Source organism: Sphingomonas sp. FG14 (genome assembly GCF_057809675.1).
The window spans coordinates 229310-283352 of record NZ_JBMDKK010000001.1; the positions used below are offsets into that span (position 1 = coordinate 229310).

A 54043-nucleotide genomic window follows, 5' to 3' on the forward strand; every position below is an offset into this window, starting at 1 on the left:
CTCGTCATCGGTCATCACCATGCCGCCGCGCGGGCCACGCAGCGTCTTGTGCGTCGTCGTGGTGATGACATGGGCGTGGCCGAACGGGGTGGGGTGGACGCCGCCGGCGACCAGACCCGCGAAATGCGCCATATCAACCATGAAGATCGCGCCGACTTCATCGGCGATCGCGCGGAAACGCGCGAAATCGATGTGGCGCGGATAGGCCGAGCCGCCGGTGATGATGATCTTCGGGCGATGCTCCTTGGCCAGCGCCTCGACCTGGTCGAAATCGATCAGGTGGTCGTCGGGGCGCACGCCATATTGCACGGCATTGAACCATTTGCCCGACATCGCGGCGCGCGCGCCGTGCGTCAGGTGGCCGCCGGCATCCAGGCTGAGGCCCAGGATGGTGTCGCCGGGCTTGGCGAGCGCCAGCATGACGGCGCCATTGGCCTGCGCGCCCGAATGCGGCTGCACGTTGGCGAAGCCGCAACCGAAGATCTGCTTGGCGCGATCGATCGCGATCTGCTCGACCTCGTCGGAGGGGGCGCAGCCCTGATAATAGCGCTTGCCGGGATAGCCTTCGGCATATTTGTTGGTGAACACCGAGCCCTGCGCTTCGAGCACAGCCTTGGAGACGATGTTTTCCGAGGCGATCAGTTCGATCTGGGTCTGCTCGCGCGTCAGTTCGTGGCGGACGCCGGCGAAGATCGCGGGATCAGCCTGCTCAAGGCCGCGGGTGAAGAAGCCGTCGGGCTGGACGTTGTTCAGCGAAGCGGGATTGGTGCTCATACGGGCTCCTTTGCGGGGTTGGTCAGCTTCTCGACGCGGCGCTGGTGACGGCCGCCCTCGAAACCGGTGGAGAGGAATTCGGCGAGGCAATCCTTCGCCATGTCGATGCCGGTCAGCCGCGCGCCCATCGCGATGACGTTCGCGTCATTGTGCTGGCGGGCGAGGCGGGCGGATAGGCTATCCGAAACGCGCGCACAGCGGCAGGCCGGATTGCGGTTGACCGCGATCGAGATGCCGATGCCCGATCCGCACAGCGCGACGCCGAAATCAGCCGCACCATGCGCGATCGCATCCGCCAGCTTGTAGCCATAATCGGGATAATCGACACTGGCGCCGTCATTGGGGCCGAGATCGGCCACCTCATGGCCCTGTTCGCGCGCCCAGTCGGCGAGCGCGGATTTCAGGTCGATTGCGGCATGATCGGATGCGAAGGCAAGGCGCATGGCGGCGCTCCTACGGAACTAAATGAGTCGATGGCGCGCTCTCTAGTGGAGGCGGCCGCCGAACGCCACCGGCGATTGGGTGGACATTGCAACTCTGTTACGGTCAATATCCGCCCGACATCGTTTTCGAAAGGACATGCCGATGCGCCTCGCCCCGCTTCTCCTCGTCACCGCGCTGCTTCTGTCGGGCTGCGGCAAGCAACCCGCCGAGGAGAACGCCGCCGCGAGCCCGGAAAATGGCATGGCGATGGATATCGAGGAAGTACCGGCGAACGAAGGGCCAAGTACCGGATCGACCGATCTTGCGATTGAGGATGGCGCCGCAACCGATGCCTGGGTCGGCAAGTGGACGGGGCCGGAAGGCCTGGTGCTCGATATCGCCAAGACCGCCCAGGCCGGGCGCTACGATGTGAAGGTGACGCTGCTCGATGGGTCGGGCAGCTATACGGGAACGGCCGATGGTGACGTGATCCGCTTCACACGCGGTGGCACGCAGGAGGTGATCCGGAAGGCGACAGGCGATCAGACCGGGCTGAAATGGCTTGCCGGCAAGCAGAACTGCCTGATGATCAAACAGAGCGAAGGCTTCTGCCGCGACTGATCGGGCCAGCCAGTCATATCGGCGCGACCCCGGGGTGTTTGTCGGTCTGGTGATGGAACACGTGCCGGGCCGCGTGGTTGAACCATGGTCTTCAGCCAATCGTCAGGAGCAGGGACCATGGACAATGCATTTCAGGCTTCCACCCCGATTCAGCCAGTCATGCCGGATTTCGGTGATGCTCGTGAGCCGGCCCGCCTGGAACCTTCGACATTCGCTCAATTCGCGATCGCGACGGTTGATCGCAGGATTGGCCGCGTCGCGAGCGGTCTGGTCGGGTTGGCTGATTCATTCGACGATATCGTGCGTCGCGCTGATCCGCCGCTCGCCGAGCCGTTCGGCGGTTATGCCGTATCCGCGTCGGATGGTCTCAGGAGCCTTGCCCGGCGCGCGGGCGAGCAGGATGCTGGTGAATTGATCGGCGGGATCGGTCGAGCCGCGAAAAATCATCCTGTCGCTACGGCTGGCATCGGCGCGGTTGTCGGTACGGCAATCGGCCTGGCAATCGTTGCGCTTGGGCGATCGACCGAGAATGGACGGGGGAATCTGGCGAGCGCTTAGGCGTTCAGGCGCGGGGCGCCATCTCGTCCGTCAGATGCTCGATCGCGAACAGGCGGTGACGTTCCGCCATCACGAGATGGGAACGGACGACGCGGGGATCCTTGGCCGCGCCGGCAAGCATGCGCTCGTCGGTCTCTCGGCGGAGATGATAGTCTTTGGCGTTTTCCTGGACCTTTCCCATATGCCGAACGTCATAGATCGGTCGTTAACGAAGTCATAAATATCCGTTTCGGATGCAGTTTCTGCGAGGATAGGGGTTTCGGCACCGAAATCATCACGATCAGCCACCGTTTGGACGCTGGCATGTCACGCGGTCGCGCGCTATTCGCGCGGTTATGCTCACCCGGATCGATCTCTGGATCGGCAAGACGCTCTTCGTTCCGCCGATCGTCAAATTGTGCCAGCTCACGCGTCAGAGCCAGTTCGCGGTTTCGCGCCTGTTCTGGTTCATCGCCGCGCTCGACGGTTTCTACAGGGCGGAAACCATGTTCGGTTCGGTCGTGTTTGGGGCGCTCAGCATCTTCATGATGCTCACCGCGTCATTACGCGCGGATATGCCGACATCGAGCTCGATGGTTTTTCGGATGATCGCACTGGCGTTCCTGCTCATCGACGTGTTCGCCGGAGCGACGACGGGCGAATGGCTCGGCGCTGAATTCTGGGTATTCGTGCTGATCGCTGAATATGCCGCGACGATCCGCACGATTCCGCCGCTGGAGACGAAAAAGACCGCACCAAAGGCGGCGGATGCACGCGGGCAATGAGGGCGAAAGACCGCTACGGGCTTCGCTGAAAGCTCAAGCTGCGGCGGGCAGCTCGATCGCAAATAGTGTCGCGCCTTCATAGCGTGGCGCGGTGGCATCGAACTCCGCAAAGGGTTCGAACGATCCGCCATCCAAAGCGATCTCGGTCAATCCGGCGAGCTTGAAGGTCCCCAGCTTGATTTCGCGCGGCGGGTTGCCGTCGCGTTCCAGCGTCACAGCATCGATGTGCAATTCGCCATGGCGGGTGTAGAGGATGTGCGGCGCAAGCCTGACGCCGCCCCGGTTATATCGGGCCGTGATGCTCTTTTGCAGCGCGATCGCTTCCAGCAGTATTTTGCTCGGCATACCGATCAGCATGTACAAGCCTGAAAGACGATTCAAGTTTTTTGTGCATTGCAACAGAAAAAATGCGCCCGACGGTATGTCGGCCGCTCCTTGTCGGGACCTTCGTTGCCGCACGGAGATACCCATAGAAACACGGCGCCGCAGAGCAGCGCCGTAGGTGGGTAGACTTCAGTTTCTCCCCCTTTTGAGCGCCGCCACAGGAGCCCCCGGGCAGCGCTTGAGCGACAACATGTGCGAAATACCGGGCCGGGGCAAGGTTTCGCCATGTTCGATTTGGTCCATTTTGGAGAGGCTTTTGGCCGAGGTCCGGTGATGACCGTCAAGCAAGCAGCCCCTGCGCACGGAAGCTGACATGACCGGTGCGGGCGATCACCAGATGATCGAGCAAGGCCACGCCGATCGCCGTTCCCGCCTGGCGCAAGTCCTCCGTTATGCGGATGTCGGTCAGGCTGGGTTTCGGATCGCCGGACGGATGATTATGGACCAGGATCAGCGATACCGCACCGAGCTCAAGTGCGCGGCGCATCACTTCGCGGGGATAAACCGGCGCAGTGTCGACGCAGCCGCGCCACATCGTCTCGTCGCTGATCAGGCGGTTTCCGCTGTTGAGGAACAGGATCCTGATCTGCTCCACCGGTTCGTGCACAAGTAAGGCGGACAGATAGTCGATGACAGCGGCCGAACCGGACAGCACGGGCTGGGTGAAGGCGTCCACCCGGAGCGTATGGAGCATGGCTTCGCGCATCAGGGAGACATGTTCGGCGATTGCCGCGTCGCCGGTTGTTCTCGCAAGCGCCATTCTGTCGGCGGCCAATACCCCTGAGAGTGATCCGAACCGGCTGATCAGGCGTTCGGCCGCGCCTGGGGCGCGGGCACCGGCGATGGGGGCAAGGATGTCGCCCAGGATCTGTCTGCCCCGGTCTCGATCCGCCGCCTGCGATGCCGCCACGTCCCCAGCGCAAGCAGCGCAAGCTGCGGATAGGCAAGCTTGCCCGTCGCCACTGCATAGGTCCATGCCACCAATGTCGGATCGAACGCTTTCACGCCATGGACCGCGACGAGGATCAACTGAAGGCTCGCTACCCATATCGGCCAATATCTGTTTGCCGTGCTTGCCAGCCAGACGAGCCCGATCAGCATCACCGTATCGATCAGGAGCATCCTCATCTCGACATCGAGAAAGGCGGTGTCCCATTTCGCCCGCATCACGAGATAAGTGGCCGGGCCGGCACAGAGAAAGATCACGGCGACGATCCGTTCGGGCGTACCGCCACGCCACAGGGCATAGCTGCAGCACAGGATCAGGAGGCTGTTGAACAGGATGATATGCGCCATGTCCCGACCCGATCAGCTTCGGCCGATCGGGTCAAGGAAATCATGGCCGTACGCTCAGGGCCTCGGCGGCTTTGGGGTTTCGTCTCGCCACGAGATGATGGGAAGACCCGTGGTTTCCTGAACCTTTTCCAGATGGCGATGGGCCGCCACCGCGTGGCGACGCGCAGCGATCGCCGCGCTCATCGCCTCGCCCATGGAATCGAGCGCATGCTGGCCGACCACGGCGGGGAAATTCGCATCGGCGCGGGCACGGGGAAGTGCTGCGGTCAGGTCCGCGCCGGCGGAGACGACCTGATCGATCAGCCGTTCGAAACGGATCAGGCCTTCCGCAACCTTCATCGCGGCGGAGAGCTGTTTGCTGGGTGCTTGAGTCATGATTCATCTCCTGCGCGCAAACGCATTGCGCGGCACTGGATTGTCTGGGGATCTTAGAAAATGGCGCGCTCGACGGCCTCTACCAGATCGAGCAGGGTCCTAAGGCCGATGGCGAGCATTCCGAACGCCACGGCAAATGCCAGGGGAAGCATCAGCATCCATCCCAGCCGCTGTCTTACCGTCAGGTCATTGATCGTCCTCCGCCCCCCGCGGATCGGCAGACGGAAGGAGGCACCTGGTTGCTCGAACGCGGCCTGATATGGCTGGCGTTCTTCCCGCACCATGTTGCGCTCCGGCTGTCCTTCGCCGATCCGCTCATTGATCGATGGGGCAAGAGTGTCGATTGTGACGGCGCGATCAATGTCGATTGGTTCGGATACGAGCCGTTCGTATGTCACGCCCTCATGTTCGGCGAGCAGTCGCGCGGCTTCGAAACGGGTGGTGGCGCCCAAAGTGCGGATCGCGCGCTCCAGCCGCTTGTCCACTGTGTGGTGCGATATGCCGAGTTCGAGCGCTATTTCCTTGGAGTTCCGACGCGCCCAAACCTTGCGCAGGCAGACGCGCTGCGGCTCGGTCAGTTTGTCAAAGGCGCGTTCCATATCCGATGGTTACCATTGCGTGACCGGACATGGCCAGACGCCATGTTCGTACCGAACACGCTGCGAGGAAGGCGTTTGTCGCTGTGACTCTGCCGAAATGGTCGGCCGCATTCGAAGTGGCTCGCGTTGGTCCTTGGGCTCTGAGGGGCAAGCACACCCTTTCAAGGCGTTGGGCGGTGAAAGCGTCGAAGCCTTCATGGCCATCGCCCATAATCGCGAAAACCACATGGTCGACAATGCCCGCGACATGGCCTGGATCCTAGCGGACAAGGAACTGAAGGCGCGATACGACCAGTTCCCCTAGGAGAATCATTTCTCGGTCCTGCCCCCGCAGATCGGTCGCGCGATCCCCTTTGCATTGAGCCGCTGAGCGGCGACGGCGCGTTTACTCGCCGAACAGCGCTTGCAACGCAGCCCGGCGGATCTTCCCATTGGGCGTGCGTGGCAGGTCGTCGACGAAGCGGATCAAGCGCGGATATTTATAGGGCGCGATCGAAGCCTTCACATGGTGTCGCAGCTGTTCGGCCAGCGCTTCGCCGATCATGGCGCCGGGCGCCGCGATGATCAGCGCCGCCACCTGCATGCCGCGTTCAGGGCAGGGCACCCCGGTCACCGCGCATTCGGCGACCGCGGCGTGCGACGTCAGCGCTACCTCCACCTCGGACGCCGCGATATTGTAGCCGCTGGAGACGATCATATCGTCGGCGCGGCCGACATAGGCGAAGTAGCCGTCGGCATCGCGGCGGTAGATGTCGCCGGTGACATTCCATCCGTCGCGCACATAATCCGCCTGGCGAGGATCATCGAGATAGCGGCAGCCAGTGGGTCCTTTCACCGCCAGACGACCCATCCCCTCGACGATCGGCTGGTCTGCATCGTCGAGGATTGTCACCTGATAGCCCGGCACCGCGCGGCCGGTGGTGCCCGGCCGGATATCGTCATCCGAGGCACTGATGAAGATATGCATCATTTCGGTCGCGCCGATGCCGTTCACCAGCTTCATGCCAGTCGCGCGATGCCAGTCGTGCCAGATCGTCTCCGGCAGGTCTTCACCGGCTGACACGCAACAGCGCAGCCGGGAGGGAAAGCTGTCCGCCAGCATGCCCAACATCGCGCGATAGCCGGTCGGCGCGGTCGCCATCACCGTGGCGCCGAGTTCGGTTGCCGCATCTAGCAGCGCCTTGGGGCCGGGCGTCTCGACCGTGGCGGCGACCCCGCCGGAACGCCAGGGAAAGACGAGTTGCATGCCCAGCCCAAAGGTGAAGGCCAATGGCGCGGAGCAGATCCAGATATCGTCGGGGCGGGGATCGAGCAGATTGGCGGCGAAGCTGTCTGCGCAGGCCAATATGTCGCGGTGGAACTGGATGCATCCTTTTGGCACACCGGTGGTGCCCGAGGTGAAGGCGATCAGCGCGGGATCATCGCGATGCGTGTCGATCGGCGTGAAGCCCGGCGCGACATGGCGGAGTCGCTGTTCCAGCGCGCCGTCACCGGCGTCTCCATTATAGTCCAGCACCGATCGCATGGTCGGCGCCATCGTCGCCCCCGCCGTAAAGTCCTCGATCGTCCGGCCGTCGACGATCGCATGCGATATTGCGCCCTTATCGATGATCTTGGCGATTTCGCCCGCGCGCAGAATGGGCATGGTGGCCACCGCCACCCCACCCGCTTTCAGGATGCCGAGCCAGGCAGCGATCATGGTCGCTGTATTGGGGCCACGCAACAGCACGCGGTTGCCCGGTATCAGGCCTTCCTGTTCGACCAGCAGGCGCGCGATCCGATCCGACAATGCGTGCATCTCCCCATAGGTCCAGCGTCCTGCGGCGTTGACGACGGCAAGCCGATCGGGAGCACCCGCGTCGATCAGTGCCGTCCCCACATTGAGGCGTTCGGGATAGCGAAGCGCCGGCAGGTCGAAGCGGAATTCGGGCTGCGCTTCGATGGGTGGTAACCGGTCGATCACGAAACGGTCGATATGGGAGGTGTTCATCGCTTCTGTCCCTGCAATGGAGGCGGTGCGGCACAGGGGCGGGGGCTGTGCGGCCGGATCATGACGCGTTCCGGATGTGGGGACGCAACGCGAAGGCGATCACGGTCAGTGCCAGTCATGCGGCGCCGATGAACACCGACAGTCGCCAGACTCCGCCGGCCAGTACCATCGTGACGGCGATGGCGAGCGGCCCGGCCAGGCCGGAGGCGAGCATGGGCAACCGGACGAGCAGCCTGGGTATCCAGAAACGGACATAATGGCCGACCGCGCCGCCGATACCGATCATGGTCAACAGACGCTGGCTCAAGCCGCGATTCAGCCCTTGTTCGCGTGCCTGCACAGCCTCGGACGAAATCCCCGTCACCTTGCCATCCTTTTCGGCGCACCCAGGGCGCGCGTTTCCCCTGCCGGAACGCGGCCGTTCCGGTGGATTTTCCCGTTCTTCGTTTGCCCGGCGCCGCTGTTCCTCGACCGCGGCCTGCTGTTATCTCGTGGCGAGTGCTGCCGCAGCTTCGGCCAGCGAACCGTCGGTCTTGACAGCCTTGAGGCAGATCGTCGTCTTGGTGTGCTGTACACCCGGCAGCACCGTCAGGTCGTGGCGCAAGATGGTATCGAGCTGCTCGGCATCGCGGCAATGGAGCTTGATCAGATAATCAGCCGCGCCCGCCATCGTTCGGCATTCGACGACCACTGGCGACTTGACCACCGCCGCTTCGAATTCCGCACGGCGAGGGGCTTCGATGATCACTTCGACATAAGCGGTCATCAGCAGCCCGAGCGCCGCCGGCGACAGGGCGGCATGGTAGCCGGTGATCGCGCCGCTACGCTCCAGTTCCTGGACGCGCGACCAGCATGGGGTCTTGGACAACCCCACTGTCTCGCCGAGCGCGGCGAAGGGCTGTCTGGCATCGCGCTCGAGTTCAGCGAGCAGGTTGCGATCGATCCTGTCCATGCCACTCCCATGGGTCGCCCCGGCCGCGACCGCCGCGCGCCGCTGGCGGCGATCGTGCCCGCCTTCACCATGAAATATTCCCTCTCCATTTTCCATTGGGCTTGGTGTCCTTCGGGATGCTTTCATCACGTGACGGTGGCGCGAACCTTGTAGTTCTCGCGATCCCAGGCGCGCTCTTCCAGAATCGTCACCAGCGTCTCGACGGCGCGCCATATGTCCTCGAACCCCAGATAGAGCGGCGTGAAGCCGAAGCGGATCGCGTCGGGTGCGCGGAAATCGCCAACCACGCCGTGTGCGATCAGCGCCCGGCACAGGGCATAGGCTTCGGGATGCGCGAACGAGACGTGACTACCGCGTCGTATGGCGTCACGCGGCGAGATCAATGTCAGATCATGACCGACACAGCGTGTTTCGACCATCTCGATGAAATGATCCCCCAACGACCGTGATTTGGCGAGGAGGGCGGCGGGGGCGACATCGTCGAACAGCGCAACGCCTTCCTCCAGTGCGGCCATCCCGAGGATAGACGGGGTGCCGCACAGAAAACGCGATATGCCGGGGGCGGGAATATAGGCATCGTCGAAGGCGAAGGGGGCACCATGGCCCATCCAGCCGGTGAGTGGCGAAACCAGCACATCTTGCAGTCGCTTTGCGACATAGAGGAAAGCCGGTGCCCCCGGCCCGCCGTTCAGGTATTTATAGCCGCAGCCGACCGCGAGGTCGGCGTCACAGCTGTTCAAATCCACCGGCAGCGCGCCGACGCTGTGGCTGAGATCCCAGAGCACCAATGCGCCGCGCGCATGTGCTGCCGCGGTGATCGCGGCCATATCGTGCATGGCGCCGCTGCGGTAATGGACATGGGTCAGCAGCACGACGGCGGTGTCGTCGTTGATCGCATCGTACAGCGCATCCGCCGCGACGGTCTTCACGATGCGGCCGGGCAGCGTGGTGGCGACGCCCTGCGCGATGTACAGGTCAGTCGGGAAATTGCCGGGTTCGCTCAATATGGTCGATCGATCCGAACGCAGCGTACATGCAGCGACGAGGAGCTTGAACAGGTTGACCGAGGTCGTATCGGCGACGACGACTTCGTCGGACGCCGCGCCGATCAGCCGGGCGATCGCGCCGCCGACGCGCTGGGGGGTACGGATCCAGCCATGGGCATTCCAGCTTCCGATCAGGTCCTGGCCCCATTCAGTGCGTATCATCCGATCCATGCGTTCCGCTGCGGCGCGAGGGGCGGCGCCCAGCGAATTGCCGTTCATGTAGATGACACCCTCCGGCAGCGCGAACTGTTCGCGCTTGGTGCGCAGGGGATCCGCCATGTCGAGCGCCCGGGCGCTGTCGCGATCAAGAGTCATCCGCGAATCTCCGACATGAAGTTGCGGAAGCCAAGGCGATCGGCGCGGCGCGGCCGATCCGACCGTGGCTGACGTTCGCGGTTCGAAAGGATCGGCTTCATCGTCAAACCATATCCTGATCCCCAAATCAGATGGTTCTTTTCTTTCCGCGAAATTGGCGGATTTGGGTGATGATGTCCTATTAAAATCGATATATGCAGAACCTTGTTCTGCGGCATTGCTGCCGCGCAGCTTCTGCGCCCCCGGGGGGCTTTTCGGAGCAGTTCCGAGTCGCGAAAATCCGCAGCTGCCGGGCTGTCTATAACTTGCGGATCAGGCGGGTGGCCACGGCGATCCAGGCTGGATCGGCGGTTACCTGCTGGCGCAATCCAGCACCCAGCGGGAGCAGATGGAGGCGGCCGTCTTCGCGGCCGATGAGCCGACCGAACAGGAAGCGTCCGCCGGGACGGGGAACCAATATGTCACGATTGAGCGCGGTGCCGAAGGCGTCAGGGGCAAGGCGTTCGCACCAGATCTCGTCTCCGGCACGATAATCACCGATCCCGGCCTCGACGCGCATCGCGACGTGATCCGGCGATGCTGCTGGCGGCGCGATGCTGCTTTCGTGAAGAGGGGCACGAGCACCGTCCGGCCCAAGCACCGCGATCAGAGCCAGGTCGATGCGTTCCGGGGTGCGCACCAGATTCGATGCGGTGACCCCCAGCGCGGCGGCGATACGGTTGAGCCAAGCGACGGAAACCGTGCGGGTTCCCGTTTCGAGCCGGCCGATCGTCTGCGCCGTGGTCGGTGGATCGCAGCGCGCGGCGACATCGGCCAACGTGAGCCGCTTCGCGCGTCGAACTTCGCGAATAGCCGTGATCATCAGCCGATTCCCGATAACCGTTCAGGTTCCTTTTCTCCAATAATATCGTTTCGACCGCAAGGTTTTTCAGTCGATGGGGGCGAAGGCTGGCGTGTCAGGTGACAAGCATGCGAACCGATTCGGCGAATGGACGGCCGCGATCCGGCGCGTGATCGAGGAACAGTTGCGGTTCGATCAATTCAATCTCCATCATTGCGTGCCCGCCATGTCCGTCACCGACCAGATCGATCCGCGCATAGAGCAGAGGGCTTTCGATCAGCGCGAGCGCCGCCTGCGCGGTTCGGATCGCTGACGCCGGCGGCGTTATCGGCATGTCGCGGCCGCCATATTGAGGCTGGACGCGAAAATCGCCCACTCCAGGGTGCTTGATAAAGGCGTGGCTGTATCTTCCGGCGAACCAGAACAGCGAATATTCGCCTTCGCTCATGATCAGGGGTTGCATGGGCTGAAGAAGCATTCTTCTTCCGGTCAGCGCTTCAGGAAAACCGGCGTCCGGCGCGATCCTGACAATGCCACGGGCGCTGGCGGATATGACGGGTTTTGCAGCGATTTCGACATTGCCGAAGCGTGCTCGCGCCAGTGTCAGATCGGAAGGCACGATCGCCTCCGTCAGCAGCGTGGGAACGACATGGGCGCCGCGCCCGGCAAGTTCGATCAGGTAGGATTTCTGATAATTCCAGCGCAGGACGGCCGCAGGGTTCGCCAGGCGGACGCCGCGGCCTTCCCACATGTCGATCGCCGCGCACCAGCGTTCCTGTACGTCGTGATACCCCCAGGTGAGCAATGGCATGACCAGATCGTAGCGCGCGAGATCGATTCCGCTCTGTGGATCGCCGATCCAGGGCACGAATTCGGGCGTGATTTCCGCCAGAGCCAGGGTATCGGCAAGGATTCTCGCCTGAACGGGCCACATCGGCGCGTAGAGATGATGGCTGGACTCGGGCGAAAGAATGCAAATACTGAGCATGATGGCTTCCTGGATCGGAAAGCAGCGGTTGCTAATCCCGGAGGCGGCCCGATCCGGTTTACCGATTCTGCGAGTGGGTTCTGCGTGGACGGTGCGTTGTGGACCGAAACGGGCAATGGCACCATGATCTTGCGTGATCCTGAGTGGGAGCTGGCTCGATGATTCTCTATGGTGCGTCCCTGTCGCCCTTTGTCCGGAAAGTCCTGGCTTATGCGGCCGAAAAGGGCATCGCTCTCGAGTTGAAGCCCGGGGGCATGGGGCAGGGAGGCGCCGAGTTCGAGGAAGCCAGCCCGTTCCGCAAGATGCCGGCGCTTCGTGATCCGGGTTCGGATGGCGGGAGCGACTTCACCATTTGCGATTCAAGTGCGATCATCACCTATCTGGAAGCCAAATATCCGGAACCGAACCTGATCCCGGTCGAACCCAGGGCGAGGGCGCGCGCGATTTGGTACGACGAGTTCGGCGACACCATCGTGATGGGGTGCGGCGTGAAGATGTTCTTCAACCGGGTGGTGTCTCCGCGCTTCCTTGGTCGGCCGGGCGACCTGTCGGCGGCCGACGCGGCCGAGCGTGACGAACTGCCGCCGATCCTCGACTATCTCGAGCGCACCATTCCGGACTCCGGTTTCCTTGTGGAAGACCGGTTGACATTGGCGGATCTGGCGGTCGCTAGCCCCTTCGCCAATCTCGGACATATCGACGTGCGGCCTGATCCTGTCAGGCATCCGCGAACGACGGCCTATCTTGAGGCCATCCTGTCGCGTCCGTCGTTCTCGCACTGGGTGGAGCGCGAAAGGGCCTATTTCATGCGCGAACCGATCTCGTCCTGACGCATGCCGCCACCGGTTACCGGGCGGGCAGGGTGACCTTCGGCGCGTCCGCGAAGGGCGTGATACCGAATTTGGGATAGATTTCGCTCGGATAGTAGAAGGTGCCATCCTTCACCACCATGGCGATGCGCTTGATGGCCTTGATGTCCTTTGTCGGATCGCCCGGAATCAGCATGAAATCGGCGAGCTTGCCTTTCTCGATCGAACCGAGCCGCTGATCCTGGCCGAGGTAGCGCGCCATGTCATATGTGGCGCGTGTCAGGATCTGGCCAGGCGTCATGCCGATGCGCTGGAGCAGCTCGAGTTCGCGATGATAGGTGAAGGATCCGCCGGTATCGGTGCCCGGCACGATCAGGACACCGCGATCGTTGAGCAGCTTCACGGTCGCGACGATCTTGTCGAACGCACCGCGATAGGCCGCGTCATCCCCGGGCGCGGAGGCGTCGATCAACGCCTTTTTCGCACCGCGCTGATAGCCGATGGGCATATGATCGAGATAATCGACGGCGCCCGGCGGAACCTGTCCATCGCGGTTCTGGGTCAACATCTCGTGAATGCCGATCGTCGGATCGATCACGAGCTTGCGATCGACCATCATGCCGACGGTATGTCTGACCTTTTCGCCATCGAGATCGAGCGCGGGCAGCCGCTTGAGCGCGGTGAGGCGGAACAGGGTGCGCGTATCCTCGTTCGGCTGGATCACCCAACCGAGCATGAACTGATTGATATGCGTGATCTCGTCGTAGCCGGCCTCGATCATCGCATCGGCGCTGGAAAAGGCCGGCACATGGCCGGAAACGCGGAGCCCAAGGCGATGGGCTTCCTTGACGAGCGCGGGAGCCCAGGCCGGATTCATGCTGTTGTAGAGCTTGACCTGCCAATAGCCTCGCGCGGCATACCAGCGCACCGCATCGAGAGCGGCTGCTTCGCTATCGACCACGAAGCCGTTATTCGCGCTGAACGGGCTTTTCCCTTCGATGAAGCCGCTGCGCACGATCCGCGGGCCGCCGATCACGCCACTGTCGATCCGCTGGACCAGCGTGTCGAGCACGGCGTTGTCGTTCCCCATGTCTCGCACGGTGGTGATGCCGGCGGCCAGGTTGAGCAGGGCGTCGTCCTGGCTGATATGCCCATGCATTTCGTTGAAGCCGGCAAGCAGCGTGCCGCCGGCGCCGTCGATCGCGACCTCTCCGGGCGTGGCCGGGCTGTCGAGCGGCTCGACAGCGGCGATCATATTGCCGTTGACCAGCACCGACAGGGGTTCCGAAAGCGTGCCTTGGCCGGGACGGAAGACGCGGACATTGCGGATTCGAATAGGCGCGCCGTAGCGATGGGCCGTCTGCTTTTCGATCGCGACATAGCGTTCGGTCGAGAGCTTCTCGGCGAAGGCACGCAGCTTCGCCTCGTCACGCTCATATCCTTCGCGAACCACGACGAAATCGGGCGTCATATAGGCGAAAAGAGCGCCGTCCGCGTCGAGCGCGAGATAGCTGGGATTGAGGTCGATGCCGCCAAGCGCATAGGCGGAAACCGCCTCCGCGCCGCCCTTGCCGTCGACCGCGATGCTGCCGGCCGGTTCAAGTCGCAGCGTGCCGCCGGGCAGGGCGGGCAGGCTATGGTCCGCATCCTTCAAGAGGGCCCGGGCATAGAGGCCGAGCGACCAGGGGCTGGAGCTCTGCGCCACGTAAGCTGCGGCCTCCTTGGTCACCGCGCTGCCCTTGCCGGTTGAATCGGTCCAACTCGATCGGCCGCCAGTTGCCTTGAAGCGTTCGTCGATCTTGCTGCCGAAGGTCGTGGCGCCGGTGATGGTCCAGGCGATCGGGAGGCCGCTGGAATCGACGTCGATCCGCTCCTTCATCGTCGGACCACGGCCGTTATTCTTGTAGTCGAAATCGATGCTCGTGCTGGAACCCCGCGTGTCGGCGATCAGGTGGCCGACATTCTTCTGTCCGAAGATCACGGTGAACCGTTCCTTTTTCGCCTCATCCGCAGGGCTGGCGAGAACCGGATTGGCGATGAGGGCGGTGGAAAGGCTGAGCGCCAGCGCGAGACGTGTCTTCATGGCGTGGACAAGAGCATGGCGGGCAGGGGCCGTAAAGAGGTCGCCTGCGATTGCGCTTTCGCAATGCGCTCTTGGCGTTCGTTCGATGTTGGGTCGCGCAAAATTATTTCGCGGCCACCGCCGATATTCGGGAACCTTCCTGGTACTCTTTGGTTCTGCGCGTGTCCGATGCGGGGGATGTGCGGCTTTTTGGCCACACCCAACCCAATTGTTTCGCTTGCGTGGAAACATGGCATTGGGTAGTGAGTTTTTGCTGTCCTAAGTGACAAACAAGAAAGGGGAATACCTATGCGGAAAGTCGCCATGGCGATGGCACTTGCCTCCACGGCCCTCGCTTCGCCGGCTCTCGCCCGCGACGATGCGTGGTACATCGGAGTCGAGGGTGGCGCGATGATCGTCGAGGATCTCGATCTCGACATCGGCGCCCGGAACGATGCCGCTCGGGTCGATCATGACTATGGTTACGACTTCGACGCGATCATCGGTTATGATTTCGGTGGCTTCCGCGTTGAAGCCGAAGTCGGCTACAAGAGCGCGAGCGTCGACGGCTACACGTCGGCGGTTCCCACGCCCTTCGGTCCCGGAAGCGCGGTTTCCGCCTCGGGCACCTATGACTATGCTGGCGGCAAGACGACCGCTCTGAGCTTCATGGTCAACGGCATGCTCGATTTCGGCGATGATGACGGCCTTCAGGGCTTCATCGGTGCCGGCGCGGGTGTCGCCCGCGTGAAGGCGGACAACTACTCGATCAACTCGACTGGCCCCGGCTTCCTGAACGATTCGGACACCGGCTTCGCCTGGCAGGCGATTGCGGGCGTTCGCGCTCCGCTGACCGACAATATCGACGTTGGCCTGAAGTACCGCTTCTTCAACGTGAACAATGTCGATCTGGTGGATCGTCTGGGCCGTGACGTGCAGACCCGCTTCCGCTCGCACAGCCTGCTCGGCTCGGTGATCTTCAACTTCGGTGAGGCTGCCCCGCCGCCGCCTCCCCCGCCGCCGCCGCCGCCGCCGCCTCCCCCGCCGCCGCCTCCCCCGCCGCCGCCTCCGCCGGTGCCGGAGTGCACGCCGGGACCGTACATCGTGTTCTTCGACTGGGATAAGTCGAACATCACGCCGGAAGCGGCTTCGATCCTGGACAACGCGGTCACCGCGTACCAGAATTGCGGCAACGCCCAGGTCATGCTTGCCGGCCACGCCGACAAGTCGGGTTCGGACAAGTACAATGTGGGCCTCTCGCAGCGCCGCAACGACTCGGTTCGCTCCTATCTGGAATCGAAGGGCATTCCTTCGGGCGTCATCTCCACCGAAGCGTTCGGCGAAAGCCGTCCGCGCGTCGAGACCGCCGACGGTGTCCGCGAACTGCAGAACCGCCGCGTGGAAATCACTTACGGACCCGGTTCGGGCATGTAAGCGACGGGCGATCTTCGGATCGCCTCATGCGACAAAAATCGGAGGTCGACCCTTGGGTCGGCCTCCTTTTTTGTGCGCTTTTTGTGCGCTTGCTGCGCCGCATGACGGTCAAATCGAGCGAGAGTGCCTTTGGATTCCGGCGAAAATGGCAAGCTCGGCGAGCAGAATGCTGCGATGCAACGTGTCGATGTTCGTCGAATCAGGCAGACGTCTCAAAAATCGCGGTAAACAGAAATCACCTTCACCCGTTCGGGTTTGATCCGGGCCGGACAGTGTCTAAGAAGCTCTCAAACCATCATCGGGGAATGACATGAAGATCACCATGATCGGCGCCGGCTATGTCGGCTTGGTGTCTGGCGCGTGCTTTTCGGATTTCGGCCACAGCGTCGTATGTGTCGATAAGGATCCCCGGAAGATCGAGGCACTCGAAGCCGGGCGGATGCCGATCTACGAGCCGGGGCTCGATGCGCTTGTCGCCAAGAATGTTGCGGCGGATCGCCTGTCCTTCACGACCGATCTCGCGGAGGCGGTGAATGGGGCAGGGGCGATCTTCATCGCCGTGGGCACGCCCTCACGCCGTGGCGACGGTCACGCTGATCTGACCTATGTCTACGAAGCCGCACGTGAAATCGCGGGTGCCCTGACCGGCGACACGGTGATCGTCACCAAATCGACAGTGCCTGTCGGCACGGGCGACAGGGTGGAAGAGATTATGCGAGAGCTGCGGCCCGAGCTGAAGGTGGAAGTGGTTTCCAACCCCGAATTTCTTCGCGAAGGCGCAGCGATCGGCGATTTCAAGCGGCCGGACCGCATCGTCCTCGGCAGCGACAATGAATGGGCGCGCGATGTGATGCGCGAAATCTATCGGCCGCTTTACCTGAATCAGGCGCCGATGGTCTTCACCAGCCGGCGCAGTTCCGAACTGATCAAATATGCCGCGAATGCCTTTCTCGCGACCAAGATCACTTTCATCAATGAAATCGCCGACCTCTGCGAGGCGGTGGGGGCCGATGTTCAGGATGTCTCGCGCGGCATTGGTCTGGATAACCGGATTGGCGCGAAATTCCTGCATGCGGGGCCGGGTTATGGCGGCTCATGCTTCCCGAAGGATACAGTCGCGCTGCTCAAGACGGCCGAGGACAATGCCATTCCGCTCAGGATCGTCGAGGCGACGGTGCAGGTGAACGACAGTCGCAAACGTGCGATGGGCCGGCGCATCCTCCAGGCGATGGGCTCGGATCTTCGTGGCAAAACCGTCGGACTGTTGGGCCTGACCTTCAAGCCCAATACCGACGATATGCGCGACGCCCCGTCGCTCGCGATCATCCAAAGCCTCCAGGATGCCGGCGTGCATATCAAGGCCTATGATCCTGAAGGCATGGAGGTCGCGAAGCCCCTGATCGGCGATGTCGAACTGGTCGGTGATGCCTATGAGGCTGCCCGCGACGTTGATGCCCTGGCGATCGTTACCGAATGGGATGCGTTCCGCGCCCTTGATCTGGCGCGGATCTCCAAGGCTATGCGTTCGCCGTTGCTGATTGACTTGCGCAATATCTACTCGGCCGGCGAGGCGAAGCGGGCAGGCCTGCGCTACGTGCCGGTTGGGTCGCCGTCATAAGCTTTTGCCGCTACCAATGCGGTAGGGGTGGATTTGCGTGCAAACGACTGGCGACCGGATGTGGTCGCGTCAGCCCGCGATCGGCCATCGTGCGGATAGCCCAGTCACAGCTATGAACAGCCCCTCGTAATTTTTCGGGGGACGTGCTGCTGCGAGGCAATCCCACAAAGTTGGGCGCTCGAACCGGATCCGTGAAGATCTGGAGGCACAGGCCTACGAAAAATGTGGGAAATCTGCGGTACGCAATTCTCGGGAATGACGGGCAAAAAAATGGCGGCTCGAAGCCGCCATTTTTCTATTCCTGAGTCCTGATGAGATCAGGGGCTCTTCGGCTTGCTGTTGCCGCCGGCAGCGACGACGACGCCGAGGATGATCAGGCCGATGGCGCCAACCGCCAGAATCAGGCTGCTGCCGCGAGCTTCGCTCTCGCCCTTCATGGTCGCATCAGTGCGAACCGACTTCGAGGCGGCTGCCGAAACCGAAAGCTTCGAAGCAGGGCTCGAGGTCTGTGCGAGCACGGGAGTGCCAGCCATGCTGAGCGCTACCATCGCCGCCATAGAGATTTTACCCAAACGCATATTCTGGCTCCCTTTACAACAACCGGCCTTCTGATTGCCGCTGCGATGCCACATGATCCTGCCGAGCACAAGCCTCAAAAGCGTCATCACGCGCAAAAACAAGCATAAACCAATCGCGCGAACCGCACCCGATGGCGGCTCCTCAAGCAAATCCGTCTTGGGTCATAAAGTTCCGTGAAGAAAATCATTTGATGCGACCCGTTGGTGAATGAGGACAAGGCGTTGCCGAACTGCAACAAGATTCGCTTTGTTCGGCGTGTCGGCATGAAGTGTTCAGTCGGAGCTGGCGGCATCACGATCGAATCCGAAGACTTCCGATCCGGCATCGAAACGCGCGAATGATGCGTTTGAGCCGGAGGCGGGGCTTTGCGTGCGTCGATTCTCCGGGCTATGGCGCGGTTTCGAGATAATTGGATGATATGCTGTATTCGAGACTGAAACGATGGACGCAGCGGCGTAAGCAGGAAGTTGCGCCGCGAGTGCCTGAAGGCATGCGTATCTACGCGATCGGTGACATTCACGGCCGTCTCGATCTTTTCGAGGCTCTGCTCGCGAGGATTGATGCCGACAATGCGGGGCGGCCGCCGGCCGATGTCAGGCTGATCCTGCTTGGCGATCTGATCGATCGCGGGCCGTCCTCCGCAGGCGTGATCGAGAAGGCGATGTTGCTGAAGCGGAGCAGCCCTGCGGTGAGCATTCTCATGGGCAACCATGAGGAGGTGTTTCTTCGTGCGATCGAGGGGGACGTTCGCGCCACCCGCCTGCTTGTCCGCGTCGGCGGCCGTGCGACATTGATCAGCTACGGCTTCAGCGAACAGGAATATCAGGATCTCGACTATGACGGATTAACCGCTCAGCTTGCCGAGCGCGTTCCTGCCGCGCATGTCGCGTTCATCGCCAAGTTCGAGGATGTGATCGAACTTGGCGACTATGTATTCGTTCATGCGGGCATTCGTCCTGGCGTCGAACTCGCCGAACAGCGGGTGTCCGATCTGCGCTGGATCCGTGAAGAGTTTTTGCGGCACGATGGTTCGCACGGGTGCGTCATCGTTCACGGCCATAGCATCAGCGAGGAGGTCGATCAGCGCCCCAACCGGATCGGCATCGATACCGGCGCGTTCGCGTCGGGGCGGCTGACCGCGATCGCGCTGGAGGGCGGTGAACGATGGTTCCTGCAAACCGGCGAGGCGGCTGTCGCCGCAGCCTGATCCACCGTTGGCGCGAACCTAGCCGGCGAGGCGCAGATCGGCCTCGATGCGACGGTTCTTCGGCTGATCCGGCCAGATGCCACGCGTGTCATAGACCCATTTGTCGGCGCGCTCGTCCGCTGGCACGGATTTGAATACGTCATGATCGACCAGCACGATAAAGACCGGGCAGGTGGCGAGCGCCGTATCTATATCGACCAGTTCGGCCCCGGTGCCGTCGAATGCCGCCGGTAAGCTGCCGGCATGGGGCTCAACGATCTTGATGCGGTCACCATGCTTATGGGCAAGCGCTTCCGCGACCTTTAGCGCCGGGCTTTCGCGGAAGTCATCGATATTGGGCTTGAAGGCGAGACCGAGGCAAGCGATCGCCGCGCCCGGCAGTGATTCGACCAGTTCATTGGCCTTTTCAATTACATAGTCCGTCTTGCCGTCGTTCACTTCGCGCGCCGTGCGGATGAGTGGCGTGTTCGCCGGATCGGCATGGACCAGGAACCAGGGATCGACCGCGATACAATGGCCGCCAACGCCAGGGCCGGGCTGGAGGATGTTGACGCGGGGATGGCGATTGGCAAGCCGAATAACCTCCCAGACGTCGAGATCCATCGTGTCCGCGACGCGGGAGAGCTCGTTTGCGAAGGCGATGTTGACGTCGCGAAACGCATTTTCGGTCAGCTTCACCATTTCGGCGGCGCGCGCATTGGTGGTGACGCACTGGCCGCGCACGAAGCGGCGGTAGAAGGTCAGCGCCTTGCGCGCGCAACGCGGCGTGATGCCGCCGATGCAGCGGTCATTGTCGATCAGTTCTACAAGGATACGGCCAGGCAAGACGCGTTCCGGGCAATAGGCGATCGCGATGTCGGAGGCTTCCCCAGTCTTGCCCGGCACGCGGAGATCGGGGCGGAGTTGCGCCAGCAGGTCGCGAACCTGTTCGGTGGTGCCGACGGGTGAGGTCGATTCCAGGATCACCGTGTCACCGGGCTTGAGCACCGTCGCGATGCTCGTCGCGGCTTGTAGGATATAGCCGATATCGGGAACATGGTCGGTCCCGAACGGCGTAGGTACCGCGATCAGGAACACGTCGGCGGGCTCGATCTGGGTGGATGCGCGCAGCGTTCCGCGCGCGACGACGCCCTGGACGAGGCCATCCAGATCGACTTCCTCGATATGGACGCGGCCGGAGGACACGGTCTCGACAACATGCTCGCTGACGTCGATGCCCAGCACCGAGCAACCCGAACGCGCGATGACGGCGGCGGTGGGCAATCCGATATAGCCGAGGCCGAGAACGACGACTTTAGGCGGGCAATCCGAAAGCATGGGCGACGATCCTCGCTATGCGTTGGCTGCTTTGCCCGTCCCCAAAGGGATTATGGGCATGCGCCATCGCTGACCAGGCGGCGTTATCGTCCAGCAGCGTAAATATTTCGGAAACGATGCGGTCCTCGCTGGTGCCGATCAGTTTCGCCGTACCCGCGGTCACCCCCTCCGGTCGCTCCGTCGTCTCGCGCATCACCAATACTGGCTTGCCGAGCGCAGGAGCCTCTTCCTGTACGCCGCCGCTATCGGTCAGCACGACATGGCACGCGCCGAGCAGGCGAACGAAATGCGGATAATCGAGCGGCTCGATCAGCGCGACGTTCGTCTTGTCCGCCAGCAGGCTGTCCATGGCGCTGCGGACATTGGGGTTGGGGTGAACGGGGAAGATGATCGCGATGTCCTCGCGTTCGGCGATCCGCCGGATCGCGCGCGCGATGCTTGTCATGCCGTCGCCGAAATTCTCGCGGCGATGCGTTGTGACCGCGATGATCCGCTTGCCCGCGCACGGCGCGAGCACGGGGTCGAGACCGGCGGCGAGCGCGGGTGCCTGCGTGATCTTGGCGACGGTTGCGTGTAGCGCATCTATCACCGTGTTGCCGGTGACATGGATGGTTTCGGCTGTCACATTTTCGCGGGAGAGCGCCTGGGCCGCTGTTTCGGTGGGCGCGAAATGCTGATCGGCGATGCTGCCGACGATCTTGCGATTCACCTCTTCCGGCCAGGGCTGGTATATGTCGTAGCTGCGCAACCCCGCCTCGACATGGCTGACCGGAATCTTTCGGTAATAGGCGGCCAGCGCCCCGACCATCGCGGTCGCCGTATCGCCCTGCACGATGACGCGCGCCGGCCGCTCGCGGTCGTAAACGGCGCCCAGTTCAGACAGCAGGCGTGCGGTCAATTGATCGAGCGACTGGTTCGCCTGCATCAGATCCAGGTCGATGTCCGGCGTCAGGCCACTGATCTCCAGCACCTGATCGAGCAGGCCGCGATGTTGGGCGGACACGCAGACACGCGTTTCGATGCCGGGGATCGCGCGCAGCGCATGCACGACGGGAAACAGCTTGATGGCTTCGGGGCGGGTGCCGAACACCAGCATGACCTTGCGATTCTGGTTCATGCCGCGTCTGCTAGCAGAATCCTCTTACCAATCCCTGAGCGGATCAAAGCCCGCGATATGCCTTGTACCAGTTCACGAATGTCGGGATTCCACGGTCGATCGGCGTGGTCGGACGATAGCCGAGGTCGCGTTCGATCGCGCTGATATCGGCATAGGTGTCCTTGACGTCGCCGGGCTGCATCGGAAGCAATTCGGTTTCGGCCTTGCGGCCGATCGCATCTTCCAGGACTGCGATCATCCGGGTGAGTTCCTCGGAGCGATTGTTGCCGATATTGTAGAGGCGGTGCGGCGCGACGCTGCCGCCAGCTTTTTCCAGGCCGTCGTCCGGCGGCGGATTGTCGAGCACCGCGACAACACCGGCGATGATGTCGTCGATGAAGGTGAAATCGCGTCGCATGTCGCCATGGCCGAAAACCTGGATCGTCTTGCCCGCCAGGATCTTCTCGGTGAAGCCCCAGACCGCCATGTCGGGACGGCCCCATGGGCCATAGACGGTGAAGAAGCGCAGTCCCGTCGCGGGCAGGCGGTAGAGATGTGCGTAAGTCTCGCTCATCAGCTCGTCTGACTTCTTGGTGGCTGCATAGAGCGAGATCGGATGGTCGACGCGATCCTCGACGCGGAAGGGCAGGTTGGGCGTATTGCCATAGACCGAGGATGAGGAGGCGTAGACGAAGTGCTTGACGCCGCCATGACGGGCGAGTTCGAGCAGATTCAGATGCCCGACCAGATTCGACCGGACATAGGCGCGGGGATTCTCGATCGAATAACGAACTCCGGGCTGCGCGCCGAGATGGACGATACGATCGATGCCCTGGCCGGCAACTGCCTCCTCAAGAGCCAATTCGTCGGCGAAATCGACGCGCGCGAAGCGGAAACGGTCGCCAGCATGCGCCGCGAGTTCGGCGAGCCGGGCCTGTTTGAGCGCGGGATCGTAATAGCTGTTGATATTGTCGATCCCGATCACCGTGTCGCCGCGCGCGGTGAGCGCCCGGCTGAGGCTGTAGCCGATGAACCCGGCGGCGCCGGTGACAAGAATGGCCATGAGTGCGTCCCCGCTAGAAACGATTTTGCGCGCTTATGCCGCTGCGCAGCAAAGGGCGCAACGCGCACGCGATCAACAGAACAAACTGTATGGCGGGGGGATTTTCGACAGGGAGCAAGGGATGGGCAACCGGACGGCGAGGTGGCGAGAATCCCGTCCATCGAACAATTCGAGTGGGCAAGGTTGAACTTGAACCGGAACCAATCCCGTGCTTGTTGCATTTGATTCTCACCTCAGGAGGCAATCTATGATCAGCAACGCTAAGCCGTTCACTCTACCCGCGATCATGGGGCTTGCGTTGCTGGGGGCATGCGCTGCGAGCGATGCTGCGACCGCAGATGGCGCCGCTGCCGCGATACCCGGTGCGCGTGCTCCGCTTTACATGGCCAGCGGTACGGCGGCGGGTGAGGGGCGCATCGTCGCGACCGCGTCCGGTCTGAAGTTGATGGTCACTGCGCAGGGCATTCCCGCCGGCATTCACGGCATCCATGTGCACACCACTGGCAAATGCGATGCCCCGGATTTCCAGACCGCGGGCGGCCATTGGAACCCGACGGCGCGTCAGCACGGGCACGACAATCCACAGGGTGCGCATAGCGGCGACTTGCCCAATATTACCATCGGCGCGGACGGCAGCGGTTCGCTCACTATCGATCTGCCCGGCGCTAAGCTGAGTGGCGAGGGTGGCCTGCTCGACGCCGATGGTGCCGCGCTGGTGATTCACGCGACGGCTGACGACATGAAGACCGATCCCTCGGGCAACAGCGGCGGCCGCATTGCTTGCGGCGTGTTCGCCGGATAATTGCTTCGTCGGTCCCGCGAACGCGGAGTTTTGTCGCGATACGCTCTTCGTTTGGGCTACGCGGCCGGATTCCAGCTTTCGCGGGAAGGGCGGTGGTCAGTCACAGGCTCGATGGAGCTTTTGCGCCAACCATGCCGAGATGAGGCACATCGCGGCGCTCAGCAGCAACTGATGCTCGATCGAAACACCCAGCGCGCTGAGGCCAAGCGCGATCAACGAGCCCACCACCATGGCCCCCGAATTGACGATGTTGTTCGCCGCGACGGTCCGTGCCGCCTGGCTCTTGTCGACACTGGTGGTGAGGAAGGCGTAAAGCGGCACCACGAACATGCCGCCGCTGATCGCGATGCCGAGCAGGCTGCCGAGCAGCGGAATCGCCATGTGGTGATTCAGGAATTCGCCGATCCCGTACAGTCGTCCATCGGTCGCACCGCCCCATTGGGTGCACACGAAATAGAAGGCGACGACGAACATCGCCATCACGATCACGGATGCTGGTGCATAGCGCGCTGAAACCTTGCCCTTCAGCAGCCGGTTGATCGCGATCGATCCGATCGCGATGCCGATCGAGAAGACGGCGAGAAACAGGCTGGCCACGGCCTTGTCGGCCGTCAGCACGTTCTTGGCGAGAGGCGGGAACTGGATGAACAGCACCGCGCCGATCGTCCAGAAGAAGCTGATCGAGACGATCGCCAGATACAGGTGGCGGATATGCATGGTGCCGCGCACCAGCGCGACCGATGCGCGAATCACATGCCAGTCGATGCTGTGATCCTCGTGCACGGGCGGGGCAGGGGGAACCTGCCGTCCGGCGAAATAGCCGATGACGGCGGTGATCACGACGCCGATCGCCGCGATCTCCACCGGGATCACGCCGGCGAGGATCGTGCCTGCCAGGATCGCGATATAGGTGCCGGCTTCGACCAGTCCCGTGCCGCCGAGCACTTCGTCCTTTTCCAGATGCTGGGGCAGGATGGCGTATTTGATCGGACCGAAAAAGGTGGAGTGGATGCCCATCGCGAACAGCGCGAGCAGCAGCAGCGGGATCGCCATCAGTTTCACCGCATAGCCCTGCCAGGCCAGCACCAGTCCCGCCGCCCCGACAAGCATGATCAGGATTTCGCAGAATTTGACGATGCGGATGATCTTCGCCTTGTCGATCGAATCGGCAAGCTGACCCGACATCGCGGAAAGCAGGAAAAAGGGCAGGATGAAGATGCCGGTGGCGATGCCGCTGAAGATCGTTTCCGACGCGGCGTCGTTATAGACGCCGTAGACGACGAACAGGACCATCGCCTGTTTGAAGAGATTATCGTTGAAGGCGCCGAGGAGCTGCGTGACGAACAGCGGCAGGAATCGGCGGCGCGAAAGGAGCCCGAGCGAAGTTTGCATGGATCGGTGAATTCGCTCCGAGGTCTGTCCGTGGCCGTTCCATAGCGGATCGCGCACAAGCATCCAACGCAAAGTCTCGATATCGATCGCGAATATTGTTTGGCACGCTCAGCGCTTCCACGCCGGGCGATCAGGCTCTATGGGGAAGACAGGATGCTGACGCTGCCGAACCTGCTCACTTTGTCGCGGATCTTCGCCGTTCCGCTGCTCGTATTCCTGTTGTGGCCGACGCCCAAGCCGTTCGACTATTTCCTGGCGTTCGCGCTTTACTGCCTGATGGGCATCACCGACTATTTCGACGGCTATCTGGCGCGCGCCAAGGGCACGGTTTCGCGATTGGGCGTTTTCCTGGATCCGATCGCCGACAAGATCATGGTGGCCGCCGTGATCGTGATGCTTGTCTTCATCGACGATATCCGCACCTATCATATCATCGCGGCGCTGGTGATCCTGCTGCGCGAGATCATGGTTTCGGGCCTGCGCGAATTCCTGGCGGGATTGAGCGTCTCCGTCCCGGTCAGTCAGCTCGCCAAGTGGAAGACGACGTTCCAGCTCATCTCGCTCGGCGCGCTTATTCTGGCGGGCGCGGTGCCATATTGGCCCTGGGTGCATGATGTCGGGCTGATCAGCCTGTGGGGCGCCGCCTTGCTGACCTTGCTGACCGGCTGGGATTATCTGCGCGTCGGCCTGAAGCATATGGATTGAGGATGGTACCTCTTCGCTTCGCGATTCTTCTGTCTCTTTGCGCGGTCGCTGCGCCGGTCCAGGCGGGGCAGCCATCGGCTGTCGAAGCGGATCGTTCGTTGTTCGCGGTCATCTATCGGCCTGGCCCGGCCTGGAAGACCGGCATGCCGATGGCGGAACAGGGGTTGGGCGAGCATGCCCGTTATATGAAGCGGCTTGTCGACCAGGGCGTCATCCATACGGCCGGGCCGCTGGGCGCGGATGGAGGGCTGGTGCTGTTGCATATACGCGACCTCGCAGCCGCCGAGGCGCTGGTGGCCGCGGATCCGGCGGTTCGCGATGGTTTGTTCATCGGTGAAGTCCGGCGGTTCGTGCCGCGCTTCACCAGCGCCCGGCCGCTCGGCGACAGGCCTTAGGGAAACGGCATGGCGATCGATTTCGTCTATTTTGCCTGGGTGCGTGAAGCGATCGGCCGCGATGGAGAGCGGCTCGATCCGCCGGCCGACGCGCTGACGGTGGCGGCCGTGCTCGATTGGCTTTCGACATTGAGCGATGGCCATGCCCGGGCTTTTACCGATCGCTCGCGAATACGTGCGGCGATCGACCAGGTGTTCGCGCCGCTTGACGCTCCCATCACCGGCGCGCGTGAGATCGCCCTTTTTCCGCCGGTCACCGGCGGATGATCGCCATCGAAGTCGGAGAGGCGGATTTCGACGTTGCCGCCCGGCTGGCTGATCTCGAAGCGCTGGGCGGTGGCGCGGTCGCGAGCTTCACCGGCATCGTGCGCGGCGACGGTGGCCTGACCGCCCTCGAACTGGAACATTATCCGTCGATGACTCATGGCGCGTTGGCGCGGCTGGCGGAGGAGGCGCAACGGCGCTGGCCATTGCTGGGTATCGTCCTGATCCATCGCGTGGGTCGATTGGCGCCGGGCGAACGAATCGTCTTCGTGGGGACGGCGTCATCGCATCGTACCGCGGCGCTCGATGCCTGCCACTTTCTGATCGACTGGCTGAAAACCGAAGCGCCGTTCTGGAAGAAGGAGCACCGCGACGGTGGCGGTGCTTGGGTCGAGGCACGTATCGCCGATGATGCCGCGCGCGATCGATGGACTCGCGATTGAAACAGGAAGGGCGCCGCTCCCGTGGTGAGGAGCGGCGATAGATCCGGCGTCAGCCCAGCTTGGGGACCAGAACGCCGTTGATGACGTGGATCACGCCATTCGACTGCGTGACGTCGGGCTGCGCGATATAGGCCGGATTGCCGTTGGAGTCGGTCAGCTTGACGATGCCGCCTTCCTCGGCGGTCAGCGTCAGCGTACCGCCTTCGACGGTGGTCAGCGTCGTGCTGCCGCCAGCATCCTTGGCCTGCTTGACCAGCGTTTCCAGCGACAATGCGCCAGGCACGACATGATAATGCAGGATCTTGGCAAGGGTTGCCTTGTTCTCCGGCTTTTGCAGCGTGTCCATCGTGCCCGGCGCAAGCCGGTCGAACGCTTCGTTGGCAGGCGCGAAGACGGTGAAGGGGCCGGCTCCGGACAACTCGGCGTCAAGGCCAGCGGCCTTGATCGCGGACACGAGCGTCGAATGGTCCGTCGATGCGGAGGCGTTTTCGACGATGGTCTTGGTGGGCAGCATTTCGGCGCCGCCGACGACGGGGTTGGGGGCGGCGGTTGCGTCCTGCGCCTGAGCCGCGAAGGGGGCAGCAAAGGCGAGCAGGGACGCGGCAAGAACAACAACGCCGTTCCTGGGTGACTTCATCATGATCTCCATTTGAGCTGAAAGAGGGCGCTTTCGCGCGTTTTAGCTACAAAGGATCACGGCCTGTTGCAATTTGGTTTCAGCCAGGACGTCTCAGTCGGGCGATCGGACGCTGGCGGAGCGCAGTACCTCGGCAAGCAGGCGGAAGTCTTTCTCACGAGGAGACCCCTTGCGCCAGACTAGGGCGATTCGGCGTGAGGGAGCCTCGGCGTCAAGCGCGCGCGCTTCGATATTGGTTCCGCTCAATATGCCGGCGTCGAGGGCCATTTGTGGCAGCATGGTCACCCCCAGCCCGTTGTCGACCATCTGGACGAGGGTATGGAGCGAGGTCCCGAGCATCGAGGCTTCGGCGCGCAGTTCCGGACGATTGCACGCGGCGAGCGCATGGTCCTTGAGGCAATGGCCATCTTCAAGCAGCAACAGCCGGCTCTCGTCGATCGTGTCCGCGCGCACCTGATCTGGAAGGCTCGCGCCTTCGTCGTGCGGAAAGGCGATGAACAGGCGGTCGTCGAACAGCGTTTCCCCCTCAACATCGCCACAGGCATAGGGCAGGGCGAGCAACACGCAGTCGACCTGACCATGATGCAGCGATTCGCAGGCGGAACGACTGGTTTCCTCACGCAAGTAGAGCTTGAGCTCGGGCCAGTCGGCGCGGATGCGCGGCAGGATACGCGGCAGCAGGAATGGAGCGATCGTCGGAATCACGCCCATGCGCAGATCCCCTGACAGCGGCTTGCCGGCGGCGCGCGCCATCGCCGACAATTCCTCCGCCTCTCGCAACACCCTGATCGCCTTGTCGGTGATCCGATCTCCGAGCGGGGTGAACCGCACGACCCGGCGCGTGCGCTCTACCAGCGTGATGCCGATCAGCGACTCGAGTTCGCGCAACCCCGCCGACAGCGTCGATTGCGTGACGAAGCACGCTTCCGCCGCGCGGCCGAAATGGCCATGCTCGCGCAAGGCGACAAGATATTGAAGCTGCTTGAGCGTCGGCAAATATGTCGACATTGATTACCCCATCCGATCAATTTGGGGTATATCATCGAATATGTGACTGTTTGAAGACGGTCAGAAAATCGCGCGATAGATGCTGAACAAGCTGGTCGCGGTCAGCACGACACCGACCATGACGAGCAATGTCTTCGCGGGGACACGCTTGGCGATAAGCGCACCAAATGGGGCCGCGACGACGCCACCGACGAGCAGGCCGATCACCGGCAACCAGAAATCGGCGGAAAAACCGTCCGTGCCGATGCCGATCAGGAAGGTGACCGAGATCGTGATCGTCAGGAAGAACTCGACGCTGTTGACGGTGCCGATGGTGGTGCGTGGCTGCGCGCCCTGAACGAGCAGGTTGGACGTCACGACAGGGCCCCAGCCGCCGCCGCCGGCCGCGTCGAGGAAGCCGCCGGCCAGGCCAAGGGGTTCGATGATCTTGGGTTCGCGATGCGTATGCGGCGGATAGCGCAGGCCGCGCACAAGCAGGTAGATGCCGATGCCGGCCAGATACGCCATCACGAAGGGACGCGTGATCGATGCATCGAGCGATGTGAGCAGATAGGCGCCGGCGATGCCGCCGATCATGCCGGGAACGAGCAGCCGGAAGAACAGTTTCCAGTTCACGTTCTTGTGGATCGCATGGCTGATTCCGGACACGCCGGTGGTGCAGCACTCGACCAGATGGACGCCAGCCGAAGCGGTCGCGGGCGGCACACCGAGCACGCTGACCAGCAAGGTCGAGGAGATCACGCCGAAAGCCATGCCGAGCGCGCCATCGACCATCTGCGCGGCGAATCCGACCGCGACAAACGGCAGGATGGCAAGCCAATGTTCCTGGATAAGTTCGATCATTCGGCTACCGGTCCCTCTCGTCGCGGGGCTGTGCTGCACTAGGGAGAGAGGATGGACAAGACAGATTCCCTATCAATGGGCTAGACAAGCGCTTTCAGCCTCCATTTGAAACGGCTCGTCTTTGTCCCTAGATTATGTCCGTTCCAGGGAGGGCCCGCGATGCTGGCTGAGTTGAAAACCTATCTCGATTCGATCAAGGCCCGCGATCCGGCGCCGCGGTCGCGATGGGAGATTCTGCTGTACCCGGGTGTGCTGGCGATCGGCTTGCACCGGGTGGCGCATTGGCTGTACGAGGCGGAACTGTATTTCGTCGCGCGCTTCGTGAATCACCTGTCGCGTTTCCTGACCGCGATCGACATCCATCCCGGCGCGCAGATCGGCCGAAACCTGTTCATCGATCATGGCTTCACCGTGATCGGTGAGACGGCGGTGATCGGCGATAACGTCACCATCTACCAGTGCGTGACGCTTGGCGGCACCAATCCGGCCAACGGTGTTGCCGGAAAGCGCCACCCCACCTTGCTCGACGGCGCGATCGTCGGATCGGGCGCGCAGGTGCTCGGCCCGATCACCGTTGGCCCGCGCGCGCGCATCGGTGCCAATGCGGTCGTCACAAAAGACGTGCCCGAAGGTGCGGTGATGGTGGGCATTCCCGCGCGGCAAACGTTGGTGGATGCCGTCGAATATCAGAAGGGCTTCGTGCCCTATGGCACGCCGTGCAGCGATATCTTCGATCCGGCCACGCAGAAGCTCGAAATCCTGAAATGCGAGCTCGAACGCATGCAGAAGCAACTCGATACGATGCTGGCCGAAAAGTCCGGCAAGACGGACGGTGAACGCGAAAGCGCATGAGCGCGACTGTCACGCCATTCCCGGTTTCGCGCGGCGTAACGCCGCAGATCGGGTTTGATCGCAGCGAACTGATGCGGATTCTGGATCTCTACGGGCGGATGGTCGCGGCGGGCTATTGGCGCGATTATGCGATCGATCTGGGGCGTGAGGCCGCGATCTTCTCGGCTTTCCGCCGTGCGACCGAGCGGCCAGAATATCGGATCGAGAAGCGTCCGGCGCTGCGCAATCGCCAGGGCATGTGGGCGCTGGTCAGCGAAGCCGGTGCGGTTCTGCGGCGTGGGCATGAGTTGAGTTCGGTGCTCGCGCCGGTCGAACGCAAGTTGCTCAAGCTGGTGCCCACCATTTGATGGCATAAAAAATTCCCCCCTCTGGGGTGGGGGGAAGGATGGAAGGGGGCCACCCGTTGCAGCCGGGTGGCCCTTATGTTTATGGGGTCAGGCGCTGATCGCCGGTCGGTCGAGTACCGGCAGTTTCGCGCGCAGATCGCCGGGCAGCGTATTGACCACCAGCCGGCGGGCCGTGTGCCAGAAGGCCGAGAGCGTCAGCAGCGCGGAGCCGATGACCAGACCGGTCAGCGCCACGCTCATGCTCACCGCGCCGAATTTCTCGAACAGCGCGCTCATCGCGTAGAGAACATAAGCGAGCGACGAGACGAGCAAGGCGCGGCGATCGACCGTAAGCGAGATCATCGCGAATATGATGTAGAGCGCGATGACGATCGCGGCCTGAGCGGTTCCGATCATGCCGTCGAGCACGCCCAGCGCGTGGAAGATCGGATGCGCGATCATGGGCGCAGCGACGAGATGGAGCCAGAAGGCAACATCGGAACGTCGGGTCTGGCGCGTGCGATCCGACATGTCCCACCACATGGCGAAGGCGAAGGTCGCGATGCCGCCGGCCAGCACCAGCCAGGTCACATAGTCGACGAGTTCCTGATTAAACGCCAGCGCGAGCGCCACGACCACGCCAACGAGCGACACTGCACCCGCCGCGACCGTGATCGGCACGCGGAAGCGCAGCCAATGGCCCCAGGCTGCGGCGGCTGTGATCACTCCGATGCCGGCCAGGAACAATGCGCTGGTGCGGTTCCCGAAATCGGCCTGCACATCAACAAGCGCGCCGATCATCGTGGCGGCGACACCGCCGGTGAAGCTGAGCAGCAACAGGATGCTCGGCAGCGCCATGCGACGACGCTTGGTGAAATATTCAGCCAAGCCCCAGCTTGCCCCGGCGACGAGGGCGCCCGCGAGCGCTGCGGAGCGTTCTCCGCCGATCCAGCCGAGTGCTACCAGCAGCAGCACCAGTGCGATCGAGACAAAAATATCGTTGAAGCCGGTGAGGAGACGGAAACTTTCCTCATCGACGGTTGGCGTGGCGCGTCCGGCCGCGACATGGTTTCGGAAGGCTTCGGCGGCCGCAGGCGTGATCACGCCCGCGGCCACCGCTGCTTCCAGGTCGGTTTCACTGTACATGCGGCTTCTCCTCCCCTTGCCCCAGGAGGGTAGCATTACTGTATTAAATCAGCAATACACTATTTGGCGCCTCAGAAGAGGGCTATTTACCCTGCAATTTGGACAGGATGACCATTGATTGTTCGGCGCCCGATTGCGGCACGATCTCTCCGGTCCGATCGGTGATCTGCGCCCAGTGGGCGGCGACGCCTTCGGGGGTGCGCTCGTCTTGCGGCAGCAACACGCCTTGGGTCAGCGTGACATAAGCGGCCTGGAAAACCCCGGCGCCGGCGCCGACGATCGCATTGCTCGGTGCGTCCTCCGAAACGAGGAATAGCGCCGCCGGTGCGACATTCTCGGGCGCGAAGGCGGCGAAGGCTTCTTCGGGGAAGATGTCCTCGGTCATGCGCGTGCCGGCGACCGGCGCCAGTGTGTTGACGCGGATATTGTATTTGGCGCCCTCAAGGTAGAGCGTCTTGGTAAGGCCGGCGAGGCCGAGCTTGGCGGCGCCGTAATTGGCCTGGCCGAAATTGCCGTAAAGGCCCGTCGACGAGGCGGTCATGAGGATGCGGCCATAGGCCTGGTCGCGCATCGTGTCCCACACCGCCTTGGTGCAGTTGGCCGAGCCGATCAGATGGACCTTCACCACCAGATCGAAATCGACGGGCTCCATCTTCACGAAGCTCTTGTCTCGCAGGATACCGGCATTGTTGATCAGGACATGGACGCCGCCCCAAGTTTCCTTGGTCTTGGCGACCATTTCGACCATCTGCTCATATTCGGTGACGCTGCCGCCGTTCGACATGGCGGTGCCGCCGGCTGCCTCGATCTCCTCGACGACCTTCAGCGCGGCATTGGAATGGCCGGTGCCGTCACGCGATCCGCCGAGATCGTTGACGACGACTTTCGCACCGCGCTTGGCGAGTTCGAGCGCATAGGCGCGGCCCAGTCCACCGCCGGCTCCGGTGACGATCGCGACCCGGTCCTTGAAATCGATGCTCATATCCTGCTCCGAATGACGTTTACGCGAACGTCACCTAAAGCCTCGTCGCATCGATGGGAAGGTCTAACCGCCGCCCGGCTCGAGGTGCGGGCGGCGGCGATGGATCAGGCCCGGGTCATTTCCGGTTGCCCGGATCGTTGCGCTGCTTGCAGCCATCGGTGACGGTACGCGAGCACCAGGGATATTCGGCCTTCGGCGGCGGAGGCGGGAAAGCCTGCTCCACTGGCGGCGATGGCCGGACGATCTTCGCCTGGCCGGGCGGCGGTGGGGGCGGTGGCATCTCCGCCGGCTGTGCCGCCGCATCCGCCACTGGCGGTTGATCAGCCTGCTCGGGCGGCGGCGGTTGTGCGATCGCTGTGCTGCTCAGGGCGAGTGCCGCCATCAGGAACATGGATTTCATCTTCATCTCCTTGCCCGCCCGCGTCAGCACGAAAACGAAACGAACACGCACTGGTTCCTGCGCGCATGGGATGGCCGAACGTTCCGCCGTGTCGACAGTGCGTTCGGCCTATCAAGGGGCAGGCGCACTCCAGGGCGCGCCTGCGATGTGGTGACAGGTCAGGCCGCGTCGGCGTCGAGCGCGTAGCCGGCGGAGCGGACGGTACGGATGATGTCCGCGCGGTCGCCCTGGTTGATCGCCTTGCGCAGGCGGCGGATATGGACGTCCACCGTGCGTGGTTCGATCTCGCTGTCGCGGCCCCAGACCGAATCGAGCAGCCTTTCGCGTGAGAACACCCATCCGGGATGCTCCAGGAAATGCTTGAGCAGCCGGAATTCGGTAGGGCCGAGCGGCACGACCGCGCCGCCGCGTTTCACCTTGTGGCCGACCGTGTCCATCTCGATATCGGCATAGCTCAACGTTTCGCCGGCAAGGGCTGGGCGCACGCGGCGCAGGACGGCGCCGACGCGCGCGACCAGTTCGCGCGGCGAGAAGGGCTTGGTCACATAATCGTCGGCACCGGTGTCGAGCCCGCGCACGCGATCTTCCTCTTCGCCCCGCGCCGTCAGCATGATGATCGGCACATTGGCGGTATCGGGCGCGCGGCGCAGGCGCCGGCAGACCTCGATGCCCGACAGGCTTTCGACCATCCAGTCGAGCAACACGATGTCGGGCGCCGATTCCTGCGCGAGCAGCAGCGCCTCCTCACCGTCTGGCGTATGGCGGACCGCGAAATCCTCGCGCTGGAAGGTGTAGACGAGCAGTTCGGCCAGCGCGGCGTCATCCTCGACCAGCAGCATGTCTGCGCGTGCCATGATCAGCCCTCCCGCCCGGCGCGGTCGCCAAGATATTCGCCCGTCGCGGCATAATAGACCATCTCGGCGACGTTAGTGGCATGGTCGCCGACGCGCTCGAGATTCTTCGCGACGAACAGCAGATGCGCGGCCTCACCGATGGTCTTGGGATTTTCCATCATGAAGGTGACGAGGGTGCGGAAGATCGAATTGTAGAAATCGTCGACCACATTGTCGCGCTCGATCACGCGCAGCGCCAGCGCGGCGTCACGCGCGGCAAAGGCGTTGAGCACATCGTGAACCATCTCGGTCGCGGTGTTCGCCATCGCGGGCAGCAGAGAGATCGGCTCGATCATGCGCCGGCTTTCGATCAGCGGCACGCGTTTGGCGATGTTCTTGGCATAGTCGCCGATGCGCTCGATCACGCCCGCGATCTTGATCGCGGCGACCACTTCGCGCAGGTCGTCGGCCATCGGCGCGCGCAGCGCGATGATGCGCACCGCCAGCTTCTCGACCTGGCTTTCGAGTTCGTCGATGCGTGTATCCTCTGAAACGATCCGGCTCGCGGCGTTCGTGTCGCTCTTCACCAGCGCGTCCATCGCCGCGACGATCGCGGCTTCGGCGCGGCCGCCCATCTCGGAGATCAGCCCGCGCAGCTCGCCGATATCCTCGTCGAACGCCTTGACGGTATGTTCGGTGGTACCCATCGCAAGTCCTCTTAAAACGCGATCTATCCTCAGCCGTAGCGGCCGGTGATGTAATCCTTGGTGCGCTCTTCGCGCGGGTTGGTGAAGATTTCCGACGTGTCGCCATATTCGACCAGCGTTCCCAGATGGAAGAACGCCGTCTTCTGCGACACGCGCGCGGCCTGCTGCATGTTGTGCGTCACGATCGCGATCGCATAGCGACCGCGCAGTTCGTGGATCAGTTCCTCGATCTTGGCGGTCGCGATCGGGTCGAGCGCCGAGCAGGGCTCGTCCATCAGCACCACTTCGGGATCGACCGCGATCGCGCGCGCGATGCAGAGCCGTTGCTGCTGGCCGCCCGAAAGCGCGGTGCCGCTTTCGTTGAGGCGATCCTTCACCTCGTCCCACAATCCGGCCTTGCGCAGCGCGCTTTCGACCATGCGGTCGAGATCGGCCTTGGCCGGCGCCAGCCCGTGGATGCGCGGGCCATAGGCGACATTCTCGTAGATCGACTTGGGGAAGGGGTTGGGCTTCTGAAAGACCATTCCCACGCGGGCGCGAAGCTGCACCACGTCCATCGACGAGGCGTAGATATCTTCGCCGTCCAGCTCGATCCGGCCTTCGACGCGTGCGCCGGCGATCGTGTCGTTCATGCGGTTCAGCGTCCGCAGGAAGGTCGATTTGCCGCAGCCCGACGGGCCGATAAAGGCCGTGACGTTCGCCATGTCGATGTCGATCGACACCGATTTGATCGCCTGTTTGGCGCCATAGAACACGCTGACGTCGCGCGCGGTCATTTTGAGAGTTTCGGTCATGTTTTCCATTACCAGCGGCGCTCGAACTTGTTGCGGAGATAGATGGCCAGCCCGTTCATGGTGAGCAGGAAGACCAGGAGGACGATGATCGCGGCCGACGTCTTCTCGACGAAACCACGGCTCACTTCGTCGGACCATAGGAAGATCTGGACGGGGAGCACGGTGGCCGGATCGGTGATGCCGCTCGGCGGCGTCGCGATGAAGGCGCGCATGCCGATCATCAGCAACGGGGCGGTCTCGCCCAGCGCGCGCGCCATGCCGATGATCGTGCCGGTCAGGATGCCCGGCAATGCGAGCGGCAGCACATGGTGGAACACCACCTGTACCGGCGATGCGCCGACGCCATAGGCGGCGTCGCGGATCGATGGCGGAACGGACTTGATCGCGTTGCGGCCGGCGATGACGATGACGGGCATCGTCATCAGCGCCAGCGTCAGGCCGCCGACGATCGCGGCCGATCGTGGCAGGTGCATGAAATTGAGGAACACCGCGAGCCCGAGCAGGCCGAAGATGATCGAGGGCACCGCCGCCAGATTGTTGATCGACACCTCGATCAGGTCGGTCCAGCGATTGCGTGGCGCATATTCCTCAAGATAGACCGCCGCCAGCACGCCGATCGGAAAGGCGAGGAGCAAGGTCACCAGCATCGTGATCAGCGAGCCCTTGAGCGCGCCCCAGATGCCGACGCGCATGGGATCGGTCGAATCTGACGCGGTCAGGAAGTTGACGTTGAAGTCGGTCGAAAGCCTGCCGGCCTTGGCCAGTTGATCGTGCGCGGCGCGTGCCTCGGCATCGTCGCCATTGCCTTTGGCGACGAGGTCGATCTTGGTAGAGACCGGCACCGCGACGTCGATCTTGCGTGTCAGGATCGACGGATCGTCTTCGATTGCGTCGCGCACCGACAGCCAGGCGCCATCGGAAAGCATCGCTGGGCCTTGCTTGCCGAACGCCGCGGTCGCGGCCTTCGCCGTCACGCCTTCAAGGTCGACCGCGGCCAGCGCCGCGCGAGCGCCGTCGCCGTGCAATGCAGCGGCGTCGACCACGATCCCGGCGCTCGGGAAATCGATTGGCAGCCGGACTTCGGTCTGCGTGAAGCCGCGTGCGCCGTTGCCGACCATCGTGATCAGCAGAAAGGCCAGAAAGGCGACCGAGATCGTCACGGCGCTGAGGCCGAGCAGGCGAAAGCGGCGTTCGGCGGCGTAGCGCTTGCGGATGCGCGTCTGCATCGCATCGGTCTTCCAGTCGGTCGGCGCGCGTGGCGCCGGCTGGGCCGGGGAGACGGGCGATGGGGCGACTAGACTGTCACTCATAAGCTTCCCGGTATTTCTTCACCACGCGGAGCGCGACGATGTTGAGCAGCAGGGTGATCACGAAGAGCACCAGGCCGAGCGCGAAGGCGGCAAGCGTCTTGGCGCTGTCGAATTCCTGATCCCCGGTCAAAAGCTGGACGATCTGGGTGGTAACCGTGGTCACGCTGGAAAATGGGTTGGCGGTCAGGTTGGCGGCGAGACCAGCGGCCATCACCACGATCATGGTTTCACCGATCGCGCGGCTGACGGCGAGCAGCACGCCGCCGACCACGCCCGGAAGCGCCGCGGGCAGCAGCACCTTGCGGATCGTCTCCGATGAGGTTGCGCCCATGGCGAGCGATCCATCCTTCATCGCCTGCGGCACCGCCGCGATCGAATCGTCGGCCATCGATGAAACGAAGGGGATGATCATCACGCCCATGACGAGGCCGGCCGCGAGCGCGGATTCGGAAGACGCGCTGCTGATCCCGATGGCGACCGCCATGTCACGCAGCGCCGGCGCCACGGTTAGCGCGGCGAAATAGCCATAGACCACGGTGGGAACGCCCGCCAGGATCTCCAGGATCGGCTTCACCCAGCGGCGCGTGGATGGCTTGGCATATTGGGTGAGGTAGATCGCGCTCATCAGGCCGAGCGGGATCGCGACGATCATCGCGATGATCGCGCCGACGAAGATCGTGCCCCAGAACAGTGGCACCGCGCCGAACGCGCCCGACGATCCCACCTGATCGGCGCGGATCGCGGTTTGTGGGCTCCACTGGGTGCCGAACAGGAATTCGATCGGTGAGACCATCGAGAAGAAGCGCGCGGATTCGAAGATCAGCGAGGCGACGATGCCGATCGTGGTCAGGATGGCCACGAGTGAGGCGGTCAGCAGCGCCCCCATCACCAGCCGTTCAACCCGCGTGCGCGCCCGGAAGTCGGGCTTGACCTTGGTGAAGGCATAGGCGCCGCCGGCAAAGGCGAGCAGCAACGCGACGACCGCGCCGATCGTGCCGTAGAAGCCGAGTGCTTGCTCGAAAGCGGGGGCGAGTGCTGTTGCCTTGGGGTTGAACGCCGCCTTGATCGAACCATCGGCCAATGCGCGGGCTTCACCCAGGATCGCAGCGCGCTCCATGCCGAAGCTCGGCAGTTCGGCTGCGGCGGGCGTCGCCAGCACGGCCTGGGTCACCAGGCCGGGCATGACGCTGGCCCAGACCGCGAGGAAGAGCAGGGCGGGCACCGCCACCCACAGCCCGACATACCAGGCGTGATAGGCGGGCAGCGAATGCGGCCGCTGCGATGCAGGCCCGGCGATCACGAAGCGCGAGGCGCGCACCCGTGCGCTGATCCAGGCGATCAGCCCGAGACCCAGCACCAGGAAGAGGAGAGCGAGGGTGGACACGTGAATCCTTAGCTGATCATAGCAAAGGCCGTTCGGGCCGAGCGTGTCGAAGCTCCGTCCTTCTTGCCGAAACCGGAAAGGGGAAAGGACAGTCCTTCGATACGCTCAGGACGAGCGGAGCGGTGACCTGGCACGGTCAGGTTCACTTCAGGTCTTTGCCGTCCATGAACTTGAGCGTACGCGCGGTTTCGGCGTTGGCGGCGCGGACCGCGTCGGGCGACGCGATCAGGCCGCGACGCGCCAGATAGCCATCCGCGTTCCAGGCGTTCGCATATTCGGCGACGAACTCCTTGAGACCCGGCACCGCGCTCAGATGTGCGCCCTTCACATAGATGTACATGGCGCGGGCACCCGGATAGGTGAAGTCGGCGATCGTCTCATAGGTCGGCGCGACGCCGTTGATCTTCACGCCGCGCACCGCGTTCAGATTTTCCTCCAGGAAGCTGTAACCCAGCACGCCGATCGCGGTGGGGTTGGATGTCAGCTTCTGGACGATGAGATTGTCGTTCTCGCCCTGCTCGACATACACCTTGTCCTCGCGGACCTTGGTGCAGATCGTCTTGTGCTTTTCGGAATCACTTTCCTTGAGCGCCTTCATCGCCAGATCGGCATCGCAGCCCTTTTCCATGATCAGTTCGGCGAGCGAGTCGCGCGTGCCTGAGGTGGAGGGCGGGCCGAGCACCTGGATCGCGATCGCGGGCAGCGCCGGATTCACATCCTTCCAGGTCTTGGCGGTTTGCGGCTTGCCATAGGGGGTGGCCGCGATCGCCTTGTAGATATCCTCGACGGTCAGCGCCATCGCCGGGCCGTTATTGGCTTCGATCAGCGCCAGGCCGTCGATGCCGATCTGGATCTCGACGATGTCCTTCACGCCGTTCTTCTGGCAGTCCTCGAACTCGGACTTCTTCATGCGGCGCGAGGCATTCTCGATATCGGGATGCTGGACGCCGACGCCGGCGCAGAACAGCTTCATGCCGGAGCCGGTTCCGGTCGATTCGACGACGGGCGCCTTGAACTGGCTGTTCTTGCTGGCGAACTGCTCGGCGACCGCCTTGGTGAAGGGATAAACGGTCGACGAGCCGACTACCTTGATCTGGTCGCGGCTCGCGCCGGCCGAATCGCCGCCAGCGCCTCCGCAGGCGGCAAGCCCGAGCGGCAGCGCGAAAAGGGCGATTTTCCTGAACATTCGAGTCTCCCGACAGCGTAACAATCTCTGCTGGGCGCGGCCCTAGCAGTGACTCTTGAGGCTTTTGTTGCACATTGATTACGCTTTTGTGACAGCGCTCAGGGTGCTGCGGGCAGAGTCACCGTCACCGTGGTTCCGCTGCCGGGAACGCTGGCGATATCCAGCCGTCCGCGATGGCGCTCGACGATGTGCTTGACGATCGAGAGACCGAGGCCGGTGCCACCCATCGCGCGGCTGCGGCCCGAATCGACGCGGTAGAAGCGCTCAGTCAAGCGCGGGATATGTTTGGGATCGATGCCGTCGCCCTGGTCCTCGACGGTCAGGCGAACCATGCCGCCATCGACGGGGGCGAGGGCGATGTGCACCGGGCTGCCGGCACGGCCATATTTGATCGCGTTGCCGACGATATTGTGGAGGAGTTGCGAAAGCTGCGCGCGATCTCCGGCAATCGGCGGAAGCTCTCCGGCCGTCTCGATCTCGAACGCCCGGTCGCGGCTCGCGGGCTGATCCTGGATCACGCGCGTCACTTCGCCGGTCAGCGCGCGCAGATCGACGGCGTCGTCGGGCGCGCGATGTTTCTCCGCCTCGATCCGCGACAGCGAGATCAGGTCGTCGACCAGCGCTTGCATGCGCTGGGCTTCCTTCATGATCACGCCCAGGAAACGGGTGCGGGTCGCCTCATCGGCGCCGGCCTCTCCGCCCAATGTCTCGGCGAAACCCAGGATCGCGGCGAGCGGCGTGCGCAGTTCATGGCTGGCGTTGGCGACGAAATCGACGCGGATCCGCTCGGCGGCATGCGCCAGGCTGCGATCGATCAGATGGACGAGGCGGCGGCCGTCGGTAAGTTCGGCGACACGCATAAGCCAACGCTGTTCGCGCGTGCCAAGCCCCATCAGTTCGATGCCGCGATCGAGCACGCCATCCAGGGGGCGGGCAAGGTGCTCGGAGGCGGCGGGATGCCGGATCGCGGTGCGCACGTCCTCACCCAATATATGTGCGCCGAGCAGAGTGCGGGCGGCGGTGTTGGCGACGACGATGCGACCATCACGGATCAGCAACAGCGGATCGGTGAGAGCGTCGAGCAATTCGTTGGCGCTCGCACTCGTATTTGGGCCTTCGGCGCTGGAAACCGGCATTTCGGGCGTGGAGGCGCGTGGATAGATGGCGAGCAGGATCGCGCCGATCCCGCCCGTCAGGAAGATCAGCACGGCTTCGAAGGGAGCGCCGAGCAGGAGGCCGACAAGTGCTGCGATCGTGACGATCACCGCGGCGGCGGCGGTCCAGGCCGAGTCGAATGAATTCATCGTGGCGCCCTTATCCCATATATGTGACGCTTATGTGCAGAATCCCGCCGTGGTTAACGGCGTCGCCTTGGGCCGGATTTACGTTTATGCAAGCATGAACGGGTAATGGGGTGCGATGATGGACCAGCCGGACGAGAACAGCGAAACCGCAAAGCCCAACGCGTCGCGGCGCCAGGCATTGATGATCGGCGCGGTCGCGGCCTCCGCCGTGGTGTCGATCCGCCCGGCGCTCGCGCAGACCGCTGGTTCGGTGCTCAATTGCGAGATTCCGGTGCCCGATGCCGCGCGGGCTGGCAATTATATCGCGCCGGACGGCAGCCTGGTTCCCGCCAACACGCCGGGCGCTTTCCCGCCCTCGCCGCGCGCGTTCAAGGGTGAGGAAGTAAAATCCGCGTTCCGCAGCGGCCGTTCGCTGCCCGGCACCGATCCGTCGCGCAGCCAAGCCTATACCAACTATATCCGTCGTCTCCAGCAGGGCCAGAGCGGCTTCACCTGCTACGCCTCGCTGCAGAATCCGCGGCGCTGATCTTTCCGCCATGGGCATCGTCTACCGGGCGGATCCGCCGTCGGCGCGGTGCCTGGTGGCGCTCGATGCGCTCGATCTGATCTATCATCGTCCTTCGGGCATGACGCATATCGTGTCCGAACCGGTGCCCCAGATCCTCGACGTGCTCACGGATGGACCGGCCGATGCTGAAGCGATTGTCGCGCGGCTTCTGGAGCAGCATGACTTCGATCCCGAAGGCGCGGTGGAGGCGGTCGACGCCCGGCTCGCCGAACTCGAAGCGATCGGGCTGGTCGAGCGAGCATGAGATATCGCTTCGACGTCCGTATAGGCCCCGTCGGCTTCCGTGTCGGTTCCGCCTGGCCACAGCCGATCGCCGCGTTGCGCAACCTTTATGCCGGTTATCCCGAGCCTGACGACTGCATCGCGGACTTCACCGTCCGGCTCGAACCCGAACGGCCCTGGCGCCGCTATCTGCGTCCCTCGGTCGCGATCCACGGCGATTTCACATTGCCCGACGCGGCACCGCTGCCGCTCGCGCAAGGGTTGCTCGCGGCGGAGATGGGAATGAACCTGCAGATGGCGCTGGGTCAGCGGCGCTATCTGTTGCTTCATGCCTCGGTCGTCGAGCGCGGTGGTCGCGCGCTGCTGATGACTGGCCATTCCGGTGCCGGCAAGTCGACTCTCGCTGCCTTGTTGGGTGAACGCGGCTGGCGGTTCATGGGCGACGAGTTCGCGCTGCTTGATCCCGGGACGGGGTTGCTCCACGCCTTTCCCAGGTTGGTGAGTCTGAAGAATGCCGCGATCGACGCGATGACCGCCGAGGTCGCTCCCGACCGTTTCGGACCTCTGCTGACAGGAACACCCAAGGGCGCGATCCGGCACCTGCGGCCGAACGCGGCGGCGTTGTCGGCAATGGACGCTCCGGCAAAGCCAGCCCTCATACTGTTCCCCCGTTACGGTTTTGACGCTGCCGATCGGCCGGTCGGCGCGAGCGAAGCGTTCGTGCGGCTGACCCAGGCATCGACCAATTATGTCGCGATGGGCGAACCCGCTTTCGACGCGCTCGCCGCATTGGTGCGAGACGTGCCGGGCCGGGCGATCGATTATCCCGATACGGAGGGGGCGGTCACGCTCGTTGAACGGCTCTGGACGGAGACGCTGGCGTGAAGGCGCTCGCCGATGCCATGCGTGAACCCGCGACCACCGCCACGCTCGATGCGGAGGGGTGGACTTCATTGTTCGCGGCGGCGCGCGCCGAACAGATGATCGGCAGTCTGGCGTTCCGGCTGGAAGCACAGCCCATGCCCGAAGCCGCATCGCGCATCCTCGCCGATGCGCGCGCGTCCGCCGAACAATGGCGCCGATCAGCGCTCTGGGAAGCCGAGATGGCGCGTCGAGCGCTCGCACCGCTCGGCCTGCCGGTGGTGCTGATGAAGGGAACGGCCTATGCCGCCGCTGGCATGGGTGCGGGGGCAGGGCGCTCGATCGGCGATCTCGATATCATGGTGCCGCGCGACGCGCTGAAGGCGGCGGAGACGGCGCTGATCGCGGCGGGCTGGGAATGGGTGAAGCCCGATCCCTATGACGACGCTTATTATCGCGATCACATGCACGAGCTGCCGCCGCTCATCCATCGCGAGCGCGACCGGATGATCGATGTGCATCACACGACATTGCCGCTGACCGCGCGGATCACTCCCGATGCAACGGCGATGCTGGCGGACAGTGTGGTGCTGGATGATGGGCTGCGCATCATGGCCCCCGAAGACATGGTGCTGCACGGCGTCGCGCACCTGTTCGCCGATGGCGATCTTGCTGGCGGCCTGCGCAATCTGTGGGATCAGGACCGGTTGCTGCGCGAGCTGGGGGCTGCGGCAGGATTCTGGGATCGACTGCGCGCGCGGGCGCGGCTGCATGGGCTCGAATGGCATCTGGCGCTGACCTTGCGGCTGACGCGGCACCTATACGCGACGCCGGTTGACCCCGCGCTGGCCGGCCGCGCGGGCCTGTTCGATCGCTGGTTTGTGCGGCGCCTTCTCGCGCGCGACGGTTGGGGACGCCAGACGCGCAAATTCACGCAACTCGCTTTCTATATTCGTTCGCACTGGCTGCGCATGCCGCCGCTGATGCTGGCGCGGCACCTCTGGACCAAGTGGCGGAAGGCAGCTTAGCCTCTGCGCCTCAAGGGAGGGGCGCGTCCTTATAGCGCTCGCAATGTCGGGATCAGATCCTCATAGCGATCGATGATCGCATCGGCACCTAGGCCCTCCGCCGGGCCGCCGAGAAAACCGAAGCGGACCACCACGCTGGGCACACCGGCATTTTTCGCCGCCATGACGTCGTAGATCGAATCGCCGACAAAGGCTGCCCGGCCGCCGCCACCGCGCCTGATCATCTCGTGGATCGGCGCGGCGGAGGGCTTGGCGTTGCCCTTGCCCATGGTGTCGCCGCCGATCAGCGTGAAGAAGCGATCGCGCAGGCCAAGCTCGGTGAGCAGCTTGTTCGCCAGGTGCTCGAACTTGTTGGTGCAGACGGCGAGTTTGACGCCCATCGCATCGAGCGCGTCGAGCGTCTCGGCCATGGCGGGAAAGGGAACGCTCTCCGCCGAGATATTGGCTTCATAATGATCGAGCAGCGCCCGGTAGAGTTCGGCCATCTCCTTCGGTTCGCAACCGCCCGTCGCCGTCAGCCCATGCTCCAGCATCCGTTTCGCACCCCCACCGATCATCGGGCGCACCGCCGCCACGTCGAGCAGCGGTCGTCCGGCGAGGGCGAGGGCGTGATTGACCGCGCCGGTCAAGTCCGCGCTGGTGTCGAGCAGGGTGCCGTCCAGATCGAAACCGACGAGCTGAAAGGGAAAAGGGGCGAGACTGTCGTGCATGACGCGTCCCATGCCCCGGACGCTATGGAAATGGCAAGATTTCCGTGGCAAGTGCGGGCGCGACAAGGGAGCATCCATGAGCGCGACACCCGCTGAAAACCTGGCAGCCGTCATTCTTGCAGCGGGCCAGGGAACCCGGATGAAATCCGATATCCATAAGGTGCTTCATCCGATCGCCGGGCGGCCGATGCTGCACCATCTGCTGGCCAGCGTGAACACGCTGGCGCCGAAGCGGACGGTGGTGGTAGTCGGTGCCGGGCGCGAGCAGATCGAGGCGTCGCTGGCCGGCGCCGGCGTGGATTTCGCCGTCCAGTCCGAACAGCTCGGAACCGGGCATGCCGTCCGTCAGGCTGAGGAGGCGCTGTCGGGTTTCGACGGCGATGTGCTGATCCTTTACGGTGACGTGCCGCTGGTCGGCGAAGCGACGATGCGCGGCATGATCGCGCGGCTGAACGCCGATGACCGCCCCGTCGCGGTGGTGCTGGCCTTCCGGCCCGATAATGCCGCCGCTTATGGCCGGATCGTCACCGAAGGCGACGGCAGCATCGCCAAGATGGTCGAATATAAGGATGCGACGCCGGAAGAGCGCGCGATCGACCTGTGCAATTCGGGGCTGATGGCGGTGCGCGCGCGCGATCTGTTCGATCTGCTCGGCCGCATCGGCAACGACAATGCGGCGGGCGAATATTATCTGCCCGATATCGTGATGCTCGCGCTCGCCGAAGGGCGGCGGAGCGCGGTGGTGGAGGCCGATCCCTGGGAAGTGGCGGGGGTCAACAGCCGCGCCGAACTGGCGGCTGTGGAGAATGAATGGCAGCAACGTCGTCGTGCGCGCGCCATGGCGGAGGGAGCGACGCTGATCGCGCCGGAAACCGTGTGGTTCGCGCATGATACGGTGTTGGGGCGCGACGTGACGGTCGAACCCAATGTGTTCTTCGGCCCCGGCGTTGCCGTGGCAGATCGGGTCGCCATTCGCGGCTTCAGCCATATCGAGGGCGCGACGATCGGTGTCGGCGCCGAAGTCGGCCCCTATGCGCGGCTCCGCCCCGGCGCGGTGCTGGGCGAGAAATCGAAGATCGGCAATTTCGTCGAGATGAAGAAGGCGGTGCTCGGACCGGGCGCCAAGGCCAATCACCTGACCTATCTGGGCGATGCCGAGGTGGGGGCCGGCGCCAATATCGGCGCGGGCACGATCACCTGCAATTATGACGGCTATTTCAAATATCGCACCGAGATCGGCGAGGGTGCCTTCATCGGATCGAACAGCGCGCTGGTGGCGCCCCTCCGGATCGGCGCGGGCGCGATCGTCGGCGCAGGATCGGTGATCACGCGCGACGTGGAAGCGGACGCGCTCGCGGTGGCGCGTGGCCAGCAGGAAGCGAAGCCGGGCCGCGCGAAACGCTTTCGCGAGGTGATGAGCGCGAAGAAGAACAAATAGCCGTCAATCCCCCTCCTGCAAGCGGGAGGAGAGAATGGAGTAGAAGCGAGTATGTGCGGAATCATCGGAATCCTGGGCAAGTACGACGTCGCCGACCGTCTGGTCGACGGGCTGAAGCGCCTGGAATATCGCGGTTATGATTCCGCCGGCATTTGCACCGTATATGATGGTCAATTGATCCGCCGCCGCGCCGAGGGCAAACTGGAAAATCTGGCGCGCGTGCTGGCGGCGGATCCGGCGCCCGGCACCAGCGGTATCGCGCATACCCGCTGGGCGACGCATGGCGCACCGACCACCGACAACGCCCATCCTCATATCGCGGGCGACGTGGTGATCGTTCACAACGGCATCATCGAGAATTTCAAGCCGCTACGCGAGGAATTGCTGGCTGAAGGGCGGGTGTTCCTGAGCCAGACCGATACCGAGATCGTCGCGCATCTGATCGCGCGCGAAGTTGAACGTGGCGCCGCGCCGCGCGATGCGGTCGCGGCGGTGCTGCCGCGTCTTCATGGTGCCTTCGCGCTCGGCGTGATGTTCCGCACGGAGCCCGATCTGCTGATCGGCGCGCGCCTGGGGGCCCCGCTGACCGTGGGTTATGGCGATGGTGAGAATTATCTGGGGTCCGACGCGCACGCGCTGGCCGCGCTGACCCAGCGCATCGCCTATCTGGACGAGGGCGACTGGGTGGCGATCACGCGCTCGGGCGTCGAGATCTTCGATCGCGAGAACCGGCCGGTCGAGCGGCCGATCGTCCATTCGGGTGCATCCGCCGCGCTGATCGACAAGGGCAATCACCGCCACTTCATGCAGAAGGAAATCTACGAGCAGCCCGTCGTTGTGGCGCAGACGCTGCAAAGTTATCTCCGCCCGATCGAACAGATGGTCGCCTTGCCTGACATGGATTTCGACCTGGGGACGATCGAGCGCGTCGCGATCGTCGCCTGCGGCACCGCATCCTATGTCGGCATGATCGGCAAATACTGGATCGAGCGTTTCGCGCGCATCCCGGTCGAAGTCGATGTCGCGTCCGAATTCCGCTACCGCGATCCCGTATTGCTGCCCAACACGCTGGGCGTGGTCGTCTCGCAATCGGGCGAGACCGCCGACACGCTGGCGGCGCTGCGACATATGAAGGCGAACGGCGTCACCACCGCCGGTATCATCAACGTGCCGACCAGTTCGATGGCGCGCGAGGTTGATCTGTTGCTGCCCACTCATGCCGGGCCGGAGATCGGCGTGGCATCGACCAAGGCGTTCACCTGCCAACTCGCGGTTATGGCGGCCCTTTCGGTCAATCTGGCGCGTGCGACGGGCAAGCTTTCAGCCGAGGAGGAAAGCGAAATCGTCCGCCATCTCGTCGAGGCACCTGCGGCGATAAACGCCGCGCTCGCGCATGACGACGAGATCCAGGCCATGGCCGGCACCATCGCCGGTGCCCGCGACGTGCTGTATCTGGGGCGTGGGCCGGACTATCCGCTCGCGCTTGAAGGTGCGCTGAAGCTCAAGGAAATCAGCTATATCCATGCCGAAGGCTATGCCTCGGGTGAAATGAAGCACGGCCCGATCGCATTGATCGATGACAATGTGCCGCTGATCGTTCTCGCGCCGTCCGGTCCGCTGTTTGACAAGACGGTTTCGAATATGCAGGAAGCGCAGGCGCGGGGTGCGCAGGTGGTGTTGATCTCCGACGCCGACGGGCTGGCCCAGGCCGGCGATGATGCGGTCGCGACGATCGAGATGCCCAAGGTGCATCCGCTGATCGCGCCGATCGTCTATGCCGTGCCGGTGCAGTTGCTCGCTTATCATGTCGCGGTCGCCAAGGGCACCGACGTCGATCAGCCGCGCAACCTGGCGAAATCGGTAACGGTGGAGTGACGGCGGCGGGCCTCGCGATAAGGATTGATCGGCGGCTCGAATAACCGATATGCCTGAACCGTTGGCGGTCTCTGATCGGGATCGGATCAAGGGGGACATGGCGTTGCGGACGATCGGCTTGGCGCTCCTGATGATGGCCGCGACGGCGCAAGCACAGGGGCCGGGCAATGGGTGGCAGGATGCACCTGCGGCAAGAGTGTCGGAGAAACCGGAGTCGGCGCCGAAACGACTGACATTGTTCCGTGGTGCGGTGCTGATTGACGGCAATGGCGGCGTGGCGCGGCCCAATATGTCGATCCTGGTTGAAGGCGACCGGATCAAGGCGGTGATGCCCGATGCGGAGGTTGCGCGGTACACCGGTGATATCGTCGATGCCTCGCGGCTCTACGTCCTGCCCGGACTGATCGACACGCACGAACATCTCGCCACTTCGCCCGATCGCAACTGGGCCGAAGCGCAGATGAAGCGCGATCTGTACGGCGGAATCACGGCGGTGCGCGACATGGCAGGCGATGTGCGCGCGCTTGGCGAATTGTCACGCGCGTCGCTGCTCGGCGAGATTGCGGGACCGGATATCTATTATGCTACGCTGATGGCGGGGCCGAGCTTCTTTGACGATCCGCGCACCATCGCGGCGGCGCAGGGCGCTAAGCCGGGCGCAACGGCCTGGATGCAGGCGGTGGACGATCGGACGGATATGGCGCTGGCGGTCGCGCGAGCGCGCGGCACTGGCGCGACGGGGCTCAAGATCTACGCGAACCTGTCGGGAGACATGGTCCGGAAGATCACCGAAGAGGCGCATCGCCAGGGCTTTCCGGTCTGGGCTCACAGCCAGGTCTCGCCCGCAACGCCGGCAGAGGTGGTCGCGGCCGGCCCTGACGTGATCTCGCATATGTGCGCATTCGGCTGGCAGGCCTCGGCGCGCCGACCGCAAAGTTATCGCGATCGTGTGCCCGTCGACCCCACGCCTTTCGCGAAAGGCGACAATGCCGGGATGGCAGCGCTGTTTCGCGAGATGAAGCGGAAGGGGATCGTGATGGATGCGACGCTCCGCGTCTATGTCGAAGGCGACAAACGGGCGGCGGAGACTGGTAAACCATCCTATTGCCCGGCCGATATCGCGTATCGGCTGACGAACCAGGCGTGGCGCGAGGGCGTGATGATCTCGGCCGGCACCGATGGGATGACCGACGCCAAAGATGCCTATTCCGCGTTGCACGAGGAACTGGAGTTGCTGTCCGACAAGGCGGGGTTGCCGCCTATGGACGTGATCCGCGCAGCGACCTCGATCGCGGCGCGGACGATCGCGCAGGAAAAGGAGATGGGCAGCGTCGAGCCCGGCAAGCTCGCCAATCTCGTCTTCGTGGCGAAGGATCCTTTGCAGGACGTTTCGAACCTCCGCAGCGTCGTCTTCACCGTCAAGCGCGGCACGGTCTATCGTCGCGAGGATTACAAGTCGGGCATGGGGCAATAGGGTCATGACGAAGACGCGCGAAACCGCAGCCGCCCTTCTTGATCGCCGCAGCATGCTCTCCATGATCGGGGCGGGCGCCGTCACCGCACCGCTGGCGTCTGTGTCGGCGCGAACGCCCAAGCGGCCGCTCGGACGGTGGCGCGATGCTGTCATTGTCAATGCGCTTGGCGGATTGTCCAATCCGAATGTGGAGAACGACGGCGGGATCGATCCGGTCCGTCGCATCGATGCCCGCACCATCGCCGATGCCCGCGCCTCCGGGCTGAGCGCGGTCAATGTGACGATGGGCTATGTTTCGGGCGGGATGGAGCCCTTCGAATATAGCGTGCGCACCATCGCCGGGTGGGACCGGCTGATCCGAGACCATCCCGCGGATCTGGTGAAGATCCTGGGTGTGAGGGATATCGTTAGTGCCAAGGCGGAGAGCCGGATCGGCATCATCTACGGTTTCCAGAATGCGGTGATGATGGGCGACAAGGCCGACCGGGCCGATATCTTCGCCGATCTGGGCGTCCGGATCATCCAACTCACCTATAATCCCGCGAATACGATCGGCGACGGTTCGATGGCGCGCGAGAATCGCGGGCTCACCCCCTTCGGCCGCGCCGTGGTGGAGCGGCTGAACGCCAATCGCGTGATGGTGGACCTGTCGCACAGCGGCGAACGAACCTGTCTGGAAGCGGCGCGCGCATCGAAACAGCCGATCTCGATCAATCACACCGGTTGTCGTGCGCTGACCGATCTGCCGCGCAACAAGACCGATGCCGAGCTTCGGCTGGTCGCCGAGCGTGGCGGCTTTGTTGGTATCTATTTCATGCCGTTCCTCAACATCAGCGGGCATGCCAGCGCTGAGGACGTCGTCGCGCATATCGAGCATGCGGTGAACGTCTGCGGAGAGGATCATGTCGGCATCGGCACAGACGGCGGCACGACCCAGATCGACGACATGATCGCCTATAAGTCGCGATTGGCGCAGGAGGTCGAGCGCCGCCGCGCGGCCGGCATCGGCGCCACCGGCGAACGGCCGGACACGTTCCCGTTCGTGATCGACCTGCGTGGCCCCAACCAGTTCCGCGACCTGGCCGACCGGTTGCGCAAGCGCGGCCATTCGACCGCGCGGATCGAGAAGATCCTAGGGCAGAATTTCCTGCGCTACGGCAGGGAGATCTGGGGCAGCTAAGCATTGCTCCCGGCTAAAAATAAATCCGTAAGAAGCGCCGTGGCCTTGCGACTGCTATAGTCGAGCAGGACGCAGGAGCGTGAGGATGACGGGGCCGAACGCCCGGCAATGCGGTGAGCAGGATGCGCTTTATGCGGAGGTGTCGCGTACGCATGGCCGCATGATCGCGCGCCTGTGCGCGGGCTATGAAGCCGAGCCGGGCTTGCGTGAGGACCTGCAGCAGGAAATGCATTTGCAGCTCTGGCGCAGCTTCGCCATCTATGTCGGCCAATGCAGCCTGACGACCTGGATCCACCGGGTCGCGCACAATGTTGGCGCACGCCATGTCGACAAGGCCGTACGCGGCAAGCGGATCGAAGTGCTGGCCGATCTCGACGGCATGGACTTTGCCGACGATCGCGCTGATCCGGAGGCGCAGGCTGATGCGGCGGTGACGCTCGACCGGCTTTACGCGCTGATCTGGCGATTGCGGCCGATCGATCGGCAGTTGCTGCTGCTTCATCTCGAAGAGGTGGATGCAGCGGACTCCGCCGAGATCACCGGGCTGACCCCCGGCGCGGTCGCGACGCGCATCCATCGCATCAAGGCATTGCTCGCAAAGGATTTTGCGAAAGGAGATTTGTCATGACGGGCAAGGAACCCGACGCCCCCACGACGATGTGGAAGCAGCAATCCGTGCAGCCGCATATCCTGACTCCACAGGATATCCGCGCCCGCATCGATCGTCTCGACGGCCGTATCCGCAGGCGCAATCGCATCGAATATATCGCTGGTGGACTGACGTTCACGGTGTTTGCGGTGTTCGCCGTTCGCCAGATCGTGCGAGGCATCTTCGATGTGGAGACATTGGGCGCGATATTGCTTCTGTTTGGCGTGATGACGGTGGTCTGGCAGTTGCACCGGCGCACCGGTCCGGTGGCGATCGACGGAGCTCGGCCCAGCATCGAAATCTATCGCATCGAACTGCGACGCCAGCGCGATGCGCTGGCGTCGGTTTGGCTCTGGTATGTCGCACCGTGCGTGCCCGGTCTCGTGACGATGTATGTTGCCGTGTTGCTCAAGACGGAAGCGAGGAACTGGCCGTTCGTCGGGGCGGTGGGGGTGATGCAGATCGCCTTCGTGACCTGGATCATCCATATCAATCGCCGGGCCGCTCGCATTCTCGACGCTGAACTGGATGCCCAGATCGGGTCGCGCTGATCCACCAGCCTTTCGCTTTCCACAAGCCATACGACAGATGTCCGGTGGAATGCCGGCAAGAGTAGGAGAATGACCATGCGATTTCCCGGCAAGACCGTGGCCGCGCTGACGATGGCGGCCGCTGCCGCCACCACGGCCTATGCGGGAGGAAAGGGTGAGGATGCGATCATCCAACGCGGGCGTGCCCTGTCCGACTGGACATCCGCCGAGAGTGTCGCGGCGCTGACCAAGGCGGCGACTCCCGGGCTCCGTTCCACCATCGAATCCGCCGGCGGTGCGACGGCGTTCGCCGAAGCGATCAAGGGACAAATGGGTGTCCAGACCAAGGTTCTCGACGAGATCGCCATGAAGTTGAACGGCTACATCTTCTATCAGCGGCTGGCGGCGCATGAGCGGCTCCCCACGGGCGCAACGACGGTCATATGGGATGAAAAGGGCGAAGTGGTCTCCGCGGTGATCCAGCCGGCGCCACCGCCTCTGCCAGCCGCTGGATCCGGCGTACCGGTGCGGTTGCCCTTTGCCAAATCGGCGAAGGGGGACTGGCTAACCGTCTGGGGCGGGCGCAATGTGGTGCGCAACTATCACATGATCGCGCCAGCCCAGACCTACGCCTTCGATTTGCTGGTGGCGCGCGACGGACGGACCTTCGACGGCCCCTCGGATAAGCTTTCTTCATATTTGGGGAGAGCCCGTATTGGCCGCCGCCGACGGCATCGTATCCGAAGCGGTGGACGGTCTTGCCGATATGCCGGTGGGGCGGATGGATTCGAAGCATGTAGCGGGAAACCATGTCATCATCCGACACGGCGAGAAGCAATATTCGCTTGTTGCGCATCTCCAGAACGGATCGACCAAGGTGAAGAAGGGTGATGCGGTGAAATCCGGTCAGCCGATCGGGCTGTGTGGCAACAGCGGCAACACATCCGAGCCGCATGTCCATTTTCACCTCCAGACCGGGCCGACCTTCGATGACGGTGGGCAGGGGCTGCCCGCCGCCTTTCGAGACATGACCGTCGATGGCCGCCCGTCCCGCGATGGGGAGCCGGTGCGCGGACAGGTGATCATGCCCGTGCGCTGATATGCCAAAAGGGGCGCATCCGGCGGATGTGCCCCTTTTTCACGCGGGTGGCATGCACGCCGCTAGGCGGCGACCATGTCGCGCCCGTGTGGCGCATGGCGGAGCTCCAGCCAGGCCAGGATCGCGACAACCAGTGCCTGGGCCGCCACGAATATGATGCCGAAGGCCGTCGGGGTGGCCAGCACGAGCACCGCGACGCTGGCCGCGACCCAGCCGGCATTGCCGATTACGGCAAGCATCACCAATGGACGGCTGAGCTGTGGCGTGCGCGCCATCCAGGCGAACAGTCCGGCGACGGGGAACAGGCTGCACCCGGCGACAAGCAGCAGGAGCTGGTGCAATCCGGTCGGTCCGGAGAGCAGTTCGGCGCCGAACGCCATCGCGGCGCCGGCCGCCAGGCAGGTTAGCGCGTCGAAGGACAGGATTTTCCGGACGATGCGGGTGTCGGTGTGGGTCATGATGAAACTCCTGATGCAAAGCGGTTGAATGCATGTCGGTTGACGAGCGGAGGTTTCGTCGATCCAGGTAGTCGCGTCGATTACCTGGCAGGTAATGTCGACTGAACAGCCATCGCGTTATTCGCTGGACGCTGTTCAAGTACGGAGGATTGCGATGATGGTCGCGGTACGGGGCGTTGGGGATCATTTGCGCGAATGGCGGCAGAAGCGGCGGATGAGCCAACTCGATCTTGCGCTCGACGCCGAAATCTCGACGCGGCATCTGAGCTTTCTCGAAACCGGGCGTGCGCGGCCCAGTCGCGAAATGATCCTGCGCCTCGCCGAGCAGCTCGAAATGCCGCTACGCGATCGCAACGCGATGCTCACGGCTGCCGGTTTTGCGCCGCTGTTCGGGGAGCGCTCGCTCGACGATCCCGACATGGCGGGCGCCCGCCGCGCGATCGACCTGATTCTGGCGGCGCACGAACCCTGGCCGGCATTGGTTGTCGACCGGCGCTGGGACCTCGTCGCGGCCAATCGCGGCATCGCGGCGATGCTTGCGGGGATTCCGTCCGAACTGCTCGGTCCCCCCGCCAACGCGATGCGACTGGCGTTGCATCCGCAGGGATTCGCGCCGCGCATCGTCAATTTCGCGGAATGGCGGCATCACCTGATTGAGCGCTTGCGCGAGCAGGCACGCGCATCAATCGATGGCGCGCTCGATCCACTCCTGGCCGAACTCGAATCCTATCCGGTGCCACCCATGCCCGATGCGCGGCCGCAGGATCTGGGGGGCATCGCGGTGCCAATGAAGCTGATGGTCGGCGATCACGTGCTGAGCTTCCTCAGCACCACCACCGTGTTCGGCACCGCGCAGGACGTCACCCTGGCCGAGCTGACGCTCGAAACCTTCTTCCCTGCCGATGAAGAAACAGCGGAGCTCATGCGTCTAGCTGTGGCCTAGGGCACATCCTGCATGACCGCTCGGCGGCGGGTCTTGCTCTTCGCCGCCAATGGCCGAGCCCGCTCGAGCAGGGCCGAGAGCACATGGCCAGGCTCCTCGATCATCGGCAGATGCGCGGAATGTTCCATCCAGACGATCGATTTCTTCGGCGCGCGAAGCCTATCCATCCATTGGGCGGTGATCG

62 protein-coding genes (2 of these 62 cut by a window edge) are annotated in these 54043 nt (G+C 63.5%); 26 read left to right on the forward strand and 36 right to left on the reverse strand.

Features of this window, described 5'->3' with window-relative positions; translation table 11 throughout:
- On the reverse strand, positions 1-774 hold the 5' portion of the coding sequence (gene glyA / locus ACODTA_RS01050; protein WP_489063902.1) for a serine hydroxymethyltransferase. Its footprint begins 540 nt before the window's first position; only the first 774 of its 1314 coding nucleotides appear in the window; the start codon lies at positions 772-774; its stop codon lies beyond the left edge, outside the window.
- Complete coding sequence (gene rpiB / locus ACODTA_RS01055) at positions 771-1217, reverse strand: ribose 5-phosphate isomerase B (RefSeq protein ID WP_489063904.1); 447 nt, start codon at positions 1215-1217, stop codon at positions 771-773. Before rpiB ends, glyA begins: the two co-directional genes overlap by 4 nt.
- A gap of 142 nt (positions 1218-1359) precedes the next feature.
- On the opposite strand from rpiB, the gene ACODTA_RS01060 reads away from it, so the two are divergent.
- Positions 1360-1818, forward strand: a complete 459-nt coding sequence (locus ACODTA_RS01060) for a hypothetical protein (protein ID WP_489063905.1) — start codon at positions 1360-1362, stop codon at positions 1816-1818.
- Positions 1819-1935: 117 nt separating this feature from the next.
- On the forward strand, positions 1936-2376 hold the full coding sequence (locus tag ACODTA_RS01065) for a hypothetical protein (RefSeq protein WP_489063907.1): 441 nt from the start codon (positions 1936-1938) through the stop codon (positions 2374-2376).
- A gap of 4 nt (positions 2377-2380) precedes the next feature.
- On the opposite strand, the gene ACODTA_RS01070 is transcribed toward ACODTA_RS01065, so the two are convergent.
- The gene (locus tag ACODTA_RS01070) at positions 2381-2557 is read right to left on the reverse strand and encodes a hypothetical protein (RefSeq protein ID WP_489063909.1); all 177 of its coding nucleotides are present in this window, start codon (positions 2555-2557) and stop codon (positions 2381-2383) included.
- Positions 2558-2711: 154 nt separating this feature from the next.
- Here ACODTA_RS01070 and ACODTA_RS01075 point away from each other — a divergent pair, with 154 nt between their 5' ends.
- A complete protein-coding gene (locus ACODTA_RS01075; protein ID WP_489063910.1) occupies positions 2712-3140 on the forward strand; it encodes a hypothetical protein in 429 nt (142 codons plus the stop codon).
- A gap of 33 nt (positions 3141-3173) precedes the next feature.
- Here ACODTA_RS01075 and ACODTA_RS01080 read toward each other — a convergent pair whose 3' ends face one another.
- From ACODTA_RS01080 to ACODTA_RS01130, 11 genes are all read right to left on the reverse strand, one after another.
- Positions 3174-3497 carry a hypothetical protein gene (locus ACODTA_RS01080; protein ID WP_489063912.1) on the reverse strand — a complete coding sequence of 108 codons (324 nt, stop codon included), beginning with the start codon at positions 3495-3497 and terminating at the stop codon, positions 3174-3176.
- Between the two features lie 307 nt (positions 3498-3804).
- The gene (locus ACODTA_RS01085; protein ID WP_489063914.1) at positions 3805-4284 is read right to left on the reverse strand and encodes a JAB domain-containing protein; all 480 of its coding nucleotides are present in this window, start codon (positions 4282-4284) and stop codon (positions 3805-3807) included.
- A gap of 44 nt (positions 4285-4328) precedes the next feature.
- Positions 4329-4820, reverse strand: coding sequence for a hypothetical protein (locus ACODTA_RS01090; RefSeq protein WP_489063916.1), 492 nt, complete (start codon positions 4818-4820; stop codon positions 4329-4331).
- A 54-nt stretch (positions 4821-4874) separates the two neighbouring features.
- The gene (locus ACODTA_RS01095; RefSeq protein ID WP_489063917.1) at positions 4875-5195 is read right to left on the reverse strand and encodes a hypothetical protein; all 321 of its coding nucleotides are present in this window, start codon (positions 5193-5195) and stop codon (positions 4875-4877) included.
- 53 nt (positions 5196-5248) lie between these two features.
- A complete protein-coding gene (locus ACODTA_RS01100; RefSeq protein ID WP_489063919.1) occupies positions 5249-5794 on the reverse strand; it encodes a sigma factor-like helix-turn-helix DNA-binding protein in 546 nt (181 codons plus the stop codon).
- A 385-nt stretch (positions 5795-6179) separates the two neighbouring features.
- Positions 6180-7784, reverse strand: coding sequence for an AMP-binding protein (locus ACODTA_RS01105; RefSeq protein WP_489063921.1), 1605 nt, complete (start codon positions 7782-7784; stop codon positions 6180-6182).
- Positions 7785-7899: 115 nt separating this feature from the next.
- Entirely contained in the window at positions 7900-8148 is a 249-nt protein-coding gene (locus ACODTA_RS01110; RefSeq protein ID WP_489063923.1) for a hypothetical protein, read from the reverse strand.
- A gap of 120 nt (positions 8149-8268) precedes the next feature.
- A complete protein-coding gene (locus ACODTA_RS01115) occupies positions 8269-8736 on the reverse strand; it encodes an Lrp/AsnC family transcriptional regulator (protein WP_489063925.1) in 468 nt (155 codons plus the stop codon).
- Positions 8737-8861: 125 nt separating this feature from the next.
- Entirely contained in the window at positions 8862-10097 is a 1236-nt protein-coding gene (gene kynU, locus ACODTA_RS01120; protein WP_489063927.1) for a kynureninase, read from the reverse strand.
- Positions 10098-10395: 298 nt separating this feature from the next.
- Positions 10396-10959, reverse strand: a complete 564-nt coding sequence (locus tag ACODTA_RS01125; RefSeq protein WP_489063929.1) for a helix-turn-helix domain-containing protein — start codon at positions 10957-10959, stop codon at positions 10396-10398.
- Positions 10960-11053: 94 nt separating this feature from the next.
- Entirely contained in the window at positions 11054-11926 is an 873-nt protein-coding gene (locus tag ACODTA_RS01130; protein WP_489063930.1) for an ATP-grasp domain-containing protein, read from the reverse strand.
- A 158-nt stretch (positions 11927-12084) separates the two neighbouring features.
- On the opposite strand from ACODTA_RS01130, the gene ACODTA_RS01135 reads away from it, so the two are divergent.
- Positions 12085-12756 (forward strand): glutathione S-transferase family protein, encoded by a 672-nt coding sequence (locus ACODTA_RS01135; RefSeq protein ID WP_489063932.1) that lies wholly within the window; start codon positions 12085-12087, stop codon positions 12754-12756.
- 16 nt (positions 12757-12772) lie between these two features.
- On the opposite strand, the gene ACODTA_RS01140 is transcribed toward ACODTA_RS01135, so the two are convergent.
- The gene (locus ACODTA_RS01140) at positions 12773-14818 is read right to left on the reverse strand and encodes an amidohydrolase family protein (RefSeq protein ID WP_489063934.1); all 2046 of its coding nucleotides are present in this window, start codon (positions 14816-14818) and stop codon (positions 12773-12775) included.
- A 288-nt stretch (positions 14819-15106) separates the two neighbouring features.
- Between ACODTA_RS01140 and ACODTA_RS01145 the strand changes: the two genes are divergently transcribed.
- Together ACODTA_RS01145 and ACODTA_RS01150 are read left to right on the forward strand one after the other, a co-directional pair.
- Positions 15107-16231 (forward strand): OmpA family protein, encoded by a 1125-nt coding sequence (locus ACODTA_RS01145; RefSeq protein ID WP_489063936.1) that lies wholly within the window; start codon positions 15107-15109, stop codon positions 16229-16231.
- A 310-nt stretch (positions 16232-16541) separates the two neighbouring features.
- Positions 16542-17849: a UDP-glucose dehydrogenase family protein gene (locus ACODTA_RS01150; RefSeq protein WP_489063938.1), complete on the forward strand. Its 1308-nt coding sequence runs from the start codon at positions 16542-16544 to the stop codon at positions 17847-17849.
- Between the two features lie 317 nt (positions 17850-18166).
- Here ACODTA_RS01150 and ACODTA_RS01155 read toward each other — a convergent pair whose 3' ends face one another.
- Positions 18167-18514 carry a hypothetical protein gene (locus ACODTA_RS01155; protein WP_489063940.1) on the reverse strand — a complete coding sequence of 116 codons (348 nt, stop codon included), beginning with the start codon at positions 18512-18514 and terminating at the stop codon, positions 18167-18169.
- A 404-nt stretch (positions 18515-18918) separates the two neighbouring features.
- Between ACODTA_RS01155 and ACODTA_RS01160 the strand changes: the two genes are divergently transcribed.
- Positions 18919-19635 carry a metallophosphoesterase family protein gene (locus ACODTA_RS01160; RefSeq protein ID WP_489063942.1) on the forward strand — a complete coding sequence of 239 codons (717 nt, stop codon included), beginning with the start codon at positions 18919-18921 and terminating at the stop codon, positions 19633-19635.
- A gap of 18 nt (positions 19636-19653) precedes the next feature.
- Here ACODTA_RS01160 and wecC read toward each other — a convergent pair whose 3' ends face one another.
- From wecC to ACODTA_RS01175, 3 genes are read right to left on the reverse strand one after another with little or no spacing between them, the layout of a single operon-like run.
- Positions 19654-20952, reverse strand: coding sequence for a UDP-N-acetyl-D-mannosamine dehydrogenase (wecC, locus tag ACODTA_RS01165; RefSeq protein WP_489063944.1), 1299 nt, complete (start codon positions 20950-20952; stop codon positions 19654-19656).
- Positions 20930-22069 (reverse strand): non-hydrolyzing UDP-N-acetylglucosamine 2-epimerase, encoded by a 1140-nt coding sequence (gene wecB, locus ACODTA_RS01170; protein WP_489063945.1) that lies wholly within the window; start codon positions 22067-22069, stop codon positions 20930-20932. The genes wecC and wecB overlap by 23 nt, the downstream gene beginning before the upstream one ends.
- A 43-nt stretch (positions 22070-22112) precedes the next feature.
- On the reverse strand, positions 22113-23111 hold the full coding sequence (locus ACODTA_RS01175) for a GDP-mannose 4,6-dehydratase (RefSeq protein ID WP_489063947.1): 999 nt from the start codon (positions 23109-23111) through the stop codon (positions 22113-22115).
- 247 nt (positions 23112-23358) lie between these two features.
- Between ACODTA_RS01175 and ACODTA_RS01180 the strand changes: the two genes are divergently transcribed.
- Positions 23359-23913, forward strand: a complete 555-nt coding sequence (locus ACODTA_RS01180) for a superoxide dismutase family protein (protein WP_489063949.1) — start codon at positions 23359-23361, stop codon at positions 23911-23913.
- A gap of 96 nt (positions 23914-24009) precedes the next feature.
- On the opposite strand, the gene ACODTA_RS01185 is transcribed toward ACODTA_RS01180, so the two are convergent.
- Positions 24010-25305: an MFS transporter gene (locus ACODTA_RS01185; RefSeq protein WP_489063951.1), complete on the reverse strand. Its 1296-nt coding sequence runs from the start codon at positions 25303-25305 to the stop codon at positions 24010-24012.
- A 153-nt stretch (positions 25306-25458) separates the two neighbouring features.
- Between ACODTA_RS01185 and pgsA the strand changes: the two genes are divergently transcribed.
- The 4 genes from pgsA to ACODTA_RS01205 are packed head-to-tail and all read left to right on the forward strand — an operon-like array spanning position 25459 to position 27112.
- On the forward strand, positions 25459-26010 hold the full coding sequence (gene pgsA, locus ACODTA_RS01190) for a CDP-diacylglycerol--glycerol-3-phosphate 3-phosphatidyltransferase (RefSeq protein WP_489063953.1): 552 nt from the start codon (positions 25459-25461) through the stop codon (positions 26008-26010).
- Positions 26011-26012: 2 nt separating this feature from the next.
- Positions 26013-26405: a YciI family protein gene (locus ACODTA_RS01195; RefSeq protein ID WP_489063955.1), complete on the forward strand. Its 393-nt coding sequence runs from the start codon at positions 26013-26015 to the stop codon at positions 26403-26405.
- A 9-nt stretch (positions 26406-26414) separates the two neighbouring features.
- Positions 26415-26672: a MoaD/ThiS family protein gene (locus ACODTA_RS01200; RefSeq protein ID WP_489063957.1), complete on the forward strand. Its 258-nt coding sequence runs from the start codon at positions 26415-26417 to the stop codon at positions 26670-26672.
- A complete protein-coding gene (locus ACODTA_RS01205) occupies positions 26669-27112 on the forward strand; it encodes a molybdenum cofactor biosynthesis protein MoaE (protein ID WP_489063958.1) in 444 nt (147 codons plus the stop codon). The genes ACODTA_RS01200 and ACODTA_RS01205 overlap by 4 nt, the downstream gene beginning before the upstream one ends.
- 49 nt (positions 27113-27161) lie before the next feature.
- On the opposite strand, the gene ACODTA_RS01210 is transcribed toward ACODTA_RS01205, so the two are convergent.
- The 3 genes from ACODTA_RS01210 to ACODTA_RS01220 all read right to left on the reverse strand — a co-directional run bounded on the left by ACODTA_RS01210 (position 27162) and on the right by ACODTA_RS01220 (position 29600).
- A complete protein-coding gene (locus ACODTA_RS01210) occupies positions 27162-27749 on the reverse strand; it encodes a fasciclin domain-containing protein (protein WP_489063960.1) in 588 nt (195 codons plus the stop codon).
- Positions 27750-27842: 93 nt separating this feature from the next.
- Positions 27843-28757 (reverse strand): hydrogen peroxide-inducible genes activator, encoded by a 915-nt coding sequence (locus ACODTA_RS01215; protein ID WP_489063962.1) that lies wholly within the window; start codon positions 28755-28757, stop codon positions 27843-27845.
- A 60-nt stretch (positions 28758-28817) separates the two neighbouring features.
- Complete coding sequence (locus tag ACODTA_RS01220) at positions 28818-29600, reverse strand: sulfite exporter TauE/SafE family protein (RefSeq protein ID WP_489063964.1); 783 nt, start codon at positions 29598-29600, stop codon at positions 28818-28820.
- 159 nt (positions 29601-29759) lie between these two features.
- On the opposite strand from ACODTA_RS01220, the gene epsC reads away from it, so the two are divergent.
- Both epsC and ACODTA_RS01230 read left to right on the forward strand, forming a co-directional pair.
- On the forward strand, positions 29760-30452 hold the full coding sequence (epsC, locus tag ACODTA_RS01225; protein ID WP_489063966.1) for a serine O-acetyltransferase EpsC: 693 nt from the start codon (positions 29760-29762) through the stop codon (positions 30450-30452).
- Positions 30449-30799, forward strand: coding sequence for a DUF2794 domain-containing protein (locus ACODTA_RS01230; RefSeq protein WP_489063968.1), 351 nt, complete (start codon positions 30449-30451; stop codon positions 30797-30799). The genes epsC and ACODTA_RS01230 overlap by 4 nt, the downstream gene beginning before the upstream one ends.
- 87 nt (positions 30800-30886) lie before the next feature.
- On the opposite strand, the gene ACODTA_RS01235 is transcribed toward ACODTA_RS01230, so the two are convergent.
- From ACODTA_RS01235 to ACODTA_RS01280, 10 genes are all read right to left on the reverse strand, one after another.
- The gene (locus tag ACODTA_RS01235) at positions 30887-31924 is read right to left on the reverse strand and encodes a hypothetical protein (protein WP_489063970.1); all 1038 of its coding nucleotides are present in this window, start codon (positions 31922-31924) and stop codon (positions 30887-30889) included.
- An 82-nt stretch (positions 31925-32006) separates the two neighbouring features.
- Positions 32007-32906, reverse strand: coding sequence for an SDR family NAD(P)-dependent oxidoreductase (locus tag ACODTA_RS01240; RefSeq protein ID WP_489063971.1), 900 nt, complete (start codon positions 32904-32906; stop codon positions 32007-32009).
- A gap of 115 nt (positions 32907-33021) precedes the next feature.
- A complete protein-coding gene (locus ACODTA_RS01245; protein WP_489063972.1) occupies positions 33022-33306 on the reverse strand; it encodes a hypothetical protein in 285 nt (94 codons plus the stop codon).
- A gap of 158 nt (positions 33307-33464) precedes the next feature.
- Positions 33465-34160 (reverse strand): phosphate regulon transcriptional regulator PhoB, encoded by a 696-nt coding sequence (phoB, locus tag ACODTA_RS01250; protein ID WP_222987988.1) that lies wholly within the window; start codon positions 34158-34160, stop codon positions 33465-33467.
- Between the two features lie 2 nt (positions 34161-34162).
- Positions 34163-34846, reverse strand: coding sequence for a phosphate signaling complex protein PhoU (phoU, locus tag ACODTA_RS01255; RefSeq protein ID WP_489063973.1), 684 nt, complete (start codon positions 34844-34846; stop codon positions 34163-34165).
- 29 nt (positions 34847-34875) lie between these two features.
- Complete coding sequence (gene pstB, locus ACODTA_RS01260) at positions 34876-35649, reverse strand: phosphate ABC transporter ATP-binding protein PstB (RefSeq protein ID WP_489063974.1); 774 nt, start codon at positions 35647-35649, stop codon at positions 34876-34878.
- Entirely contained in the window at positions 35649-36950 is a 1302-nt protein-coding gene (pstA, locus tag ACODTA_RS01265) for a phosphate ABC transporter permease PstA (RefSeq protein ID WP_489063976.1), read from the reverse strand. The genes pstB and pstA overlap by 1 nt, the downstream gene beginning before the upstream one ends.
- Positions 36943-38334 (reverse strand): phosphate ABC transporter permease subunit PstC, encoded by a 1392-nt coding sequence (gene pstC, locus ACODTA_RS01270; RefSeq protein WP_489063978.1) that lies wholly within the window; start codon positions 38332-38334, stop codon positions 36943-36945. The genes pstA and pstC overlap by 8 nt, the downstream gene beginning before the upstream one ends.
- A gap of 142 nt (positions 38335-38476) precedes the next feature.
- Complete coding sequence (locus ACODTA_RS01275; RefSeq protein WP_489063980.1) at positions 38477-39520, reverse strand: substrate-binding domain-containing protein; 1044 nt, start codon at positions 39518-39520, stop codon at positions 38477-38479.
- 98 nt (positions 39521-39618) lie between these two features.
- On the reverse strand, positions 39619-40824 hold the full coding sequence (locus ACODTA_RS01280; RefSeq protein WP_489063982.1) for an ATP-binding protein: 1206 nt from the start codon (positions 40822-40824) through the stop codon (positions 39619-39621).
- A 115-nt stretch (positions 40825-40939) separates the two neighbouring features.
- On the opposite strand from ACODTA_RS01280, the gene ACODTA_RS01285 reads away from it, so the two are divergent.
- The 4 genes from ACODTA_RS01285 to ACODTA_RS01300 are packed head-to-tail and all read left to right on the forward strand — an operon-like array spanning position 40940 to position 43503.
- On the forward strand, positions 40940-41350 hold the full coding sequence (locus ACODTA_RS01285; RefSeq protein ID WP_425517232.1) for a hypothetical protein: 411 nt from the start codon (positions 40940-40942) through the stop codon (positions 41348-41350).
- A gap of 10 nt (positions 41351-41360) precedes the next feature.
- Positions 41361-41636 (forward strand): HPr-rel-A system PqqD family peptide chaperone, encoded by a 276-nt coding sequence (locus ACODTA_RS01290; RefSeq protein ID WP_489063984.1) that lies wholly within the window; start codon positions 41361-41363, stop codon positions 41634-41636.
- Positions 41633-42499 (forward strand): HprK-related kinase A, encoded by an 867-nt coding sequence (locus tag ACODTA_RS01295; RefSeq protein WP_489063985.1) that lies wholly within the window; start codon positions 41633-41635, stop codon positions 42497-42499. Before ACODTA_RS01290 ends, ACODTA_RS01295 begins: the two co-directional genes overlap by 4 nt.
- A 17-nt stretch (positions 42500-42516) precedes the next feature.
- Positions 42517-43503: a nucleotidyltransferase domain-containing protein gene (locus ACODTA_RS01300; RefSeq protein WP_489065374.1), complete on the forward strand. Its 987-nt coding sequence runs from the start codon at positions 42517-42519 to the stop codon at positions 43501-43503.
- A gap of 29 nt (positions 43504-43532) precedes the next feature.
- On the opposite strand, the gene ACODTA_RS01305 is transcribed toward ACODTA_RS01300, so the two are convergent.
- Positions 43533-44213, reverse strand: coding sequence for an HAD-IA family hydrolase (locus ACODTA_RS01305; RefSeq protein ID WP_489063987.1), 681 nt, complete (start codon positions 44211-44213; stop codon positions 43533-43535).
- Between the two features lie 76 nt (positions 44214-44289).
- Here ACODTA_RS01305 and glmU point away from each other — a divergent pair, with 76 nt between their 5' ends.
- The 7 genes from glmU (at position 44290) to ACODTA_RS01340 (ending at position 52458) form a co-directional block, all read left to right on the forward strand.
- On the forward strand, positions 44290-45651 hold the full coding sequence (gene glmU, locus ACODTA_RS01310) for a bifunctional UDP-N-acetylglucosamine diphosphorylase/glucosamine-1-phosphate N-acetyltransferase GlmU (RefSeq protein WP_489063989.1): 1362 nt from the start codon (positions 44290-44292) through the stop codon (positions 45649-45651).
- A gap of 51 nt (positions 45652-45702) precedes the next feature.
- Entirely contained in the window at positions 45703-47526 is a 1824-nt protein-coding gene (gene glmS / locus ACODTA_RS01315; protein WP_489063991.1) for a glutamine--fructose-6-phosphate transaminase (isomerizing), read from the forward strand.
- 49 nt (positions 47527-47575) lie between these two features.
- Positions 47576-49000, forward strand: coding sequence for an amidohydrolase family protein (locus ACODTA_RS01320; protein ID WP_489063993.1), 1425 nt, complete (start codon positions 47576-47578; stop codon positions 48998-49000).
- Between the two features lie 4 nt (positions 49001-49004).
- Positions 49005-50180 carry a dipeptidase gene (locus ACODTA_RS01325; RefSeq protein ID WP_489063995.1) on the forward strand — a complete coding sequence of 392 codons (1176 nt, stop codon included), beginning with the start codon at positions 49005-49007 and terminating at the stop codon, positions 50178-50180.
- An 85-nt stretch (positions 50181-50265) separates the two neighbouring features.
- Complete coding sequence (locus tag ACODTA_RS01330; RefSeq protein WP_489063997.1) at positions 50266-50808, forward strand: RNA polymerase sigma factor; 543 nt, start codon at positions 50266-50268, stop codon at positions 50806-50808.
- A complete protein-coding gene (locus ACODTA_RS01335; protein ID WP_489063999.1) occupies positions 50805-51380 on the forward strand; it encodes a hypothetical protein in 576 nt (191 codons plus the stop codon). The genes ACODTA_RS01330 and ACODTA_RS01335 overlap by 4 nt, the downstream gene beginning before the upstream one ends.
- A 727-nt stretch (positions 51381-52107) precedes the next feature.
- On the forward strand, positions 52108-52458 hold the full coding sequence (locus tag ACODTA_RS01340) for a M23 family metallopeptidase (RefSeq protein WP_489065375.1): 351 nt from the start codon (positions 52108-52110) through the stop codon (positions 52456-52458).
- A gap of 62 nt (positions 52459-52520) precedes the next feature.
- On the opposite strand, the gene ACODTA_RS01345 is transcribed toward ACODTA_RS01340, so the two are convergent.
- A complete protein-coding gene (locus ACODTA_RS01345; protein ID WP_489064001.1) occupies positions 52521-52916 on the reverse strand; it encodes a hypothetical protein in 396 nt (131 codons plus the stop codon).
- Positions 52917-53070: 154 nt separating this feature from the next.
- Between ACODTA_RS01345 and ACODTA_RS01350 the strand changes: the two genes are divergently transcribed.
- The gene (locus tag ACODTA_RS01350) at positions 53071-53859 is read left to right on the forward strand and encodes a helix-turn-helix domain-containing protein (RefSeq protein ID WP_489064003.1); all 789 of its coding nucleotides are present in this window, start codon (positions 53071-53073) and stop codon (positions 53857-53859) included.
- Here ACODTA_RS01350 and ACODTA_RS01355 read toward each other — a convergent pair.
- Positions 53856-54043 carry the final stretch of an alpha/beta fold hydrolase gene (locus tag ACODTA_RS01355; protein ID WP_489064005.1) on the reverse strand. Its footprint extends 949 nt past the window's final position, so only the last 188 of its 1137 coding nucleotides appear in the window; its start codon lies off the right edge, out of view — the gene reads right to left on this strand; the stop codon is at positions 53856-53858. The genes ACODTA_RS01350 and ACODTA_RS01355 overlap by 4 nt on opposite strands.

Bases quoted from the DNA above. Each gene is read 5' to 3' on its own strand.
- ACODTA_RS01130 (WP_489063930.1), bottom strand. From the start codon at position 11,926: ATGCTCAGTATTTGCATTCTTTCGCCCGAGTCCAGCCATCATCTCTAC.
- ACODTA_RS01240 (WP_489063971.1), bottom strand. From the start codon at position 32,906: ATGAGCATCGATTTCAAGGACCGGGTCGCGATCGTCACCGGAGCCGGC.
- ACODTA_RS01175 (WP_489063947.1), bottom strand. From the start codon at position 23,111: ATGGCCATTCTTGTCACCGGCGCCGCCGGGTTCATCGGCTACAGCCTC.
- pstA (WP_489063976.1), bottom strand. From the start codon at position 36,950: ATGAGTGACAGTCTAGTCGCCCCATCGCCCGTCTCCCCGGCCCAGCCG.
- ACODTA_RS01150 (WP_489063938.1), top strand. From the start codon at position 16,542: ATGAAGATCACCATGATCGGCGCCGGCTATGTCGGCTTGGTGTCTGGC.
- ACODTA_RS01065 (WP_489063907.1), top strand. From the start codon at position 1,936: ATGGACAATGCATTTCAGGCTTCCACCCCGATTCAGCCAGTCATGCCG.
- ACODTA_RS01235 (WP_489063970.1), bottom strand. From the start codon at position 31,924: ATGTACAGTGAAACCGACCTGGAAGCAGCGGTGGCCGCGGGCGTGATC.
- glmU (WP_489063989.1), top strand. From the start codon at position 44,290: ATGAGCGCGACACCCGCTGAAAACCTGGCAGCCGTCATTCTTGCAGCG.
- ACODTA_RS01210 (WP_489063960.1), bottom strand. From the start codon at position 27,749: ATGAAGTCACCCAGGAACGGCGTTGTTGTTCTTGCCGCGTCCCTGCTC.
- phoB (WP_222987988.1), bottom strand. From the start codon at position 34,160: ATGGCACGCGCAGACATGCTGCTGGTCGAGGATGACGCCGCGCTGGCC.
- ACODTA_RS01135 (WP_489063932.1), top strand. From the start codon at position 12,085: ATGATTCTCTATGGTGCGTCCCTGTCGCCCTTTGTCCGGAAAGTCCTG.
- ACODTA_RS01080 (WP_489063912.1), bottom strand. From the start codon at position 3,497: ATGCTGATCGGTATGCCGAGCAAAATACTGCTGGAAGCGATCGCGCTG.
- rpiB (WP_489063904.1), bottom strand. From the start codon at position 1,217: ATGCGCCTTGCCTTCGCATCCGATCATGCCGCAATCGACCTGAAATCC.
- ACODTA_RS01245 (WP_489063972.1), bottom strand. From the start codon at position 33,306: ATGAAATCCATGTTCCTGATGGCGGCACTCGCCCTGAGCAGCACAGCG.
- ACODTA_RS01115 (WP_489063925.1), bottom strand. From the start codon at position 8,736: ATGGACAGGATCGATCGCAACCTGCTCGCTGAACTCGAGCGCGATGCC.
- ACODTA_RS01205 (WP_489063958.1), top strand. From the start codon at position 26,669: ATGATCGCCATCGAAGTCGGAGAGGCGGATTTCGACGTTGCCGCCCGG.
- ACODTA_RS01200 (WP_489063957.1), top strand. From the start codon at position 26,415: ATGGCGATCGATTTCGTCTATTTTGCCTGGGTGCGTGAAGCGATCGGC.
- ACODTA_RS01215 (WP_489063962.1), bottom strand. From the start codon at position 28,757: ATGTCGACATATTTGCCGACGCTCAAGCAGCTTCAATATCTTGTCGCC.
- ACODTA_RS01345 (WP_489064001.1), bottom strand. From the start codon at position 52,916: ATGACCCACACCGACACCCGCATCGTCCGGAAAATCCTGTCCTTCGAC.
- ACODTA_RS01275 (WP_489063980.1), bottom strand. From the start codon at position 39,520: ATGTTCAGGAAAATCGCCCTTTTCGCGCTGCCGCTCGGGCTTGCCGCC.
- ACODTA_RS01070 (WP_489063909.1), bottom strand. From the start codon at position 2,557: ATGGGAAAGGTCCAGGAAAACGCCAAAGACTATCATCTCCGCCGAGAG.
- wecB (WP_489063945.1), bottom strand. From the start codon at position 22,069: ATGAACCAGAATCGCAAGGTCATGCTGGTGTTCGGCACCCGCCCCGAA.
- epsC (WP_489063966.1), top strand. From the start codon at position 29,760: ATGCTGGCTGAGTTGAAAACCTATCTCGATTCGATCAAGGCCCGCGAT.
- ACODTA_RS01285 (WP_425517232.1), top strand. From the start codon at position 40,940: ATGATGGACCAGCCGGACGAGAACAGCGAAACCGCAAAGCCCAACGCG.
- ACODTA_RS01180 (WP_489063949.1), top strand. From the start codon at position 23,359: ATGATCAGCAACGCTAAGCCGTTCACTCTACCCGCGATCATGGGGCTT.
- phoU (WP_489063973.1), bottom strand. From the start codon at position 34,846: ATGGGTACCACCGAACATACCGTCAAGGCGTTCGACGAGGATATCGGC.
- wecC (WP_489063944.1), bottom strand. From the start codon at position 20,952: ATGCTTTCGGATTGCCCGCCTAAAGTCGTCGTTCTCGGCCTCGGCTAT.
- ACODTA_RS01075 (WP_489063910.1), top strand. From the start codon at position 2,712: ATGCTCACCCGGATCGATCTCTGGATCGGCAAGACGCTCTTCGTTCCG.
- ACODTA_RS01320 (WP_489063993.1), top strand. From the start codon at position 47,576: ATGCCTGAACCGTTGGCGGTCTCTGATCGGGATCGGATCAAGGGGGAC.
- ACODTA_RS01185 (WP_489063951.1), bottom strand. From the start codon at position 25,305: ATGCAAACTTCGCTCGGGCTCCTTTCGCGCCGCCGATTCCTGCCGCTG.
- ACODTA_RS01160 (WP_489063942.1), top strand. From the start codon at position 18,919: ATGCGTATCTACGCGATCGGTGACATTCACGGCCGTCTCGATCTTTTC.
- ACODTA_RS01105 (WP_489063921.1), bottom strand. From the start codon at position 7,784: ATGAACACCTCCCATATCGACCGTTTCGTGATCGACCGGTTACCACCC.
- ACODTA_RS01325 (WP_489063995.1), top strand. From the start codon at position 49,005: ATGACGAAGACGCGCGAAACCGCAGCCGCCCTTCTTGATCGCCGCAGC.
- ACODTA_RS01100 (WP_489063919.1), bottom strand. From the start codon at position 5,794: ATGGAACGCGCCTTTGACAAACTGACCGAGCCGCAGCGCGTCTGCCTG.
- pgsA (WP_489063953.1), top strand. From the start codon at position 25,459: ATGCTGACGCTGCCGAACCTGCTCACTTTGTCGCGGATCTTCGCCGTT.
- ACODTA_RS01280 (WP_489063982.1), bottom strand. From the start codon at position 40,824: ATGAATTCATTCGACTCGGCCTGGACCGCCGCCGCCGCGGTGATCGTC.
- ACODTA_RS01095 (WP_489063917.1), bottom strand. From the start codon at position 5,195: ATGACTCAAGCACCCAGCAAACAGCTCTCCGCCGCGATGAAGGTTGCG.
- ACODTA_RS01305 (WP_489063987.1), bottom strand. From the start codon at position 44,213: ATGCACGACAGTCTCGCCCCTTTTCCCTTTCAGCTCGTCGGTTTCGAT.
- ACODTA_RS01145 (WP_489063936.1), top strand. From the start codon at position 15,107: ATGCGGAAAGTCGCCATGGCGATGGCACTTGCCTCCACGGCCCTCGCT.
- pstB (WP_489063974.1), bottom strand. From the start codon at position 35,649: ATGGAAAACATGACCGAAACTCTCAAAATGACCGCGCGCGACGTCAGC.
- ACODTA_RS01140 (WP_489063934.1), bottom strand. From the start codon at position 14,818: ATGAAGACACGTCTCGCGCTGGCGCTCAGCCTTTCCACCGCCCTCATC.
- ACODTA_RS01230 (WP_489063968.1), top strand. From the start codon at position 30,449: ATGAGCGCGACTGTCACGCCATTCCCGGTTTCGCGCGGCGTAACGCCG.
- ACODTA_RS01060 (WP_489063905.1), top strand. From the start codon at position 1,360: ATGCGCCTCGCCCCGCTTCTCCTCGTCACCGCGCTGCTTCTGTCGGGC.
- ACODTA_RS01125 (WP_489063929.1), bottom strand. From the start codon at position 10,959: ATGATCACGGCTATTCGCGAAGTTCGACGCGCGAAGCGGCTCACGTTG.
- ACODTA_RS01085 (WP_489063914.1), bottom strand. From the start codon at position 4,284: ATGGCGCTTGCGAGAACAACCGGCGACGCGGCAATCGCCGAACATGTC.
- ACODTA_RS01300 (WP_489065374.1), top strand. From the start codon at position 42,517: ATGCGTGAACCCGCGACCACCGCCACGCTCGATGCGGAGGGGTGGACT.
- ACODTA_RS01350 (WP_489064003.1), top strand. From the start codon at position 53,071: ATGATGGTCGCGGTACGGGGCGTTGGGGATCATTTGCGCGAATGGCGG.
- ACODTA_RS01155 (WP_489063940.1), bottom strand. From the start codon at position 18,514: ATGACGCTTTTGAGGCTTGTGCTCGGCAGGATCATGTGGCATCGCAGC.
- ACODTA_RS01220 (WP_489063964.1), bottom strand. From the start codon at position 29,600: ATGATCGAACTTATCCAGGAACATTGGCTTGCCATCCTGCCGTTTGTC.
- glmS (WP_489063991.1), top strand. From the start codon at position 45,703: ATGTGCGGAATCATCGGAATCCTGGGCAAGTACGACGTCGCCGACCGT.
- ACODTA_RS01290 (WP_489063984.1), top strand. From the start codon at position 41,361: ATGGGCATCGTCTACCGGGCGGATCCGCCGTCGGCGCGGTGCCTGGTG.
- kynU (WP_489063927.1), bottom strand. From the start codon at position 10,097: ATGACTCTTGATCGCGACAGCGCCCGGGCGCTCGACATGGCGGATCCC.
- ACODTA_RS01335 (WP_489063999.1), top strand. From the start codon at position 50,805: ATGACGGGCAAGGAACCCGACGCCCCCACGACGATGTGGAAGCAGCAA.
- ACODTA_RS01090 (WP_489063916.1), bottom strand. From the start codon at position 4,820: ATGGCGCATATCATCCTGTTCAACAGCCTCCTGATCCTGTGCTGCAGC.
- ACODTA_RS01295 (WP_489063985.1), top strand. From the start codon at position 41,633: ATGAGATATCGCTTCGACGTCCGTATAGGCCCCGTCGGCTTCCGTGTC.
- ACODTA_RS01330 (WP_489063997.1), top strand. From the start codon at position 50,266: ATGACGGGGCCGAACGCCCGGCAATGCGGTGAGCAGGATGCGCTTTAT.
- ACODTA_RS01195 (WP_489063955.1), top strand. From the start codon at position 26,013: ATGGTACCTCTTCGCTTCGCGATTCTTCTGTCTCTTTGCGCGGTCGCT.